The sequence below is a fragment of the Methyloceanibacter sp. genome (assembly GCF_041573655.1).
Taxonomy (GTDB): domain Bacteria; phylum Pseudomonadota; class Alphaproteobacteria; order Rhizobiales; family Methyloligellaceae; genus Methyloceanibacter.
The window spans coordinates 1-52801 of record NZ_JBFFQD010000014.1; the positions used below are offsets into that span (position 1 = coordinate 1).

59 protein-coding genes, 1 tRNA gene and 1 pseudogene are annotated in these 52801 nt (G+C 61.7%); 22 read left to right on the forward strand and 39 right to left on the reverse strand.

Features of this window, described 5'->3' with window-relative positions:
- The 7 genes from ABY454_RS05080 to ccoN all read right to left on the reverse strand — a co-directional run.
- A partial coding sequence (locus tag ABY454_RS05080) for a cation transporter (protein WP_372929096.1) occupies positions 1-816 on the reverse strand: 816 nt, incomplete at its 3' end.
- Positions 813-1316: a FixH family protein gene (locus ABY454_RS05085; protein ID WP_372929097.1), complete on the reverse strand. Its 504-nt coding sequence runs from the start codon at positions 1314-1316 to the stop codon at positions 813-815. The genes ABY454_RS05085 and ABY454_RS05080, both read right to left, overlap by 4 nt.
- The gene (gene ccoG, locus ABY454_RS05090) at positions 1313-2818 is read right to left on the reverse strand and encodes a cytochrome c oxidase accessory protein CcoG (protein WP_372929098.1); all 1506 of its coding nucleotides are present in this window, start codon (positions 2816-2818) and stop codon (positions 1313-1315) included. Before ccoG ends, ABY454_RS05085 begins: the two co-directional genes overlap by 4 nt.
- Positions 2819-2849: 31 nt before the next feature.
- A complete protein-coding gene (gene ccoP / locus ABY454_RS05095) occupies positions 2850-3710 on the reverse strand; it encodes a cytochrome-c oxidase, cbb3-type subunit III (protein WP_372929099.1) in 861 nt (286 codons plus the stop codon).
- Positions 3711-3713: 3 nt separating this feature from the next.
- Positions 3714-3890, reverse strand: a complete 177-nt coding sequence (locus tag ABY454_RS05100) for a cbb3-type cytochrome c oxidase subunit 3 (protein WP_372929100.1) — start codon at positions 3888-3890, stop codon at positions 3714-3716.
- 10 nt (positions 3891-3900) lie between these two features.
- Positions 3901-4635 carry a cytochrome-c oxidase, cbb3-type subunit II gene (gene ccoO / locus ABY454_RS05105; protein ID WP_372929101.1) on the reverse strand — a complete coding sequence of 245 codons (735 nt, stop codon included), beginning with the start codon at positions 4633-4635 and terminating at the stop codon, positions 3901-3903.
- A gap of 9 nt (positions 4636-4644) precedes the next feature.
- Positions 4645-6318 (reverse strand): cytochrome-c oxidase, cbb3-type subunit I, encoded by a 1674-nt coding sequence (ccoN, locus tag ABY454_RS05110; RefSeq protein ID WP_372929102.1) that lies wholly within the window; start codon positions 6316-6318, stop codon positions 4645-4647.
- A gap of 182 nt (positions 6319-6500) precedes the next feature.
- On the opposite strand from ccoN, the gene ABY454_RS05115 reads away from it, so the two are divergent.
- Complete coding sequence (locus ABY454_RS05115; protein WP_372929103.1) at positions 6501-6698, forward strand: hypothetical protein; 198 nt, start codon at positions 6501-6503, stop codon at positions 6696-6698.
- 12 nt (positions 6699-6710) lie between these two features.
- Here ABY454_RS05115 and ABY454_RS05120 read toward each other — a convergent pair whose 3' ends face one another.
- Both ABY454_RS05120 and ABY454_RS05125 read right to left on the reverse strand, forming a co-directional pair.
- Positions 6711-7217: a hypothetical protein gene (locus tag ABY454_RS05120; protein ID WP_372929104.1), complete on the reverse strand. Its 507-nt coding sequence runs from the start codon at positions 7215-7217 to the stop codon at positions 6711-6713.
- A 41-nt stretch (positions 7218-7258) separates the two neighbouring features.
- A tRNA-Ser gene (locus ABY454_RS05125) sits at positions 7259-7351 on the reverse strand.
- A gap of 234 nt (positions 7352-7585) precedes the next feature.
- Here ABY454_RS05125 and ABY454_RS05130 point away from each other — a divergent pair.
- Positions 7586-8245, forward strand: a complete 660-nt coding sequence (locus ABY454_RS05130; RefSeq protein ID WP_372929105.1) for a hypothetical protein — start codon at positions 7586-7588, stop codon at positions 8243-8245.
- Positions 8246-8294: 49 nt separating this feature from the next.
- On the opposite strand, the gene ABY454_RS05135 is transcribed toward ABY454_RS05130, so the two are convergent.
- The 7 genes from ABY454_RS05135 to ABY454_RS05165 form a co-directional block, all read right to left on the reverse strand.
- Positions 8295-8570: a hypothetical protein gene (locus ABY454_RS05135; RefSeq protein ID WP_372929152.1), complete on the reverse strand. Its 276-nt coding sequence runs from the start codon at positions 8568-8570 to the stop codon at positions 8295-8297.
- Between the two features lie 305 nt (positions 8571-8875).
- Positions 8876-9850 (reverse strand): quinone oxidoreductase, encoded by a 975-nt coding sequence (locus tag ABY454_RS05140; RefSeq protein ID WP_372929106.1) that lies wholly within the window; start codon positions 9848-9850, stop codon positions 8876-8878.
- 14 nt (positions 9851-9864) lie between these two features.
- Positions 9865-11337 carry an Asp-tRNA(Asn)/Glu-tRNA(Gln) amidotransferase subunit GatB gene (gene gatB, locus ABY454_RS05145; RefSeq protein ID WP_372929107.1) on the reverse strand — a complete coding sequence of 491 codons (1473 nt, stop codon included), beginning with the start codon at positions 11335-11337 and terminating at the stop codon, positions 9865-9867.
- A 9-nt stretch (positions 11338-11346) separates the two neighbouring features.
- A complete protein-coding gene (locus ABY454_RS05150) occupies positions 11347-11658 on the reverse strand; it encodes a chorismate mutase (RefSeq protein ID WP_372929108.1) in 312 nt (103 codons plus the stop codon).
- Positions 11658-13145 carry an Asp-tRNA(Asn)/Glu-tRNA(Gln) amidotransferase subunit GatA gene (gene gatA / locus ABY454_RS05155; protein ID WP_372929109.1) on the reverse strand — a complete coding sequence of 496 codons (1488 nt, stop codon included), beginning with the start codon at positions 13143-13145 and terminating at the stop codon, positions 11658-11660. Before gatA ends, ABY454_RS05150 begins: the two co-directional genes overlap by 1 nt.
- 6 nt (positions 13146-13151) lie before the next feature.
- Positions 13152-13439 (reverse strand): Asp-tRNA(Asn)/Glu-tRNA(Gln) amidotransferase subunit GatC, encoded by a 288-nt coding sequence (gatC, locus tag ABY454_RS05160; RefSeq protein ID WP_372929110.1) that lies wholly within the window; start codon positions 13437-13439, stop codon positions 13152-13154.
- Positions 13440-13548: 109 nt separating this feature from the next.
- Positions 13549-14250 carry a metal-dependent hydrolase gene (locus tag ABY454_RS05165; protein WP_372929111.1) on the reverse strand — a complete coding sequence of 234 codons (702 nt, stop codon included), beginning with the start codon at positions 14248-14250 and terminating at the stop codon, positions 13549-13551.
- Positions 14251-14273: 23 nt separating this feature from the next.
- On the opposite strand from ABY454_RS05165, the gene ruvX reads away from it, so the two are divergent.
- Positions 14274-14756, forward strand: coding sequence for a Holliday junction resolvase RuvX (gene ruvX, locus ABY454_RS05170; protein ID WP_372929112.1), 483 nt, complete (start codon positions 14274-14276; stop codon positions 14754-14756).
- A 6-nt stretch (positions 14757-14762) separates the two neighbouring features.
- On the opposite strand, the gene ABY454_RS05175 is transcribed toward ruvX, so the two are convergent.
- Together ABY454_RS05175 and ABY454_RS05180 are read right to left on the reverse strand one after the other, a co-directional pair.
- Positions 14763-15314 (reverse strand): disulfide bond formation protein B, encoded by a 552-nt coding sequence (locus tag ABY454_RS05175; protein WP_372929113.1) that lies wholly within the window; start codon positions 15312-15314, stop codon positions 14763-14765.
- A gap of 19 nt (positions 15315-15333) precedes the next feature.
- On the reverse strand, positions 15334-15489 hold the full coding sequence (locus ABY454_RS05180) for a DUF5993 family protein (protein ID WP_372929114.1): 156 nt from the start codon (positions 15487-15489) through the stop codon (positions 15334-15336).
- Positions 15490-15846: 357 nt separating this feature from the next.
- Between ABY454_RS05180 and ABY454_RS05185 the strand changes: the two genes are divergently transcribed.
- The 5 genes and pseudogenes from ABY454_RS05185 to ABY454_RS05205 form a co-directional block, all read left to right on the forward strand.
- Positions 15847-16803, forward strand: a complete 957-nt coding sequence (locus tag ABY454_RS05185) for an aspartate carbamoyltransferase catalytic subunit (RefSeq protein ID WP_372929115.1) — start codon at positions 15847-15849, stop codon at positions 16801-16803.
- Positions 16804-16808: 5 nt separating this feature from the next.
- On the forward strand, positions 16809-18107 hold the full coding sequence (locus tag ABY454_RS05190) for a dihydroorotase (RefSeq protein ID WP_372929153.1): 1299 nt from the start codon (positions 16809-16811) through the stop codon (positions 18105-18107).
- Positions 18108-18137: 30 nt separating this feature from the next.
- Positions 18138-18767: a glycerol-3-phosphate 1-O-acyltransferase PlsY gene (gene plsY, locus ABY454_RS05195; protein WP_372929116.1), complete on the forward strand. Its 630-nt coding sequence runs from the start codon at positions 18138-18140 to the stop codon at positions 18765-18767.
- Between the two features lie 22 nt (positions 18768-18789).
- A complete protein-coding gene (locus ABY454_RS05200) occupies positions 18790-18987 on the forward strand; it encodes a hypothetical protein (protein ID WP_372929154.1) in 198 nt (65 codons plus the stop codon).
- A pseudogene (locus ABY454_RS05205) lies at positions 18963-19397 on the forward strand (DNA-processing protein DprA); the annotation flags it as partial. The gene ABY454_RS05200 and the pseudogene ABY454_RS05205, both read left to right, overlap by 25 nt.
- A 6-nt stretch (positions 19398-19403) precedes the next feature.
- Here ABY454_RS05205 and ABY454_RS05210 read toward each other — a convergent pair.
- Positions 19404-19583: a hypothetical protein gene (locus ABY454_RS05210; protein WP_372929117.1), complete on the reverse strand. Its 180-nt coding sequence runs from the start codon at positions 19581-19583 to the stop codon at positions 19404-19406.
- A gap of 293 nt (positions 19584-19876) precedes the next feature.
- On the opposite strand from ABY454_RS05210, the gene topA reads away from it, so the two are divergent.
- The 4 genes from topA (at position 19877) to rpmG (ending at position 25539) form a co-directional block, all read left to right on the forward strand.
- Positions 19877-22498, forward strand: a complete 2622-nt coding sequence (gene topA, locus ABY454_RS05215) for a type I DNA topoisomerase (RefSeq protein WP_372929118.1) — start codon at positions 19877-19879, stop codon at positions 22496-22498.
- A 9-nt stretch (positions 22499-22507) separates the two neighbouring features.
- Positions 22508-24838 carry a ribonuclease R gene (gene rnr / locus ABY454_RS05220; protein WP_372929119.1) on the forward strand — a complete coding sequence of 777 codons (2331 nt, stop codon included), beginning with the start codon at positions 22508-22510 and terminating at the stop codon, positions 24836-24838.
- Between the two features lie 20 nt (positions 24839-24858).
- Positions 24859-25308: a DUF983 domain-containing protein gene (locus ABY454_RS05225; RefSeq protein ID WP_372929120.1), complete on the forward strand. Its 450-nt coding sequence runs from the start codon at positions 24859-24861 to the stop codon at positions 25306-25308.
- 63 nt (positions 25309-25371) lie between these two features.
- Positions 25372-25539 (forward strand): 50S ribosomal protein L33, encoded by a 168-nt coding sequence (gene rpmG, locus ABY454_RS05230; protein WP_372929121.1) that lies wholly within the window; start codon positions 25372-25374, stop codon positions 25537-25539.
- A gap of 543 nt (positions 25540-26082) precedes the next feature.
- On the opposite strand, the gene ABY454_RS05235 is transcribed toward rpmG, so the two are convergent.
- The 3 genes from ABY454_RS05235 to ABY454_RS05245 all read right to left on the reverse strand — a co-directional run bounded on the left by ABY454_RS05235 (position 26083) and on the right by ABY454_RS05245 (position 28913).
- The gene (locus ABY454_RS05235; RefSeq protein WP_372929122.1) at positions 26083-27456 is read right to left on the reverse strand and encodes a PleD family two-component system response regulator; all 1374 of its coding nucleotides are present in this window, start codon (positions 27454-27456) and stop codon (positions 26083-26085) included.
- Positions 27457-27463: 7 nt separating this feature from the next.
- Complete coding sequence (locus ABY454_RS05240) at positions 27464-27838, reverse strand: response regulator (RefSeq protein WP_372929123.1); 375 nt, start codon at positions 27836-27838, stop codon at positions 27464-27466.
- A 253-nt stretch (positions 27839-28091) separates the two neighbouring features.
- Positions 28092-28913, reverse strand: coding sequence for a cell envelope integrity EipB family protein (locus ABY454_RS05245; protein ID WP_372929124.1), 822 nt, complete (start codon positions 28911-28913; stop codon positions 28092-28094).
- Positions 28914-29097: 184 nt separating this feature from the next.
- On the opposite strand from ABY454_RS05245, the gene ABY454_RS05250 reads away from it, so the two are divergent.
- The 3 genes from ABY454_RS05250 to ABY454_RS05260 are packed head-to-tail and all read left to right on the forward strand — an operon-like array spanning position 29098 to position 31587.
- A complete protein-coding gene (locus ABY454_RS05250) occupies positions 29098-29562 on the forward strand; it encodes a RidA family protein (protein ID WP_372929126.1) in 465 nt (154 codons plus the stop codon).
- Between the two features lie 23 nt (positions 29563-29585).
- Positions 29586-30335 (forward strand): glycerophosphodiester phosphodiesterase family protein, encoded by a 750-nt coding sequence (locus tag ABY454_RS05255; protein WP_372929127.1) that lies wholly within the window; start codon positions 29586-29588, stop codon positions 30333-30335.
- Positions 30336-30366: 31 nt separating this feature from the next.
- Positions 30367-31587, forward strand: coding sequence for a GNAT family N-acetyltransferase (locus ABY454_RS05260; RefSeq protein WP_372929128.1), 1221 nt, complete (start codon positions 30367-30369; stop codon positions 31585-31587).
- Between the two features lie 6 nt (positions 31588-31593).
- Here ABY454_RS05260 and ABY454_RS05265 read toward each other — a convergent pair whose 3' ends face one another.
- Positions 31594-31794: a dodecin family protein gene (locus ABY454_RS05265; protein ID WP_372929129.1), complete on the reverse strand. Its 201-nt coding sequence runs from the start codon at positions 31792-31794 to the stop codon at positions 31594-31596.
- A 182-nt stretch (positions 31795-31976) separates the two neighbouring features.
- Here ABY454_RS05265 and ABY454_RS05270 point away from each other — a divergent pair, with 182 nt between their 5' ends.
- Positions 31977-32402, forward strand: coding sequence for an HIT family protein (locus ABY454_RS05270; RefSeq protein WP_372929130.1), 426 nt, complete (start codon positions 31977-31979; stop codon positions 32400-32402).
- Positions 32403-32405: 3 nt separating this feature from the next.
- Here the strand turns inward: ABY454_RS05270 and clpA are convergent, their stop codons facing one another.
- The 3 genes from clpA to ABY454_RS05285 all read right to left on the reverse strand — a co-directional run bounded on the left by clpA (position 32406) and on the right by ABY454_RS05285 (position 35731).
- The gene (clpA, locus tag ABY454_RS05275; RefSeq protein WP_372929131.1) at positions 32406-34835 is read right to left on the reverse strand and encodes an ATP-dependent Clp protease ATP-binding subunit ClpA; all 2430 of its coding nucleotides are present in this window, start codon (positions 34833-34835) and stop codon (positions 32406-32408) included.
- Positions 34836-34842: 7 nt separating this feature from the next.
- Positions 34843-35172 carry an ATP-dependent Clp protease adapter ClpS gene (gene clpS / locus ABY454_RS05280; RefSeq protein WP_372929132.1) on the reverse strand — a complete coding sequence of 110 codons (330 nt, stop codon included), beginning with the start codon at positions 35170-35172 and terminating at the stop codon, positions 34843-34845.
- Positions 35173-35398: 226 nt separating this feature from the next.
- Positions 35399-35731, reverse strand: a complete 333-nt coding sequence (locus ABY454_RS05285) for a phasin family protein (protein WP_372929133.1) — start codon at positions 35729-35731, stop codon at positions 35399-35401.
- Positions 35732-36018: 287 nt separating this feature from the next.
- Here ABY454_RS05285 and ABY454_RS05290 point away from each other — a divergent pair, with 287 nt between their 5' ends.
- On the forward strand, positions 36019-37320 hold the full coding sequence (locus ABY454_RS05290) for a serine hydrolase (protein ID WP_372929155.1): 1302 nt from the start codon (positions 36019-36021) through the stop codon (positions 37318-37320).
- A gap of 15 nt (positions 37321-37335) precedes the next feature.
- Here the strand turns inward: ABY454_RS05290 and ABY454_RS05295 are convergent, their stop codons facing one another.
- Positions 37336-38055 carry a DnaJ domain-containing protein gene (locus tag ABY454_RS05295; protein WP_372929134.1) on the reverse strand — a complete coding sequence of 240 codons (720 nt, stop codon included), beginning with the start codon at positions 38053-38055 and terminating at the stop codon, positions 37336-37338.
- Positions 38056-38067: 12 nt separating this feature from the next.
- Positions 38068-38796, reverse strand: coding sequence for a VWA domain-containing protein (locus ABY454_RS05300; RefSeq protein WP_372929135.1), 729 nt, complete (start codon positions 38794-38796; stop codon positions 38068-38070).
- Between the two features lie 204 nt (positions 38797-39000).
- Between ABY454_RS05300 and panC the strand changes: the two genes are divergently transcribed.
- Positions 39001-39852 carry a pantoate--beta-alanine ligase gene (gene panC / locus ABY454_RS05305; protein WP_372929136.1) on the forward strand — a complete coding sequence of 284 codons (852 nt, stop codon included), beginning with the start codon at positions 39001-39003 and terminating at the stop codon, positions 39850-39852.
- A 3-nt stretch (positions 39853-39855) separates the two neighbouring features.
- Here the strand turns inward: panC and ABY454_RS05310 are convergent, their stop codons facing one another.
- Positions 39856-40299 (reverse strand): DUF1489 family protein, encoded by a 444-nt coding sequence (locus tag ABY454_RS05310; protein ID WP_372929137.1) that lies wholly within the window; start codon positions 40297-40299, stop codon positions 39856-39858.
- 7 nt (positions 40300-40306) lie between these two features.
- On the reverse strand, positions 40307-41143 hold the full coding sequence (locus tag ABY454_RS05315; protein WP_372929138.1) for a universal stress protein: 837 nt from the start codon (positions 41141-41143) through the stop codon (positions 40307-40309).
- A 213-nt stretch (positions 41144-41356) separates the two neighbouring features.
- Here ABY454_RS05315 and ABY454_RS05320 point away from each other — a divergent pair, with 213 nt between their 5' ends.
- From ABY454_RS05320 to ABY454_RS05330, 3 genes are all read left to right on the forward strand, one after another.
- Positions 41357-41614: a hypothetical protein gene (locus tag ABY454_RS05320; protein WP_372929139.1), complete on the forward strand. Its 258-nt coding sequence runs from the start codon at positions 41357-41359 to the stop codon at positions 41612-41614.
- A gap of 79 nt (positions 41615-41693) precedes the next feature.
- Positions 41694-42548 carry a DUF692 domain-containing protein gene (locus tag ABY454_RS05325; protein WP_372929140.1) on the forward strand — a complete coding sequence of 285 codons (855 nt, stop codon included), beginning with the start codon at positions 41694-41696 and terminating at the stop codon, positions 42546-42548.
- Positions 42545-43384 (forward strand): DNA-binding domain-containing protein, encoded by an 840-nt coding sequence (locus ABY454_RS05330; RefSeq protein ID WP_372929141.1) that lies wholly within the window; start codon positions 42545-42547, stop codon positions 43382-43384. Before ABY454_RS05325 ends, ABY454_RS05330 begins: the two co-directional genes overlap by 4 nt.
- On the opposite strand, the gene ABY454_RS05335 is transcribed toward ABY454_RS05330, so the two are convergent.
- Together ABY454_RS05335 and mgtE are read right to left on the reverse strand one after the other, a co-directional pair.
- Complete coding sequence (locus tag ABY454_RS05335; protein WP_372929142.1) at positions 43321-44142, reverse strand: YdcF family protein; 822 nt, start codon at positions 44140-44142, stop codon at positions 43321-43323. The genes ABY454_RS05330 and ABY454_RS05335 overlap by 64 nt on opposite strands.
- Positions 44143-44158: 16 nt before the next feature.
- On the reverse strand, positions 44159-45538 hold the full coding sequence (gene mgtE / locus ABY454_RS05340; RefSeq protein WP_372929143.1) for a magnesium transporter: 1380 nt from the start codon (positions 45536-45538) through the stop codon (positions 44159-44161).
- A 291-nt stretch (positions 45539-45829) separates the two neighbouring features.
- Here mgtE and ABY454_RS05345 point away from each other — a divergent pair, with 291 nt between their 5' ends.
- Positions 45830-47092, forward strand: a complete 1263-nt coding sequence (locus ABY454_RS05345; protein ID WP_372929144.1) for a nitrate/nitrite transporter — start codon at positions 45830-45832, stop codon at positions 47090-47092.
- Between the two features lie 243 nt (positions 47093-47335).
- Here the strand turns inward: ABY454_RS05345 and ABY454_RS05350 are convergent, their stop codons facing one another.
- From ABY454_RS05350 to ABY454_RS05380, 7 genes are all read right to left on the reverse strand, one after another.
- A complete protein-coding gene (locus ABY454_RS05350; protein WP_372929145.1) occupies positions 47336-48100 on the reverse strand; it encodes a glycerophosphodiester phosphodiesterase family protein in 765 nt (254 codons plus the stop codon).
- Between the two features lie 447 nt (positions 48101-48547).
- Positions 48548-49315 (reverse strand): recombinase family protein, encoded by a 768-nt coding sequence (locus tag ABY454_RS05355; RefSeq protein ID WP_372929146.1) that lies wholly within the window; start codon positions 49313-49315, stop codon positions 48548-48550.
- 806 nt (positions 49316-50121) lie between these two features.
- Positions 50122-50580 carry a PAS domain-containing protein gene (locus ABY454_RS05360; RefSeq protein WP_372929147.1) on the reverse strand — a complete coding sequence of 153 codons (459 nt, stop codon included), beginning with the start codon at positions 50578-50580 and terminating at the stop codon, positions 50122-50124.
- A 132-nt stretch (positions 50581-50712) separates the two neighbouring features.
- Positions 50713-50967, reverse strand: a complete 255-nt coding sequence (locus tag ABY454_RS05365; RefSeq protein WP_372929148.1) for a hypothetical protein — start codon at positions 50965-50967, stop codon at positions 50713-50715.
- A 147-nt stretch (positions 50968-51114) separates the two neighbouring features.
- Entirely contained in the window at positions 51115-51366 is a 252-nt protein-coding gene (locus tag ABY454_RS05370; RefSeq protein ID WP_372929149.1) for a hypothetical protein, read from the reverse strand.
- A 190-nt stretch (positions 51367-51556) separates the two neighbouring features.
- Positions 51557-52051, reverse strand: coding sequence for a hypothetical protein (locus ABY454_RS05375; protein ID WP_372929150.1), 495 nt, complete (start codon positions 52049-52051; stop codon positions 51557-51559).
- A gap of 44 nt (positions 52052-52095) precedes the next feature.
- The coding region (locus ABY454_RS05380) for an autotransporter domain-containing protein (RefSeq protein WP_372929151.1) at positions 52096-52801 on the reverse strand (706 nt) is incomplete at its 5' end.

Genomic DNA, 52801 nt, shown 5'->3' on the forward strand with positions numbered 1-52801 from the left:
ATCGGCGGCAATGCGCTCGCCCGCAGCCACCAACAGGCGATCCCCAACCTGAAGCGAGTGCGCGGAGACCTTCCGCTGACCGCCCTCCTCGATCACGGTAGCGATGCCGCCTTGCAGGCTGAGAAGATTCTGCGCCTCGCCGCGCGCCCGCACGCGCAAGGACTCATCGAGATAGCGGCCCACCAGCAGGAAGAAGAGCAGCGTCACGGCCGCGTCGAAATAGACCTGCTCGTTGTTCAGCATGGTCTGATAGAGGCTCATGCCCGTCGCCAGGATGATGGCGAGCGAGATGGGCACATCCATGTTGAGACGGCGACCTTTGAGCGCGGCGAGCGCGGAGACAAAGAAAGGCTGGCCCGCATAGACGACGGTCGGCAGTGCAATCAGCGCCGACAGCCAACGGAACACCCCGGCGAGCATCGGATCCATCTCGCCGCCCTCCCCCGACCACACCGCGATCGAGATGAGCATAATATTCATGGCCGCGAAGCCAGCGACCGCAACGCGCCGCAACAGATATTTCTGACGCGCGTCGCCCCGGTCCTGGCTGGCCGCGTCGATGGGCGCTGCGGAGAAACCGATCCGCTCGAGCGCCGCGATCACGTCAACGTCGCTGGCCGTCGAAGGATCGTAGCTGACCGTGAGCCGCTTGGCGGCAAGCGACGCCCTTGCGCTGTCCACGCCGGGAACGCGGAGTGCCGCGCGCTCGACCGAACGCAAACACGCCCCGCAATGCATCTCGTCCACGGCGAGCATGAGCGTTGCGGGTGTGGCCGCCGAAGCCTGCTGAACAAGTGCGGCCGGCTGCGCGGTCACGACTTGTCCGCGACGTAAAGACGCCGCTTCAGCCGATAGACCGGCTCTCCCCCTTGGCCGTCATGCGCGATAGCAGCCAGCACCCAGCTTCCGGACGAAAGCTGCACATCTGCTGCGTAGACGCCATTCGCAATGTGCTCGAACACGACCTCCTGGTCCTCCCGGTCGGTCGCCGGCCGTCCGAGAACACCGCGCAGATCCAGATCGACAATGGGCGTCTTTGACTTGTCCGCAAAGCGCAGCGTCATCCGGCCTCGCGTGTCGTCGTAAGACACCTCCGTCTGCCAGCCGAGCGCCGCTTGGCGGGCCGATTCACCAATCGTGTCGTTGTAGCGCAAACCGCTACGATAGGGGTCAGGCCGGTCGCCACCACTGAACGTATCGACCGCGTAGTAGACCAGCAAACCGTTGACCGCGAACATCACGCCAAAGAAAACGGCGAGCATCGCCAGGACGTGTCGCCCCTGAATACCGTTCGCAAACCAGCCTTCGGCTTTCATCGCGGTGGTCCTTGGAACTTTGCGTTGTGCTCGGTCTTCGTCCCGTTCGCAATGTCCGTGATCACGAAGGTGAACGGCGCGGCCTGATCAGCCAAGGCCTTCACGGCCGGCTTGTCCAACGACACATAGAGCCGTACCGACTGCATGTTATCCGGTGGCACTGGCACCACGCCACCCTCATGACCGACCATGTCGACCTTGGCACCCGGCAGCCCCTCGACGCCAATCTTGAAGGCGCGAGGCGCGTAGAGCTTGTTTAGAAGCTTGATCGTATAGCCATTGCGCACCCCGCCGTTGGACAGCTTGACGTAAAGCGGGTTGCGGTCATGCAGCACGTTCATCTCAAACTCGGCTCGGGTCGCGAGCGCACCGACCATGATAATGCTCACCACGACCATCGCGGCGGCATAAAGAATGACGCGCGGCCGGAACAGGCGCAAAGGCTCCGCGTCCTCCGCCCCCGCTTCCAGATTGCGCTCCGTATCGTAAGCAATGAGGCCCGTCGGGCGCCCCACCTTGCTCATGATAGCGTCGCAGGCGTCGATGCATAGAGCGCATTGGATACACTCAAGTTGCGGCCCGTCGCGAATGTCGATTCCGGCAGGACAGACCGCCACGCACTGGCGGCAGTCTACGCAATCGCCACGGCCTTCCCAGGATTGCCCCGCCTTGTGGGGGCCATGCGGTTCACCCCGCCAGGTCCGGTAGGAGATCAGAAGCGAATCCCGGTCGAACATCGCCCCCTGAATGCGCGGCCAAGGGCACATATAGATGCAGACCTGCTCGCGGGCGATGCCACCCAGCACATAGGTTGTCACGGTGAAGAGGCCGATGAAGAAATACGCCGTCATCGGCGCCTCGAACATCACCAGCTGCTTGGCCAGCGTCGGCGCGTCGGCGAAGTAGAAGACCCACGCACCGCCCGTGGCGATGGCAATCAGCAGCCAGGTCAGATGCGTCGCGCTTTTGCGCCACAGCGTCTGGGCCGCCCAAGGGTGCTTGTCGAGCCGCAGCCGTGCATTGCGATCGCCCTGCCAAAAACGCTCCACCGCGATCATGAGATCTGTCCAAACCGTTTGCGGACAGGTGTAGCCGCACCATACGCGGCCGGCCACCGAGGTGACGAGGAACAACGCCAGCGACCCCAGCACCAACAGGCCGGTGACGTAGTAAAACTCCTGCGGCCAAATCTCGAGGAAGAAGAAGTAGAAGCGTCGCCCCGGTAGATCGAGCAGCACCGCCTGATCGGGCAGATACGGTCCGCGGTCCCAGCGCACGAAGGGCAGCAGGTAGTAGATGCCAAGCGTCACCGCCATGACGATCCACTTTAGCGTCCGAAAACGCCCGTGGGCCTCCTTGGGATAGACCTTGACCCGGTCCGCGTAGAGGGAGCCTCCGCTGACGGTCGGCGCATCGCTACGCGCCACGCCGGGAGCTGCCTCCGCAGGACGCCCATTACCGTTTGAGCCCCCAACGGGAGCACCGGTTTGTGTTTCAGTCATCGTCACGACGGAACCCAGCGGTCGTGTAGTTCTATTGGCCGCCGCCCAGCGAGTGGACGTAGATGGCGAGTTCTTTGATCGCCGCAGGATCAAGGCGCTCGTTCCACGCGGGCATCATACCGCTTCGGCTATTGGTAATCGTCTCCACGATCGCAACCTTGTCGCCACCATAGAGCCAAAGCTCGTCGGACAAATCGGGCGCCCCGAGCGCCTGATTGCCTTCGCCGTCCGGCCCGTGGCATACCGCGCAATTTGCGGCGTAGAGCTCTTTCCCGCGCGCCGTGGCCTCCGCGTCCTCGGCGTTGTCCGACAAGGACAGGACATACTCCGCCGTATCGTCGACCTGCTCCGGCGTCAACATGCCGAGCTGGCCGAACGCCGGCATCTCGCTATTGCGGGTTTTCGGATCGTCCGCGCGAATGCCGTGCTGGATCGTCTGGTGGATTGCGTCAAGCGAACCGCCCCACAACCACGCGTCGTCGCGCAGATTGGGATAGCCGATGCTACCTTGCGCACCACGGCCATGGCAGGGCGCGCAGTTGTCGCCGAAGGCCGCAGCACCGCCCGCCAGCGCGAAGTTGTGAAGCTCGGTATCCGCCTGGATCGCCGCCAAATCGCTCTCCACGATTCTTTCGCGGAATTCGGCCTTCGCCATTTGCGCCTTGGCCAACTGCTCCACGACCACTTTACGCTGGCTATAGCCGAAATAACCCTTGGTGTAGCCCGACACGGTCGGCCACGCCGGATAGACGAGCCAATAGCCGATGGCCCAGACAATGGTGGCATAGAGGATGTAAAGCCACCATTTCGGCAGCGGCTTGTTCAGCTCCTCAATACCGTCCCATTCATGGCCGGTCGTGCCCGCATCGTTATCGGTTTCGCGCTTGGCCATGGCTCAGTCGTCTTTCTCGTTCTTCGGCTCAGGATCGTCTTCCAAAGGCAGTCGAGCGGCCTCGTCGAAACGCTTCTTGTTGCCTGGCCAAAACGCGTAGGCCAGCACCGCCACGAACAGCGCGATGAAGAAGAGAAGCGCGACCACCTGGCTGATCGATGCAACGTTCTCGTAGCTCATGACGCCCTCCTCATCTCAGGTTCGGTCCCGCCGCATCGAATGAGGCGAAGTCGACCAGCGTGCCAAGCATCTGCATGTAGGCAATCAATGCATCGAGCTCCGACAGACGATCCGGGTTGCCGTCGAACGAACGCACTTGCGCTTTTGGATAGGCCGCGAGGAACGCCTCGAGCCCTTCGGTGCCGACGCCCGCCTGCAATTCCAGGTCGGTCCTTGCGGCCGCGATCATCTCTTCGCTGTAGGGCACGCCGACGATCGCATTCACGCGCAAGCGGTCTTCGATGTCGTCATAGCCGAGCTCCCTCTCCGCGAGGAACGGATAGCCCGGCATCACCGATTCCGGCACCACCGCGCGCGGGTCGATCATGTGTGCACGATGCCACTCGTCGGAATATTTCCCGCCGAGCCGCGCGAGATCGGGGCCGGTCCGCTTCGATCCCCACTGGAAGGGATGATCGTACATGCTCTCGGCGGCAAGGCTGTAATGGCCGTAGCGCTCGACCTCGTCCTTGAGCGAGCGGATCATCTGGCTGTGGCACACATAGCAGCCCTCGCGCACATAGATGTCGCGGCCCGCCAACTCGAGCGGCGTATAGGGCCGCATGCCTTTTACCTTTTCGATAGTCGAGCTCAACCAGAACAGCGGCGCGATCTCCACGAGGCCACCAATGGCCACCACGATCAGGATCATGACCAGCATAAGGATCGAACTTTTTTCCAGAATTTGATGCTTTGCCCAGCTCATGCGATCCCCCTATTCCGCCGGCGCCGTGTATTGGCCGGGCCTGAACTCAGGCGCCGCGGCAACTTCTGGCTGGTCCGTAGCGTCGACCGGCTGATCCCCTCTCGCCGTACGCCACAGATTGTATGTCATCAAGAAAGCGCCGATGACGAACAGCAGACCGCCAATCGCGCGGATCACGTAGAAGGGATGCATCGCTTCGACAGTCTCGACGAACGAGTACTCGAGGAAGCCGAGGTGATCGTAGGCCCGCCACATCAGCCCCTGCAGAATGCCCGACACCCACATTGAGGTGATGTAGAGCACGATGCCGAGCGTCGAGATCCAGAAGTGCCACTCCACGAGACGCTGTGAATAGAGCGACTTGCGGTGCCACAGCCACGGCACGAGGCAGTAGAGCGCGCCGAATGAGATGTAGGCGACCCAGCCGAGCGCGCCGGAATGCACGTGCCCGATGGTCCAATCGGTGTAATGCGACAGCGAGTTGACCGACTTAATACTCATCAGCGGGCCTTCGAAGGTGGACATGCCGTAGAAGGCGACGGCCACGACGAGCATGCGGATGACCGGATCGGTCCTCAGCTTGTCCCAGGCGCCCGACAGCGTCATCAGGCCGTTGATCATGCCGCCCCAGGACGGCATCCATAGGATGATGGAGAACGTCATGCCGAGCGTCTGCGCCCAGTCCGGCAGCGCCGTGTAATGCAGGTGATGCGGTCCCGCCCAGATATAGATGAAGATCAGCGACCAGAAGTGGACCACAGACAGCCGGTAAGAATAGATCGGCCGCTCTGCGCGCTTCGGCACGAAATAGTACATCATGCCGAGGAAGCCGGCGGTGAGGAAGAAACCCACCGCATTGTGGCCGTACCACCACTGGGTCATGGCGTCTTGGACGCCTGAATAGATGACGTAGCTCTTCGAGCCGACCAGCGACAGTGGCACTGCCAGATTGTTGACGATGTGCAGCATCGCCACGGTAACGATGAAGGCGAGATAGAACCAGTTGGCGACGTAGATGTGCGGTTCTTTGCGCTTGGCGAGCGTCGCTACGAACACCAGGAAGTAGACGACCCAAACGACGGTGAGCCACAGGTCGACATACCACTCCGGCTCCGCATACTCCTTGGACTGCGTGACGCCCAGGACGTAGCCGGTTGCCGCGAGCACGATGAACAGCTGATAGCCCCAGAACACGAACCAGGGCGACCATTTGCCGGCAAGCCGCGTACGACAAGTCCGCTGCACGACATAGAACGACGTGGCTAGTAGTGCGTTGCCGCCGAAGGCGAAGATGACGGCGGAGGTGTGGACCGGCCTCAGGCGGCCGAAACTCGTCCAGGGTAGATCAAGATTGAGGACCGGAAAGGCGAGCTGCCAGGCGATGACGTCGCCGACGATGAAGCCCGCAAGCCCCCAGAAGACCGTGGCAATGACGCCGGCGCGAACCACCCCGTCCGCATAGTTCGTCGCGTCATGGGTCTCTTTCTTCTCCATGATCTGCGTCAGGATAAAGAAAAAGGCCAATGCCGCGGCGCCCAGCAGAACGCAACCGTGGAAGGCGATGACCGGGTCTTCGCCGGCCAGTGCTAGGACGAGGCCAAGGATGACGCAAAGGGCCGCGCCCCCCAGCGCCAGAAAATCCGAAAATGCCCTCCACTCGTCTCGATCGAGCAGTGCCGCCATGCGGTTTCCCCTTCATTTTGGGCAGAATTGCGCCAGGCAGACGAGTCGGACCTTGACCAAGATCAAACTCTCGCGCTGCCAGGCGTTGATGTCCCTCAGACTTTAGGCCAACGGGCTAGCGAACCCGCTTCCTCTCAGGCCCCTAGCGACCTATGATCTAGGGGCACAGTGGTGGGGTTTCTATGCGTTTTCTTGTTGGATTCATCCTCGGCGTTGCGCTCACGATCATCGCGGTCTACGTCTTGGACCGGGACGGCGGCGGCACGGAGGAGAAGCGTATCGTCAACTGGGACGTCGTCAGCGAAAAGGTGGACGCGCTGACCGCCGAGGGGCAAAAGGCGTGGGCGGACTTCACCCGCGAGATGACCGGCCCCGAGTAGAGGCTGACCGCCCTACCCGAAACGCGTGGCCTGATCCTGGGCCCCGCCTCGATCATCCACCTTCTCGATTGGCGCAGACTTGGCCGGCTTGTCCTCGCGTTGGCCCTTGGGGTGTGAACTCGATTTCTCGACTGCACTCATCGCCACCATATTCATGCCGACGAGGAACGCCGCCCCGCTGCCGATCACCGCGGCGATAGCGAGCCCGCGCAACGCAGCCCTAAGTTCTTCCCGTCGCGCCGATTGCCGCATCCTGACTGTTCGATTGATGTAGGCCAAAAACGCGGCGAGCAAGGCTGCCATCGCTCCGCTGCTGAAGAACAGCAGGGCCGTGGCGACCTTTCCATCGACGGTCGATTCCGGGGCTTGCGCCATGATGGCGAGCAGAATGAGCGCGGCGGCGCCGTTCAGCAGGACCAGGAATGAGAGCGCCCGGCCAGCAAAGCGGTTGCGCTCCCGCTCGATGAACGCGCGATCGAGGTCCTGTTCAGGATCGGACTTCAGGGGATCAGGGGTCATGTTTTCGCCCTCTGGGCCCAGGCCTGGCCGGGAGCCCAAGTTGGCGGAGACGGGGGGATTCGAACCCCCGATACGGCTTTTGACCGTATAACGGTTTAGCAAACCGCCGCCTTCAGCCTCTCGGCCACGTCTCCGTTGACGCAAAGCCTTACTGATCCGGCGTTGGCCGGTCAACACGGCACCTTCCCCTACGAACGGAATGTCGCGTCGTGCGTTTTTCCAGTAGAAAGCCGCCCCCGGGAAATGGGGAGCCAAGCCGCAAGAATCGAGGAAGGTCGCGAGATCCGGCCGGAATCGGCCCTGGCAGGGCCTGGGACGGGCTTCGGAGCGTGTATTGCGACCCCCGCCAATATGCTAGAATCGCGGCCATGACGCACCAGAAGGGCGTGAGCGCCATGCGTGGACCTTTCCATCGAGGGCCGTTTGTCTTGGCGGGGCTGACCGCGGCGGCAACGATGTGGCTTGCGCTGCCGGCGCCAGCCGCCGGCGCCGATTACTGCGTGACCTGCAAGAGCCCCAGCGAGACGTATCGCTGCCGCGTGACCGGCAGCGGCGTCAAGACGAGCGACGCGCTGAAGCTCTACTGCGTGATCCGCACCGCCAAGGAAGGCAACCACGCCTCCTGCTCCGCGGAGAAGGCAACGGCGGCCTGCGTGGGGCTGGTCAAGGCCTACACTTATGACGGCCCGGCCATTCCCGAGAACGTGACCTCCGATCCGCGCGTGCGCGAACTCCAACAGCGGATCGAACGGGACCAGCGCACTTTCAAGGAACCGGAAGGCGACGAACCGACATCGCTGTTCGAGCTGGGTGGCCGGGCGGTCGATGCCTCGAAAAAGGGCCTACGCAATGCGGGCTCGGCGATCGGTATCGGCTCGTCGGAGCCGGCGGCACGAGCCCCTGCTCCGCCGCCGAAGACGACCCGAAGTGCGGGCGCGGAGAGCGAAAGTCTTGCGCGCCGGAGCTATCGCTGCATGCGCTCCTTCTTCCGCAATTGCGGCTCGACAGACAAAGGGGCACTGGAATAAATCCAGCGCCCCCTCCTCCCTAGAGCGTTTTTATTGTGTGTCGGCTTACTTAGTGAGTCTGCAGCCACTCGCGGGCTTGTTTTTGTGCCTCGGAGATCTGATCCGTGGTCATCTCCTGGGAGAGCTCCACACGATAGGTCTTTGCCGAAACGTTGCCCCGCGCCGCGGCGAGGTTGAACCATTTATGCGCGCTCACGAGATCCATATCGATATCGCGGCCGGTCGCATAGAGCATGCCGAGTTCGAACAAAGCATCCGGCGCACCTGCTTGCGCTGCGAACTCCATGTGACCGGTAATCGCCGTCGAAAGTTCCAGTCGTGCCATTTTAACGTCCCCCTTATTTTTCCGCGCCGCGAACTCGCTTTTCCCCGCGATGTTCAGCGCGCCGTTCCCGTCGAACACGGGAAGGATCATGGGCCAGGTCCTTCAACAACGTCTGAATCGATGTGGTGAACGAGAAATCAGGAAGTCTGAAGCGCGCGGTAACTTTGGTTTACGGCGCGGGCTCTTGCGCAGGGCAAAAGCGGGTCAAAGCTTAACATCGGCGTTTGGCAAGGTTTCTTTGACCATTCCCGGTCACGGACCGATAACCACGCATAAACTTCGCGCGCGAATTCCCCTTGAAAAAATCAAGGAATAAGAAGCGTCGACCCTGTGGTGAGGCGCCCTTCGAGATCGCCGTGGGCGCGCGTCGCCTCCCTCAACGGGTAGGTCTGATCGATGGCGATCTTGACCTTGTTCTTGGCAATAGCCCCGAACAGGTCGTTCGCGCATGAGACCAGCTCTTTTCGCGTGGCGATATAGTCGCCGAGGGCCGGCCGCGTGGCGAACAGCGAGCCCTTTTGCGCGAGAAGGTTGATGCGAAACTCCGGCACCGGCCCCGACGCCTGACCGAAGCTCACCCACATGCCCCGCCGCTTGAGGCAATCGAGCGATGCCGGAAACGTATCCTTGCCGACCGAGTCGTACACCACGTCGACGCCCTCACCCTTGGTGTACGCCTGCACCTTGGCGACCACGTCTTCCTCGCGGTAGTTAATGACATGCGTGCAGCCGTGGCTCCGCGCGATCAGCGCCTTGCCGGCGGACCCCACCGTGCCGATCACCTTAGCGCCGAGCGCGGCCGCCCACTGGCACGCAATCATGCCGACACCGCCCGCTGCCGCATGAAACAGCAGCGTCGTATCCGGCCCGACCTTGTAGGTGCGGCGCAGGAGATATTGCGCGGTCATGCCCTTCAGCATGATGGCCGCGGCCGTCTCATCGCTCAGGCCTTGCGGAACACGCACCACGCGGTCCGCCGCGATCAACCGCTCCTCCGCGTATCCCCCGATAGGGCCCGCATAGGCAACGCGGCGCCCGACCTTCAGGTCGCGTACGCCTTCGCCGAGCGCCGTCACCACACCGGCACCTTCCATGCCCGGTACGAACGGCAACGCATCCTGCGGGTAGAGGCCGGTGCGCACATAGACGTCGATATAGTTGAGGCCGATGGCAGTCTGCTTGACGCGGATTTCGCCAGGGCCCGGCTCACCGACCTCGACCTCTTCCCAGGTCAGGGTCTCGGGACCGCCATACTCATGGACGCGAATTGCGTGGGTCATGCCTCGTGCATCACCTAGTCGACGCCAAGCTTTGACTTGAGTAGTGCGTTCACCGCCTGCGGGCTCGCCTTGCCGCCCGTGGCCTTCATCACCTGTCCGACGAACCAGCCGATCAACGCAGGTTTCTCCTTGGCCTGCTCGACCTTGTCGGGGTTCGCCGCGATGACCTCGTCCACGGCCTTCTCAATGGCGCCGGTGTCGGTGACTTGCTTTAGCCCGCGCGCCTCGACGATCTCGCTCGGGTCGCCGCCGTCGGTCCAGACAATGTCGAAGACATCCTTCGCGATCTTGCCGGAGATCGTGTCTTCTTTGATGAGATCAAGGATGCCGCCAAGCTGCGCCGCCGAGACAGGACTGTCGAAGATGGTCAGGCCTTCTTTGTTGAGACGGCCGAACAACTCGTTGATGACCCAGTTCGCCGCCTGCTTGGCGTCGCGGCCCTTCGCCACCGCCTCGAAATAGTCGACACTTTCGCGCTCGGCGACAAGCACGTCGGCGTCGTAAGGCGTGAGCCCATAGTCGGCAATGAAGCGTGCGCGCTTTTGGTCGGGAAGCTCCGGGAGGTCCGCAGCGAGGCCATCCACGAAGTCTTGGCTGAGCTCGAGCGGCAGAAGATCCGGATCCGGGAAGTAGCGGTAATCGTGTGCCTCCTCCTTGGAGCGCATGGACCGCGTCTCGCCCGTCTTGGCATCGAACAGCCGTGTTTCCTGATCGATTGTTCCGTCGTCCTCGATGATCTCGATCTGCCGGCGTGCCTCGTACTCGATCGCCTGACCGATAAAACGGATCGAATTGACGTTCTTGATCTCGCAACGCGTACCGAGTTCGTCGCCCGGGCACCGCACGGAGACGTTCACATCGGCGCGCAAGGAGCCCTGCTCCATATTGCCGTCGCACGTGCCGAGATAGCGCAGGATGGTGCGCAGCTTACTGACATAGGCCTTGGCCTGTTCGGAGGAGCGCAAATCGGGCTTCGACACGATCTCCATCAGCGCCACACCCGAGCGGTTGAGATCCACATAGGAGTGCTGCGGATGCTGATCGTGCAGGCTCTTGCCTGCATCCTGCTCCAAATGCAGCCGCTCGATGCCGACGATCACCCGCTCGCCGCTCAAGAGATCGACGATGACCTCGCCCTCGCCCACGATCGGGTTCTTGAACTGACTGATCTGATAGCCCTGCGGCAGATCGGGATAGAAATAGTTCTTCCGGTCGAACACCGAATAAAGATTGATCGCGGCCTTCAAACCCAACCCCGTGCGCACTGCCTGCGACACGCACGCCTCGTTGATTACGGGCAGCATGCCGGGCATCGCCGCATCGACCAGGCTCACATGTGAGTTCGGATCACCGCCAAACTCGGTCGAGGCGCCGGAGAACAGCTTGGCGTTGGAGCTGACCTGGGCATGGACCTCCATGCCGATCACCACCTCCCAGTCGCCGGTGTCGCCTTCGATCAGGTTCGATTTTTCGCTCTTGGCGTTCATGGGCCGCCGCTACTCCTTGGGCCCCGGCTTGCGAAGCTTCTCTTCTTCGTACTGGATGAACCAGCCGATCATTTGACGCCACAGAGCCTCAACAAGTTCCGGCGGCAGATTGTTTTCCTCGGCGCGCGCACGCACCCTGTCGATGACCTGCTGGATGCGCCAGGGCACGCGGGCGTCCGCAGGCGAGTTCTTGAGCTGCCAGGCGCGATCCACAAAAGCGAACCGCTCGCAGATCAGGTCCACCATCGCCTGGTCGATGCGGTCGATCTCGAGCCGCACCTCATCCATGTTGTCGCATTTCTGCGCATCGCGTGTGGCCATTACGCCCCCTTGCTCCACCAGTCTTGCGGCTTGGCCATCGGGCCTGCCGCGTCCTCGATCACCTGTCCGGCGCGGAATAGCGTCTCCTCGTCGAACGCGCGGCCAATCAGTTGGAGGCCAAGCGGCGTGCCTTCGGACGACAGCCCGGCCGGGATCGACACGCCAGGCAGTCCGGCCATGTTCACCGTCACCGTGAAGATGTCGTTCAGATACATCTCAAGCGGATCGCCGGACTTTTCGCCCACGCCAAAAGCAGGACTAGGCGTGGTCGGCGTCAGGATTGCATCGACGCCCTCGAACGCTTGATCGAAATCGCGTTTGATCAAGGTGCGGACCTTCTGCGCCTTCAGGTAATAGGCATCGTAATAGCCGGCCGACAGCACGTAGGTGCCGATCAGGATGCGCCGCTTCACTTCGGCGCCAAAGCCTGCTTCGCGCGTGTTCTCGTACATAGAGGTCACGTCGCTGCCCGTCTCGCGCAAGCCATAACGCACACCGTCATAGCGGGCGAGATTGGACGACGCCTCCGCCGGCGCGACAATATAATAAGACGGCAACGCGTATTTGGTGTGCGGCAGGCTCACCTCTTTGATGTTTGCGCCCGCGTCCTTCAGCCAGGCAATGCCCTGCTGCCACAGCGCTTCGACCTCCGGCGCCATACCCTCCACGCGGTACTCCTTGGGAATACCGATCGTCAGACCTTTGACACCTTTGCCCACCGCGGCCTCGAAGTCGGGCACGGGCACGTCCGCACTCGTCGTGTCCTTGGGATCATGGCTCGCCATGACATTCAACATAATGGCTGCATCGCGCACCGAGCGCGTGATCGGTCCGGCCTGATCGAGCGAGGAGGCAAACGCCACGATGCCCCAACGCGAGCAGCGGCCGTAGGTGGGCTTGAGACCGACAGTTCCCGTAAAAGCCGCTGGTTGCCGGATTGACCCACCGGTATCCGTTGCTGTTGCACCTAAGCACAGCCGCGCGGCGACTGCCGCCGAGGACCCGCCGGACGATCCGCCCGGCACGAGCTTGGCGTCGGAGCCTTCGCGCCGCCAAGGATTGACGACGTCGCCGTAATAGCTCGTCTCATTGGACGACCCCATGGCGAACTCATCGTTGTTGAGCTTGCCGAGCATCACCGCGCCTTGCCCCCACAGATTGGCGGTGACCGTGGACTCGTAAGGGGGCGTGAAGCCGTCGAGGATATGCGAGCAGGCCGTGGTGCGGACGTCGCGCGTGCAGAACAGATCCTTGATGCCGAGCGGAATGCCTTCGAGTGCACCGCCCTCCCCCTTGGCCAACCGCGCATCGCTCGCCTTCGCCATCTCAAGCGCGCGCTGGGGCGTCGGCAAGACATAGGCGTTGATCCCCGCGTTGGCGGCATCGACCGCATCGAGATGCGCTTGTGCCAGCTCTTCGGCGGAGAAGGACTTGTCGCGCAAGGCGTCGCGCGCGTCCGCAATCGTCAGGTCTGTCAGGTCTGTCACGGTTGTCTACTCGACGATCTTCGGCACGACGAAAAAATGATCGTCCACCTCTGGCGCATTCTTGACGATGTCGTCGGCGCAGAAGCCGTCCGTCACCTCGTCCTTACGCTTCTTCATGGACATAGCCTCAACCCGCGTCATCGGCTCCACATTGCTGGTGTCGAGCTCGTCGAGCTGGGCCACCCAATCGAGGATGCCGGAGAGTTCGGTCTCCAGCCGCGCGGCCTCCTCATCGGTAATGGCGATGCGGGCAAGGCGGGCAATACGGCGAACGGTGGCACTGTCGACGGACATGGATTTGTGGGGGTCTCGCGGGGGTTGAAAATCTGGGACTTCCTGTAGCACCGCCCTGAGGGAGCGGCAACGTGGTGGCGGCGACTTGGTGCCAGGCCGCGCCCTAGCCTCAGACCTCGAAGGGTACGCCGACCTCCGGGACCAGGACCCGGTTCCCACCCATTTCCGCGACAAATTTGTCCGCCGTCTGATCGATGACCGGGAAGGTTCCGTAGTGACACGGCACCACGGTCTCGAAGTCGAAGAAGCGCTTGCAGGCAAGCGCGGCGCCCTTGGCGCCCATGGTATAGCGGTCGCCGATCGGTACGATACCGATTTGCGGCTGGTGCAACTCGTTGATCAGCGCCATGTCGGCGAAGATGTCCGTATCGCCCAGGTGATAGAGGGTCTTGTCCCCTTTTCCGGCGATCACCAGCCCGCACGGATTGCCGAGATAGACCGGCCGCCCATCGACCATGTTGGAGGACGAATGCAGGGCCTGCACGAAGGTCAGATCGAAGTCCCCTTGGGGGATCATGCCGCCAGTATTGCCGGGGTCGGTCTTCTCCACCCCTTGGCCCGCGAGGTAGGTCGCAAGCTCGTGCACGGCAAGAAGCGTGGTGCCGGTTTCCTTGCAAACCCGGACCGTATCGCCGACATGATCCTCATGGCCGTGGGTCAGCGCCACATGGGTCACCCCCTCGGTCACGTCGGTCCAGGGAATGTTGGCTTTCTCGAAGGTGGGATTGCCGCTCAGAAACGGATCGATCAGGATGCGGCTATCGCCGGTCTCCACGCGAAAGCAGGAATGGCCGAACCACGTCAATTTCATCGTCTTACCCTTCACTTGGCCCTGTGACAGACACTTCGCCCCTTCCTATCGAAGACTTGCCGTCGGCGCTACAGCCCGGTGCCAGGCTGCTCGGGCTGGATGTAGGCACGAAGACCGTGGGGCTGGCCCTGACGGACGTGACCCGCACCGTCGCCACCCCGTACAAAACTCTGAGACGCACCAAGTTCACGGCCGATGCCAAAGAGATCGCCGAGATCGCTGAAAAGGAAGGCGTCGGCGGGCTCGTGATCGGCCTTCCGCTCAATCTCGACGGCAGCGAAGGTCCGCGCGCCCAATCAACCCGCGCCTTCGCGCGCAATCTGGCGGCGCATGTTCCTATCCCCATGACATTCTGGGATGAGCGTCTGTCGACAGCAGCCGTGGAGCGGCACTTGATCGAGGCCGACGCATCGCGAAAGCGCCGGGCCGAAGTGATCGACCGCATGGCGGCCGCCTACATCCTCCAAGGCGCGCTGGACCGTTTGAGAGGTCTCGCGAACTCCTAAAGTGCGCTAGCCGCCCTGCAAGAGCATGTAGGTCTTCGGATCGTCCGGGCAGAGGCCGGCGCCACAGAGTGCGACGGTCGAGGCGATATTGGCGATCGCAAGCGTCAGGAACAGCAGCAGCGCTGAAAGCGGCAAGACCTTCAACCGCACCGACATGGGCTCGGCCCGGGAAAACTGCCGGTCGTCGAGCAACATGATCGCACAACCCAGAATGATCGCGGCGAAGGCAATGAAAGCCCACGTATAAAGATGTAAGCCGAATACGTCGTTGCCGTAATGACCGGTGCCCGGAATGATATGCAGCACAATCTGGCGCAGCGATATGGAACCGCCGGCAATCGCGCCGACGATGGCGACGCCATAGTGACTTGGCTTCGGCCCGAAAATCAGATTCAGCGCAATGCCGAACCCGGCAGCGAAGAAACCGGCACGCTGCAGAATGCATAAGGGACATGGCAAGTCGCCGAACCAAAGCTGGTCGACGAGCGCAAGCGCCAGCACCGTGCTGATGGCAAGCAGCCCGATGGCGTTCAGAAGCTTCGATAGGTCCGCAGACACGTTCTCCCCCTCCTTCGCCTCAGAGCTGGATCATCAAGACTTCCGTGACGTGGAAGCGGAACAGCACGAGCATGGCGATGAGCCCAAGAGCCCAAAACCCCATGGACACGCCGCGTTGGCGCATCCACGCCGCACCAACCGCGCAGGCGAAGAGAACAAACGGCAAGCTCATCATGGTCTAGCGCCTCCCAATTGTCCCCCAGTAGGGCCGGCCACACCTAAGAAGGTGCGTAGTTTCCCTCAACCGACCGTGCCATCTTGTTGATTCGCTTGCCTTACAAGGTATTGAAGTTTTCACCTCTCTGGCAAGCCCCCTCCCGCCGATGCGACGCTTAGGCAATGCGCAGAGCCTAGGCTTTGATCCAGGGCAGCCTCATGACGGCGTCGCCTGGTCAAGGCTTGTGCTAACGCCGATGCCTCGACCAATTTCCGCACCGTGCTCTCATCGCACATGGCCTGCTTTCACCAAGCTTCCCGAAATATGCGCTCACGCTTGATGCCTGGACCGAGCGGCCTTATACAGTGACCTTTAATGAGCATCGCGGAAGAAGCTCCCACAGCCCCGTTTCCACACCGCCATCTTCTTGGCATAGAAGGTCTTTCACGCAGCGAGATCGTAACGCTGCTGGACCTCTCCGAGGAGGCGGCGAAGCTTGGCCGTCAGGTCAATAAGAAGAGCGACGACCTCCGCGGCCGGACGCTTATCAATCTCTTTTTCGAGGCCTCCACCCGGACCCAAAGCTCGTTCGAGCTGGCGGGCAAGCGGCTGGGCGCCGACGTAATGAATATGTCGATCCCGACCTCGTCGATCCAAAAGGGCGAGACGCTGATCGACACGGCGGTGACGCTGAACGCCATGCGCCCCGACCTGCTCGTCGTCCGCCATCGTGCCGCCGGCGCCGTCGAGTTGCTCGCCCAAAAAGTGGACTGCTGCGTGATCAATGCCGGCGACGGCAGCCACGAGCACCCGACGCAGGCCCTGCTCGACGCCCTCACCATTCGCCGCCACAAGAACCGGATCGAGGGGCTCATCGTCGCCATCTGCGGTGACATTCAGCACTCGCGGGTGGCCCGCTCGAACATCCTCCTGCTGAACACGCTCGGCGCACGCGTGCGCGTCATCGCGCCTTCGACGCTTCTCGGCGCCGGCATCGAACGGCTCGGCGTGGAGGTCTACAACTCCATGACCGACGGGCTCGCCGATGCTGACATCGTCATGATGCTTCGGCTTCAGCGCGAACGCATGGTCTCAAGTCTGATCCCGAGCCAGCGGGAGTACTTCCACTTCTACGGTCTTGACTACGACAAGCTCGCCTGCGCCAAGCCCGACGCACTCATCATGCATCCCGGGCCGATGAATCGCGGGGTGGAGATCGATTCCAACGTGGCGGACGACTCGCGCAGCGTGATCCGCGAACAGGTGGAGATGGGCGTCGCCGTACGCATGGCGGTACTGCAAGCGCTCGCCCGTCACCTGCCCAACCGGTGACCGCAATGCCCAGCCACGGCAAACTCCTCACCCTAGTCAACGCACGCTTGATCGACCCGGCAACGGGGCTCGACGCCTTTGGCGGCTTGCTGATCGAAGACGGGGTGATCGCCGATCTCGGCGCGCACATCATGGAAGGCTCCGTTGCAGGCGCCGAGTCGCTCGATTGCGGCGGCCGGACCGTAGCGCCGGGCCTCATCGACATGATGGTGTTCGGCGGCGAGCCCGGCCACGAGCACCGCGAGACGCTGGCGACAGCTAGCCGCGCGGCGGCGGCGGGCGGCGTCACCACCATCTGCTGCATGCCGGACACCGATCCCGTCATCGACGACGTGGCCCTGGTGGACTTCATTCTGCGCCGCGCCCGCGACACCGCCCTCGTCCATGTCCACCCCATGGCCGCCATGACGCGCGAACTGAAGGGCGAGGAGATGGCCGAGATCGGCTTGCTCCAGGATGCGGGCGCTGTCGCGTTCACCAATGGCAAGTCGAGCGTCGCCAACGCCAGACTGATGCGGAACGTGCTGTCATACGCCAAGGACTATGGCGCGCTCATCGTGCATCACCTTGAGGATACCTCGCTCGCCCAGGAGGGCGTGATGAACGAAGGTGAGGTCGCAACCCGGCTGGGCCTGCGCGGCGTACCGGCAGCCGCCGAGACCATGATGCTGGAACGCGATATCCGTCTCGTCGAGCTGACGGGCGGACGCTACCACGCCGGCCAGATTTCCTGCCGCGCCTCGCTCGACGTCATTCGTGCCGCGAAATCCCGCGGCCTCCCCGTGACCTGTAGCGTCTCCGTCAACCATCTCACGTTGAACGAGAACGACATCGGGCCCTACCGGACCTTCTTCAAGATGAAGCCGCCGCTTCGCGCCGAAGATGACCGGCAAGCCATGGTCGAAGGCGTCGCGAGCGGCGATATCGACGTGATCGTCTCCGCCCACGATCCCCGCGGTGCGGAAGGCAAACGCCGGCCCTTCGCCGAGGCGGCGGATGGTGCGGCTGGCCTCGAGACCATGCTCGGCGCCGCCTTGCGGCTCTATCACAATGGTGAAGTCACGCTGCAACGTCTGCTGGAAGCAATGTCCACCACGCCCGCCAGGCTCCTTGGTCTCGACTCCGGACGGATGGCGAAGGGCGCGCCGGCGGATCTCACGCTCATCGATCTCGAAATGCCGTGGCGAGTGGAGCTCGAACAGCTCTGCTCCAAATCGAAGAATACGCCCTTTGAGGGGGCACGATTCGAAGGCCGGGCGCTCGTGACCTTCGTTGCCGGACGGCCCGTCTACCACTACGGTTGACCGATTCTGGCGTCACAATGAGGGTAAGCGATGCCGCCGTCCGATGATTGGGCCGCTGTCCTTCCATCCACGCTTGGCCTGTGCCTGTTCAGCTTTGCGCTCGGGTATCTGCTTGGTTCAATTCCCTTCGGGTTGATCCTCACGAAGCTGACCGGCCGTGGCGATGTGCGCGCCATCGGCTCAGGCAATATCGGCGCCACCAATGTCTTGCGGACGGGCAGTAAGGGCCTCGCCGCCCTGACACTGCTACTTGACGTGTTGAAGGGTGCAGCGGCCGTGTGGATCGGGTCGCATTTCGGTCCCTACGCCGCGATGGCTGGCGGTCTCGGCGCGTTTCTCGGTCATCTCTTTCCCGTGTGGCTTGGCTTTCGCGGCGGCAAAGGCGTCGCCACATATATCGGCGTGGCGCTCGGGCTGTTTTGGCCCGTCGGCCTCGGCTTCTGCGTGATGTGGCTGCTCGTGGCCACCGCGACGCGCTACTCGTCTCTTGCAGCTCTCATCTCCAGCGCAGCCACCGTGGGAACCTTTGCCGTCCTCCAGATGTGGCCGCTTGCGGTGCTGTTTGGCGTCCTCACCGTCCTTCTTTACATTCGCCACGCCGCGAACATTCAGCGGCTCCTGCAGGGCGAGGAGACGCGCATTGGCGAAGACAAGCACTGAGCGTCTCAACGATGCGCAGCGTTTGGCCTGGCTGCGGCTGATCCGCAGCGAAAATATCGGCCCCGCCGTTGCCGCCATCGAAGCCGTGCCATATTTGTCCCGCCGTGGCGGCCGTCAAAACATCCGCCTCTGCACGGAAGCGGAAGCAGAGGCCGAGCTGAAAGCGGCCCGCCGGGCCGGCATGCAACTCGTGGCGCGACGCAGCGTTCCGGATCGCTGATCACGGCGCGCCTGGCGGGCGAGCAAGGCCGCGAGGTGTTCGCCGTTCCGGGAAGTCCGCTCGATCCACGCGCCGCCGGGACCAATAATCTCTTGAAGCAAGGGGCAACGCTGGTCACCGAGCCGTCCGATATCATCGCGTTGCTTGCACCGATCCTCGGCCGCGTCCCGCCGCCTGCCGAACTCGCCTCCTCCGATTAGCCGGTCACACCCGCGCCACTTCCCGACATCAAACAGACCCAGCGGGAGCGCATCCTGGAGGCACTAGGCCCAAGTCCCGTAGATATCGACGAATTGATCCGCGCCACGGGGCTGGACGCGCGGAAGGTCCATATTGTCCTGCTTGAGCTCGACCTGGCGGGTCGTCTCCAGCGCCACGGCCAGCAACTCGTCTCGCTGGTCGAGCCGTGAGGCCGCTCACTCGGACTTCTGTTTTTCGTTGTTTGCTTCTTCCAGCGTCACGCTGATCAGATAGGCCAGAAATGGGAGCTTTGCCTGATGCGCCGACTTCCGCAGTCCTTCAAGCATCGACGCGAGGTACTCGGCGGTCTCGCGGCGCGTGACCCCCGTATCCTTGCTTGCTGCGCCTGCACTCATCGGAGGCCGGGGCCCTGAGCCTGCCATTCCATTCCGCCTTGCACTGCGCCCGCTGGTTCCCACTACCACCCCCAATAAATTGTTGGATCTGGCAGCGTTTGCCGCACCAAGAGCACACTCTGGTTTAACACTCTATAGTTGTTAAAATAATATAGACTACTATAAGTTGTAAATCGTCAGCGCGCTGAATTTGACAGGCGCGGGTGGAGACACCATTTTCTGCCCCTGCCAGGGTCGATTCAGGACCCATAACTACAGCCGAACGCCATTTTTGCGCGGCTAGGAACGTCTCAATGAACATCGTCATCGTCGAATCGCCAGCTAAGGCCAAGACCGTCAACAAATATCTCGGCCCCGACTATCGGGTGTTCGCCTCCTATGGGCATGTCCGGGATCTCCCCTCGAAGAACGGTTCGGTGCTGCCGGACAACGACTTTGAGATGCATTGGGACGTCGACCCAAGCTCGGCAAAGCGCCTGGCCGACATCGTGAAAGCCCTGAAGGGGGCCGACAAGCTGATCCTGGCCACGGACCCCGACCGTGAGGGCGAGGCCATCTCATGGCACGTGCTGCAGGTCCTCAACGGGAAGAAGCTGCTCGATAAGGTCGATGTGGAGCGCGTGGTCTTCAATGCCGTGACCAAGGATGCCGTCCTTGATGCGATGCGCCACCCGCGCAAGATCGACGAGCCGCTGGTCAATGCCTATCTCGCACGGCGTGCCCTCGACTATCTCGTGGGCTTCACCCTTTCGCCGGTCCTTTGGCGCAAGCTGCCAGGCGCCCGCTCTGCCGGCCGCGTGCAGTCCGTCGCCTTGCGCCTCGTCTGCGACCGCGAGCTGGAGATCGAGAAGTTCAAGTCGCAAGAGTACTGGTCGATTGTCGCCGACCTTGCGACCGGCAAGAACGAAACTTTCCAAGCGCGGCTTGTCACAGCCGACGGGAAGAAACTCGAGAAGTTCGACATTCCGGATCAGGCAAATGCCGACCGTCTGAAGGACGCGCTTGAGGGCGGACGTTTCTCGGTCGGCAAGATCGAGAGCAAGGCGCAGCGCCGCAACCCGGCCGCACCCTTCACCACCTCGACGCTGCAGCAAGAGGCCTCGCGCAAACTCGGTTTCGCGCCGCGCCAGACCATGCAACTGGCGCAACGGCTTTATGAAGGCATCGACCTAGGCGGCGAGGCGGAAGGACTCATTACATATATGCGGACGGACGGTGTGCAGATCGTGCCCGAAGCCGTTTCGTCGATCCGCGATCTGGTGACCGGCCTCTACGGCAACCGCTACGTGCCGCCTTCGCCGCGCCAATACCAGACAAAGGCGAAGAACGCACAGGAAGCCCACGAAGCAATCCGCCCAACCGATTTCAGCAAGGCGCCCGATAAGATTGGCCGCTATCTGGATGCGGACTCGCTGAAGCTCTACAAGCTCATCTGGCAGCGCACGCTTGCCAGCCAAGCCTCCAGCGCCGAAATCGAGCGCACCACCATCGACATCGATGTGGCGGGTAAGGATGGCAACCCTTATGGCGTCCGCGCCACAGGTTCGGTCATCCGCTTCGACGGCTTCCTCAAGATCTACGAAGAAGGCGTCGATGACGCTGTCGGCGAGGACGGCGCCCTGCCCGCGCTGAATGAAGGCGATGCGCTCAACGCCAACGCCATTCAGGCAAAGCAGCACTTCACCGAGCCGCCGCCGCGTTACAGCGAGGCAACCCTCATTAAGAAGATGGAGGAGCTCGGGATCGGCCGGCCCTCTACCTATGCCTCTACGCTCAACGTATTGCGCGAGCGGGAATATGTCCGCGTGGATAAGAAGCGCCTCTTCCCCGAGGACAAGGGACGGCTCGTGACGGCCTTCCTGGAGAGCTTCTTCAAGCGCTACGTGGAGTATGACTTCACGGCCGGTCTTGAGGAGAAGCTCGATCGCATCTCCGCCGGTGAGCTGGAATGGAAAGACGTACTGCGCGATTTCTGGCGCGACTTCATTGGTGCGGTGGACGATATCGGCGATCTCAGAATCGCCAAGGTACTCGACGCCCTCAACGAGCTGCTTGGACCTCATGTGTTCCCCGATACGGGCGAAGGCGACCCGCGCACCTGTCCAGCCTGTAAGGAAGGCCAGCTCAGCCTCAAGGTCGGCAAGTTCGGCGCCTTTGTCGGCTGCTCGAACTATCCCGACTGCCGCTTCACGCGTCAGCTCGCTGAGTCGGGCGACAAGGCCGCGCTTACAGACGGCAAAGTGCTGGGTACCGATTCGGAGACGGAACTCGAGGTCACCGTGCGTACGGGACGCTTCGGACCCTATATCCAACTCGGCGAAGCAACCGACGGCGAGAAGCCGAAGCGCGCCTCGATCCCCAAGGGAACCGATCCCGAGGCCATCGACTTGGCGCACGCGCTGAAACTGTTATCGCTTCCCCGCGAGGTCGGCATCGACCCTGAAAGCGGCAAACCCATTACCGCCGGCTATGGCCGCTATGGACCCTATGTCCAATGCGACGGCAAATATGCAAGCTTGAGCACGCCTGAAGAAGTGTTCGAGGTTGGCGCCAACCGCGCAATCACCCTACTTGCGGAGAAAGCGGCAAACCGCCGCCCGCGCGGACCGAGCGTTCTCAAGGAACTCGGCGACCATCCGGACGAAGGCGGGAAGATCCAGGTATTGGACGGCCGCTACGGTCCCTATGTGAAGCACGGCAAGATCAACGCAACGGTTCCGAAGGATCGAAATCCCGAAGAGGTCACGCTTGAGGAAGCGGTTGAGTTGATTAGGGCACGTGCCGCTAAGGGGCCTGGGAAGAAACGGCCAGCCAAGAAAGCCGCAGCGAAGAAGAAAGCGGCAAAGAAGCCGGCCAAGAAGTCCCCGCGCAAGAGCGCAAAGACCAAGGAGCCCGCCGGAGAGGCGGCAAGCTAAGCGGCACACGTGGCGAAAACCAAGAAGGCTACCCCAAAGACGAAGAAGAAGAAGGCCGCTGCCAAACAGGCGGGCAAGCTCCCCTCCAAGCAAGAGATCGTCGACTTTCTGAAAAGCGCGCCTGCGAAGTCAGGCAAGCGCGAGATCGCGCGCGCCTTCGGGGTGAAAGGCGCCGACCGCATCAACTTGAAGAACCTTCTGCGCACCATGGCCGACGAAGGGCTCATCACCGGGTCCCGGCGCAAGCTGACACGCCCGGGCACCCTCCCCCCTGTCACCGTCCTTGAGATTACCGGCCGCGACAATGATGGAGAGTTTGTCGCACGGCCCGCGACGTGGGACGACGAACACGGTCCCACCCCACGTATCCTCATGGTGGAGAGCAAACGCGACGGTGCCCCGGCGGGTGTGGGCGACCGCGTACTGGTGCGGATCACCGCGCTTGGCGCGGACGCCGAGTATCCCTACCAGGCGCGGACCATTAAACGCCTGCCGCGCACGACGTCGAGGAGCCTGCTGGGGATCTTTCGCGCGCTCAAAGACGGGCGGGGCATCATCGACCCGATCGACAAGAAGCAGCTGAAAGAGTGGACTGTGCCGCGCGGTGCGGCCGGCGAAGCGAAGGACGGCGAACTTGTGCGTTTCGAAATCGCGCGCTCGGCTCGCTACGGCGTGCCGACGGCTCGCATCATCGAGCGACTCGGAAACCCGGAAGCACAACAAGCCATCAGCCTGATCGCGGTTCACGCGCATGGCATTCCCGATGTCTTCCCCCCTGCGGTGATCGCCGAGGCCGACGCGGCCAAGCCGGTCGATCTTGGCCGGCGCGAAGACCTGCGGGACATTCCGCTCATCACCATCGATCCGTCCGACGCGCGCGATCACGACGACGCGGTTTGGGCGGAGCCCGACCCAAACCCGAAGAACGAAGGCGGTTGGGTCGTCATCGTCGCCATTGCCGACGTCGCCCATTACGTAACCCCGGAGAGCGCGCTCGACACCGAAGGGCGCAAGCGCGGCAACTCGGTCTACTTCCCGGACCGCGTCGTGCCGATGCTGCCCGAGCGCATTTCGAACGACCTCTGCTCACTGAAGGAAGGCGTGGCGCGGCCTTGTCTCGCGGTCCGCATGATCTTCGACAAGAGTGGACACAAGCTGAGCCATCGCTTCTTGCGCGGACTAATGCGATCGGCCGCGAGCCTGCGCTATGAGCAGGCGCAAGGAGCCATCGACGGGCGCCCGGACGAGACCACGGGGCCCCTGCTCGATTCCGTCTTACGCCCGCTCTGGGGAGCCTACGCCAGCGTGCTTCGCGCCCGCACCGACCGCGGGCCGCTCGATCTCGACCTGCCGGAACGCAAAATTCTGCTCGACGACAAGGGCCGGGTCCGTGGCGTCGCCACGCCGCAGCGCCTCGACGCGCATCGCTTGATCGAAGAGTTCATGATCCAGGCAAACGTCTCCGCAGCCGAGACGCTGGAGGCTAAGCGCAGCCCCCTCATCTATCGCGCCCACGACGCGCCCTCGAAAGAGAAGCTCTCGACATTGGGCGAGTTTCTCGCGACCATCGACATCAAGCTGCCGAAGGCCGGAACACTGAAGCCGGCCCAGTTCAACCGCATTCTGGCCGAGACCCGGGGCACGCCCACCGCCGAACTGGTTGCCGAGGTCGTGCTCAGGAGCCAATCGCAGGCGGAGTACAATCCGCACAATTTCGGACATTTCGGTCTCAACCTGCGCCGCTACGCGCACTTCACCTCGCCGATCCGGCGTTATGCCGACCTCACGGTCCACCGGGCGCTAATCCGCGCCCTCGACCTCGGCGCCGGCGGCTCGACGGACAAGGAGTTGGAGGCGCTTGAGGAGATCGCGAGCGCGATCTCCGACACCGAGCGCCGTGCCATGGCGGCGGAACGGGAAACCAACGACCGGCTCATTGCGGCCTATCTTGCCGACCGCATCGGCGCCACCTTCCAGGCCCGGGTCTCGGGCCTGGTCCGGTCCGGACTTTTCGTGCGGCTTCTGGACACCGGCGCGGACGGGTTTGTCCCCGCCTCAGGCATTGGGCACGAGTACTTCTACCATGACGAGGTCCGCCAAGCCCTCGTGGGCGAGGACTCCGGGCTCGCCTTCCAGCTTGGCGATCCGGTCGAAGTGCGCCTGGCCGAGGCCATCCCGACCGCAGGAGCGCTACGTTTTGACATGTTGAGCGAAGGGCGGCGGCTTGCTACCAAACCGGGACGTCCACGGATCAAGCGACCGGCCCGTGGCGGCCGGCCCGCTCGGGGCAAGCCACGCAGTGGCAAGAAGCGCGGCGGCAAGCCGCGCAAGCGGCGCTGATCCGCTTGGGAGGAAAACCAATGCCAAAGAGCGCTGGCGCTCACCAGCTTGAAGGCCGATCGACGGGGGCCCGTCCGCTATCGCAGTCCCTCCTCCGCGGCGCCTCGCTGAAATGCCCTGCCTGCGGTACCGGAGCCCTGTTTCGCCGCTACCTCAAGGTCGCGGACAATTGTGCCCATTGCGGCGAGTCCTTGCACCATCACCGCGCCGACGACGCGCCGGCCTACTTCACGATTGTCATCGTCGGCCATGTCGTGGTGAGCCTCGTTCTGGCCGTCGAGGTGGCCTACCGCCCGCCCATGTGGCTTCACGCCGCGCTGTGGCTCCCGCTCACGGTGGTCCTGGCCCTCGTGCTGCTAGCGCCGATCAAGGGGACCCTCGTGGCCCTGCAATGGGCCCTCCTTATGCATGGATTTGACCCCGATGCGAAGGAGGAGATCGGCGATCGGCTCGCCCCGCCGTCGGCTTGACTTCCGCTCGCGACCCGATAGGTTGCGCGCCAAATTTCCCTTTACCGTTTATCCGAGGACGACATGGCTAAGCCCGTCACCCAGAAGATCAAACTCGTCAGTAGCGCCGGCACGGGCTACTACTACGTGACCAAGAAGAACCCGCGCAATCAGACCGAAAAGCTCGTCATGAAGAAGTACGATCCGGTCGCGCGCAAGCACGTCGAGTTCAAAGAAGCCAAGATCAAGTAGCGCATCGCGCGCGCCTTACCGACAGCACCGCACCTTCGATCAGGGGCATGCCCCGCCCTCACGGGCCGGCCGGCAGTTCAAGATCTGAAGGGAAAGACCGTCACCGGAATAAGGTGGCCGGTCGAAACGCGGCGCTAACGAGGAGGCCACTCAACCGCGCTCCAACCGGCCAAACCCCACGGACCCAGGAGATGCGGCGGACCTGAGCACTCCGTAGGGTGTTGTGCGTTCAAAGCGATAAAGGAAGCCTGCGCTCTCATCCGCGCTCGCCCCCGTAAATTTTCGCCTTCCGCTCTAAAGCGTCGGAACTAACTCAAATCATAAATACATCTGTCCGGGGACGGAAATCAATCGTCCCCTTTATCTTAATATGACAAAAAATCAGGGATTGTAAAGCGTTAAGCACAGGTCCTCAGTTCCGGGATAAGCTCGAAGACTGAGTTGCAGGGCCCGAAAGGGACAGTGACGGGGACAAATTGCAGCCGAACTGATTCGCGGCCGCCATATCCCGCGGCTGGGCTTTCGGCCCTAGAAACCCCCGCCCTAGGCCGCGTCGGCGACGACCCGATTGCGGCCATCGCGCTTGGCGCAATAAAGCGCCTGATCCGCCCGCTTCAAGATAATCTCCGGCGTGTCGTCGGGAAACTCGAGCGCCGCCACACCGACACTCGCCGTGACGTCGATGTTGCCCGTTGCATCACCGCCGAAGAACGGCGTCTTCGCGATGCACTGCCGCAAGCGCTCGCCCACCAGACAGGCCTGCTCCCGGTCGGTATCAGGCATAACGACCACGAACTCCTCCCCGCCCAAACGGCAGGCCAGATCGATACCGCGGATATTCCGCTTCAGCCGCTTTCCAAATTCGCGCAGGACCGCGTCGCCCGCGTCATGTCCGAAACTGTCGTTGATCGCCTTGAAGTGGTCGATGTCCAACTCAAGCAAGGCCAATGGCCTGCCGCGCTGCGCCGCTTCTTCGAACAGCGTGTTCAAATGGCTGCCCATGTAGCGGCGGTTGTGGAGTGACGTCAGCGGATCGAGGATCGCCATCTCGACAGTTTCCTCGAGGCGCATGCGCAGGTGATCCGTGAATCGCTTCCGCTTGATCTGCGTCCGAACGCGCGCCAAGAGCTCATTGGGGTCGACCGGGCGCACGATGTAATCGTTCACACCCATATCGAGGCCTCGGAGCAACCGCGCCTCCTCGCCAGGCTCGATGATGATCATGATCGGCAGATGCCGCGTCCGGTCGAGCGACCGCACCTGAGAGCACAACCGCAAGCCATCGGCATTCTCAAGGTTGAGGCTTACGATCAACAGGTCGTAGTCGCCATCGGGCACTTCGAGCAGAGCACTCACAGGGTCCGTTTGCAGCCCCACGCGCTGCTCCGTCTCCAGGGCTGCGATAATACGCTCGGCGGCGTGGTCACGGTCCTCAACCAGAAGAACCCGGCCGTCTCGGCCAGCCTCTTCAAGCTTCTCGTTCATGGCGGCGGCAAAGCCCATTTGCTCCTCAGTGGAGGCGCGCATGAGCATCTCATCCGTCAACAGCTTTAGCCGGGCAAGATTCTTGACCCGCGTGATCAGCGCAAGGTCGTCCACCGGCTTCGTCAAGAAGTCATCGGCGCCCGCTTCCAGACCCTTCACCCGGTCTGCGGGCTGATCGAGCGCCGTGACCATGATGATTGGAATGTGCTGCGTCTGCAGATCGGACTTGAGCCTGCGGCAGACTTCGAATCCGTCCATGCCGGGCATCATCACATCCAACAGGATGACGTCTGTCCCCTCTCCGGCACAGATCTGAAGCGCTTCCGGCCCATTTGAAGCGGTGCGCACCTCGAAATACTCGGCCGCGAGGCGCGCTTCGAGAAGCTTTACGTTGGCGTCGACATCGTCGACTACAAGAACGCGCGCAGTCATGGTTGCCCTACCGTGCCTCGCCAATGAATTGCTTTACGGTGTCGAGAAACATCGTCACCGAAATCGGCTTTGAGATATACGCTTCGCAACCGCCTTCGCGGATGCGCTCCTCGTCGCCCTTCATGGCAAACGCCGTTACGGCGATGATAGGAATTTCCCGCAAGCGATCGTCTTCCTTCAGCCATTTCGTCACTTCGAGGCCGGACACCTCGGGCAATTGGATGTCCATCAGAATGAGGTCGGGGTGATGCTCGCGTGCGAGCTCAAGCGCCTCCATGCCGTTGCGCGTCTGAAGCGTCCGGTAGCCATGCGCGTCCAACAGGTCATGGAAGAGCTTCATATTCAGCTCGTTATCCTCGACGATCAGAACAGTCTTGGTCATTGGCACTAGCCCCGGCGATTCGGTCCATCCATGATCGGCGATATGAGCGAAATCCGCCATGGCAGTCGGAGCCGGCCTAACCCTCCAAAACATTGTGGTTTGTCCCCCGTTTGTGGGGCGAGTGTCGCCGCAAACCCGTAACCAAACTCTTTAGGCCGCATGGCACGAGGGCAGAAAACCTGGGTTTTTTCCAAGCTGGATAGTGCCCGCACGGCTTCTTTGCCTGCAGACGGGCACTCGCAACGGCCCGATCTCAGCGCTGCTTACACTCTTTGACTTTGAGATATTCCAGGGAGGTCAGCGTGCCGTGGATCGAAAAATCGCCGTAGTCGATCAAAAGCTCACGGCTTACGCCGTTCTCGTAGAGCCGGAAGTCGATCTGATAGCTTGGCGTGAGATCGCCGTCTTTCGATTCGAAGTAGCCGATGGAGACCGGCCAAGATGGCAGATCGCCTAAGTTGTGCTTCTTGGCGGGGGCCTCCAACGCCGCATCGTCGGCCCCCGGCTTGACCTTGGAGCCGATGAACGCGGTCGTTTCATAGACCTTTCGTCCCTTCTCCGAGCCGTCGTAGATTCTCGCTTGAAAAATCTTTTGTCCGGCCAGCGCCTTTTCGATGAGCGCAATGCTGTGCTGTGTCGGGAAGAAGACCGGCCCGCTCAAGTTTAGCTCCGCACGCGCCGGCTGGCTGAGCTTGACGTCGACGGGATCTTTCGGCGCCGCGCGCACCGCGCGCCCCATGGTCACGTCGCCCAGTTTGTCGTTCAGGTACTGTGCCGATTGAAACCGAAACTTCTTGCTGTCCCCCTGCTCCCAAGTGGACGACCTGAGATCGGTGAGATTGGTCTGCCCTTGAGCATCCGTCATCTGCGTGACCATGCGCATGTTCAAGGAGTAGCCATCGCATGGCGACCCCGTGAATTCGAAGACCATGCGTCCGTCAATGCCGGTGACGCCCGATGCCGAACGGGCTTCGTCCAACGTCATCTCGTAAATGGCGCGATGGGGCGAGAGCTTGCTTGCGGCGAAAGCAATCGCCTCCTGGGGAAACAGGAACGCACTCCCCAGAGCGACCACCGCAAGCGAAAGTCCACTCCGTCCGCAGATCATATTTTCTCCAATCCCGTATCAGATGGGGGCAGATTCTTGGCACCAGCATGCCGCCTCGACAAGTGGAAGTCGACGCGGAAATCGCATGGGCCGCTTGTAGGATGGCGCAATTTGCTCAAATCTCGGCGGAACTTCCACCGAAGGAGGCACCATGGCAGGCAATATCGAGGCGCGGCTCAAAGCGCTCGACCTCACCCTCCCCGAAGCCAAGGCCGCGATCGGCAGCTATGTGCCCTTCGTCCATATGAACGGCCAGCTCCTGATTTCCGGACAACTGCCCATGAATGACGGCGGCATCGCCATCGCAGGGACGCTCGGTGAAGGCGTTGGACTGACCCAGGGCCAAGAAGCCGCGAAGCTCTGCGCTCTGAATATCCTCGCCCAAGCGAAAGCCGCCCTTGGCGATCTCGACCGCATCGTGCAACTCCTGCGTCTCAACGGCTTCGTCAATGCCACTCCAGGCTTCGCCGATCACCCCAAAGTGATCAATGGCGCCTCGGACCTGATGGTGGAGATTCTGGGCGATAAGGGGCGCCACACCCGCATTGCCGTCGGCTGCTCCAGCCTGCCGCTCAACGCCGCCGTCGAGATCGATGCCATTTTTGCCATAGACTAGGTCCCCAAAGAGGGACCTTAGACATGGGCGCGCTCCACTGGCTGAAACGGCCGATCGCCCACCGCGGGCTCCACGACGCCAGCAACGGCATCGTCGAGAACAGCGCGTCTGCCGTCACGGGCGCCATGGGCAAGAGCTGCGCCATCGAGGTCGATCTGCGATGCGTGGCCGGCCACCAGCCGATCGTCTTCCATGACGCTACGCTCGACCGGCTCACCAACGAGACGGGTCCTGTCTCGACGCGGAACGTGGAAACTTTGCGGGCGATCCCGCTCAAGGGAAGCCGAAGCGAGGATCGCATCCTTTCGCTGCCCGATCTCCTCGCGCTCGTCGGCGGCTATGTGCCGCTTGTGCTCGAAGTCAAAAGCACGTGGACGCGCGACCGCAAGTTCGAAACGAACATTGCCCAGGCGCTCTCCGGCTATGCGGGCCCGGTTGCCGTCATGTCGTTCGATCCGCACGCCGTGGAGGCCTTTCTTCAGGTCGCCCCGGCCCTGCCCCGCGGCTTGGTCGCCGGGCGTTTCGACGACGCCAAGCACTGGCAGTCGCTGTCGGCAAGACAACGGTTCGCCATGCGGCATCTGCTCACGTCCGCCTTCGCACAGCCCCAGTTCATCGCATACGATATCAACGCGCTTCCGGCGCTGGCGCCGTTGATTGCCAAGACGCTGTTCGGCTTGCCCTTGCTCACATGGACGGTAAGGACCGACGCGGAGCGGGAACGCGCGCTTCGCTATGCCGACGCGATGATCTTTGAAGGGATCGAGCCCTGACACTTGGGCGACACGAGTTGGGCGGCAACACATGGGCGATATCGACAAAGCACCGGGGAACCAGGACGGCAACCACAGCCGTGTTGTCGTGCGCATCGCCTCCCGTATCCGCGATGTCGAGGCAAACGCTTGGGATGCCTGCGCGGCGGGCGAGTCCCAAAAGACTTCAATCCGCCCACATAACCCATTCGTCTCGTATGGTTTTTTGAGCGCCCTAGAGGAGAGCGGGTCGGCCACGGGCGAGACCGGATGGCTCCCCCAACATCTGCTCTATGAGGACGCGGACGGGCGCTTGCTCGCCTGCACGCCCTGCTATCTCAAGTTCCACTCCCAAGGCGAGTACGTCTTCGACCACGGCTGGGCCGAAGCCTATATGCAGGCCGGCGGGGCGTACTATCCGAAGCTTCAAGCCTCGGTGCCGTTTACCCCCGTCACCGGACCGCGCCTGCTTACCCGCGCCGACGCCGATCCCATCGAGCGTCAAGCGGTGTTGCTCCAAGCGGGCCGCAAATTCACCGAAGAGCTCGAGGTGTCGTCTCTGCACGTCACGTTCATGACACGCGACGAATGGGACCTGGCCGGCCGTCTCGGCTATCAACGGCGAACCGATCAGCAGTTCCACTGGCCGAACCGAGGCTATGAGAACTTCAAGGACTTTCTCGGCGCCCTGACGTCACGCAAGCGCAAGATGATCAACAAGGAACGGCGCGCCGCGCTGGAAGACGGCGTCGAGATCGAGTGGGTCACCGGAAGCGACATCACCGAAGCGCATTGGGACGCCTTCTTCGCCTTCTACATGAACACGGGTTCGCGCAAATGGGGCACGCCCTATCTCAACCGGGACTGCTTCAGTCTATTGGGGCAGAGCATGGCCGACGCGCTGCTGCTGGTCCTTGCGAAACGCGGCGGCGATTACATTGCCGGCGCGCTCAACGTCATCGGTGCGGACACCCTCTACGGCCGCTATTGGGGCGCCGCCGAAATGCACGATTTCCTGCATTTCGAGGTCTGCTACTACCAGGCGATTGACTACGCGATCGGACACGGCCTCGCCCGTGTCGAGGCCGGCGCGCAAGGCGCACACAAACTCGCGCGCGGCTACCTGCCGGAAGAAACTTATAGCGCCCACTACATCGCCGATCCGAGACTGGCACGCGCCGTCGCGGACTACCTGCAGCGCGAGCGGCGCACTGTGGCGGACGAAACCACGCTCCTCACCGAGGAGTCGCCCTACAAGCGCGACGGACGCTAGTCTCGCTTAGTCGAGCAGGAACGAGATCTTACCGTTGATGCGGTACTTCTTGATTTTGCCGTTCTCGACCTGGGCCTCGTGATTCTTGATGTAGATCGACTTGATGTTGCGCACGCTCTTGCCGGCGGTATCGATGGCGTTTTGCGCGGCGTCCTCCCAGCTTTTGTTGGACTCGGCCAGCACTTCGATCACTTTCAGCATGGACATGGGGCGTCTCCTTGAGTCAGGGTTCTGGGGGATCCCATGTTACGCTATCGGGGCCTTTTCCAAAATCATTGATCGGAATCAAAGAGCTAGCCGAGACGTCCCGAACCGCTCATTGGCTGGTTGACCCCATCCCGCTAAGGAGTCGAAACGACTCCGAAAATGCCCACCGCAGAAAGAGACAGATGCACATGGCAGCCTACGACCAGGACAACATCTTCGCCAAGGTCCTGAAAGGCGAAATCCCCTGCCATAAGCTCTATGAGGACGAGGACACCCTCGTCTTCCTCGACATCATGCCGCGCACGGAAGGGCACACGCTGGTCATCACCAAGGAGCCAGCCCCAGACCTCTTTGGCATCACGCCGGAGGGCCTCGGCAAGCTCATGGCCGTGGTGCAGAAGCTCGCGCCAAAGATCAAAGACGCCGTCGGCGCCGACGGCGTGCTGATCCAGCAGTTCAATGGCGCGGCGGCGGGCCAGACCGTGTTCCACCTCCACGTCCACATCGTGCCGCGCAAAGACGGCGAGCCGATGCGGCCCGAAGGCGCAAAAGTGGCCGACCCGGACGCGCTCGCGGCCACGGCAGAAAAAATCAGAGCGGTGCTTTAGAGCTTAGTCTTCGCCGAGGGGAACCTTCGGCACGGAGCTTGAGCCGGACTTAGCGCCGCCCCCACGGGGCTTCTTCGACTTCTTGGCGCGGGACTTGGTGGCCTTCGCGTTTCCGGCGCGAGCCTCGGGCTTGCGCGGTTTCACCGGAGCATCCGCCTTGATGTAGTCGAAAGCCAGCTCCTTCTCGCCGTCTTTCTCTTTGACGACCACGCGCACAGTGCCGCCGCCCTTCAGCGCGCCGAACAAGATTTCTTCGGCCAGCGGCTTCTTGACGTGCTCCTGGATCACGCGGGCGAGCGGCCGCGCGCCGAACTTGTCGTCATACCCCTTCTCCGCGAGCCATTCATTGGCCTCCGGCGAAAGCTCGATGGTGACGTTGCGGTCGCCGAGCTGGGCTTCCAGCTGGAACACAAACTTCTCCACCACCTGCGCGATGACCTCCGGCGGCAGCGGCCCGAACGGAATGACCGCGTCAAGCCGGTTGCGAAACTCCGGCGAGAACATGCGATTGATCGCTTCCTCGTCGTCGCCCTCACGCTTCGACCGGTTGAAGCCGATCGCCGCCTTGGCGAGATCCTGCGCGCCGGCGTTCGTGGTCATGATCAGGATCACGTTCTGGAAATCGATGTGCTTCCCGTTGTGGTCCGTCAGCTTCCCGTGATCCATCACCTGCAGCAGGATATTGAATAGATCCGGGTGCGCCTTCTCGATCTCATCGAGCAAGAGCACGCAGTGCGGGTGCTGGTCGACGCCGTCGGTCAGAAGACCGCCCTGGTCGAAGCCCACATAGCCGGGAGGCGCACCGATCAGACGCGACACGGTGTGCCGCTCCATGTACTCGCTCATGTCGAAGCGAAGCAGCTCGACACCAAGCAGCGAGCCCAGCTGGCGCGCGACCTCGGTTTTGCCGACGCCGGTAGGCCCGGAGAACATGTAGCAGCCGATCGGCTTGCCCGGCTCTCGCAGGCCCGCACGGCTCAGCTTGATCGCCGCGGAAAGCGCATCGATGGCCTTGTCCTGTCCGAAGACAACGCGCTTCAAGTCCTCGTCGATCGCGCGCAATACTTCCGCATCGGTCTTGGAGATCGTCTTCGGTGGAATCCGCGCCATGCTGGCGATGGCCGTCTCCACTTCCTTCACGCCGATCGTCTTGCGCCGCTGCCGCTCGGGCAGCAGCATCTGCGAGGCGCCGGTTTCGTCGATGACGTCAATCGCCTTGTCCGGCAGCTTGCGATCGTGAATGTACTTAGCCGACAGTTCCACCGCGGACTTGATCGCTTGGTTGGTGTAGCGGACCCGGTGGAAATCTTCGAAGTAGGGTTTCAGCCCTTTGAGGATCTCGATGGCATCCGGCACTGACGGCTCGTTCACGTCGATCTTCTGGAACCGGCGCACCAGGGCCCGGTCCTTCTCGAAGTGCTGGCGGTATTCCTTGTAGGTGGTCGAGCCGACGCAGCGCAGCGACCCGGACTGAAGCGCCGGCTTCAGCAGGTTCGATGCATCCATGGCGCCGCCAGAGGTCGCGCCCGCACCGATCACCGTGTGAATCTCGTCGATGAACATGATGGCGCCGGGAAAGCCCTCGATCTCGCGCATCACCGCCTTCAGCCGCTCCTCGAAGTCGCCGCGGTAGCGGGTGCCCGCGAGAAGCGCGCCCATGTCCAACTGGAAGATGGTGGCGTCCAGCAGCACGTCCGGCACGTCGCCCATGACGATGCGCCGGGCCAAGCCCTCGGCAATGGCCGTCTTGCCCACGCCCGGGTCGCCCACGAAGAGCGGGTTGTTCTTCTGCCGCCGGCAGAGCACCTGGATGGTGCGTTGAATCTCAGGCCCCCGTCCGATCAGCGGATCGATACCGCCAGAGCGCGCCTTCTGGTTCAGGTTGATGCAATACACTTCAAGGGCATCGGCGCCGCGCTTCTTCTCGTCGGTGCCTTCAACCGTCGCCGCGTCGTCCTCCACGCCCTGCACCGTGCGCGGCTCGGACATGCCGCCGCGCTTGGCGATGCCATGACTGATGTAGTTGACCGCGTCGAACCGCGTCATGTGCTGCTCTTGCAGGAAGAACGCCGCGTGGCTTTCGCGCTCCGCGAAGATGGCGACAAGCACGTTGGCGCCCGTCACTTCCTCGCGGCCCGACGACTGCACATGGGCCACGGCGCGGTGAATCACCCGCTGGAAGCCTGCGGTTGGCTGCGCGTCGCCATGGGTATCGAGCACGAGGCCCGAGAGCTCGTTGTCGAGATAGCCGGTCAGTTTGTCACGGAGCAGGTCGAGATCGACGTCGCAGGCACGCATGACCGCCGCCGCGTCGCGGTCGTCGATCAGCGAGAGCAGCAAGTGCTCCAGCGTTGCGTACTCATGGCTGCGCTCGTTCGCATATTGCAGCGCGCGCCGGAGAGCCTGCTCAAGATTTGTCGAAAACGAAGCCACTTAAGTCCTACTCCTTTTCCATTGTGCACTGAAGCGGGTGCTCGTGCTGACGGGCGAAACTGGTCACCTGCGCTACCTTAGTCTCCGCGACCTCGTAAGTGTAGACCCCGCAAATCCCAACGCCCTTTTGATGCACGTGCAGCATGATCCGGGTAGCCTCCTCCGGGGCCTTGTTGAAGAACCGCTCAAGAATGTACACGACGAAATCCATCGGCGTGTAGTCGTCGTTGAGCAGCAGCACCTTGTAGAGGCTCGGCCGTTTGGTTTTCGGCCGCGTCTTGGTGATGATGTGGGTGCCGGTGTCGTCATCCCGGCGAGTGTCGCCGTCTCGCGCCATCGTCAGTCTCTATGTGGCGTCGCGCCTCTCCCCTGCCAAGGGAGAGCAGTCGCTCATTTGGAAAAGTTTATCGCGGCACATTCTAGCTGCTTCGCCCTGACCCGGGCAAATCGGCCAAGTGCCTCAGACCTATCATAGGAGGAGTTGCCGACAGGAAAACGGCAAAAAAAAAGACCCGGGGGCATCCCCGGGCCTTTTTCATCCGAAAGGCGGAGCTGCTTAAGCGCTACACGGCCTTCTTGGTCATGGCAGCCTCGACCGGCTTGTAGGCGTCCTTCGCGAGACCGGCATACATCTCGCCGATCTTGGACATCTCAGCCATATAGCTGTCATAGGCCTTCTTGGCGTACTGAGACTGGATCTCAACAGCCTGCTCGACGGACTTGGCGCCGGCGAGCTGCTCGAAAACGCGAGTGGAATCCTCGAACGCCTTCTTGGAGTAGTCGGTCATCTCAGCGGCAATCGCCTGGAAGCCTTTGTTCATTTCGCCGAACGAACGAACAGCCGCGTCGAAGTTGAATTTGCCGGTTTTCTGGAACTCTTCGAAATCTTTGAGCATCTTGCCCTCTTCTAGAATCGGGATTGGGTGGAAATTTGTTGCATACGCGAAGTGATATATATGCGTTGCACAAAAAAAATCAACGAAAATTTTTGCAGCGCACAAAAATAGCTGCTTGCGCCAGACTTAACGCTTTGGCAACGCGCAAAATTTAGCCTTTCCCTCTGAACCAGCCGAGAACGCGCCATTTGCGCGGCCGAGCAGGCCGAGAATGAGGCGTGCGCGAACGGGCAAGTCCGGCGCGCGGGGAAGGCTAACGGGGGAAGGCATATCGCCTTTTGGCAGTCGTGAAAGTCCTGACGCGTAGTTTCTGGGCGCCCTGGCGGCGCTTTTCTAGCCTGAGCCTTGCAGCCGTGATCGGCCTTGGCGCCGTCCTGGCCCCCCTCAGTGAGGCCGTGGCCGACCGGAGGATCCGGGCAGCCATCATCATCGATGCCAACACGAACAAGGTGCTCTACACCAAATCGGCCGACGCCCTGCGCTCGCCCGCCTCGCTCACCAAGATCATGACGCTCTACGTCCTGTTCGCCTATTTACGGGCGGGCCGGCTCGATCTTGATACCCCCCTCAAGGTCTCCAAGCACGCCGCCGGCCAATCGCCGACCAAGCTCGGCCTGAAGCCGGGCTCGACCATCAAGGTCAAGGACGCGATCAAGGCCCTGGTGACCAAGTCCGCCAACGACGCCGCCGCTGTGATCGCCGAGAACCTTGGCGGGACCGAGGAGAACTTCGGGAAGATCATGACGGAGACGGCCCACAATCTCGGGATGAAGAGCACGACGTTCCGCAATGCCTCCGGCCTGCCCAACAAGGAGCAGCTCACCACGGCGCGGGACATGGGCATCCTCGCCTTGCGCATCATGCGCGACTATCCGAAATACTACGAGGTCTTCGAGACGAAGTACTTCACGTACAAGGGCCGCAGATACCGCAATCACAACCGGCTGCTGTTTGGCTACAAAGGCACTGACGGCATCAAGACCGGCTACACGCGCGCCAGCGGGTTCAACTTGACGGCCTCGGTTCAGCGTAGCGACAAGCATCTCGTCGGCGTGGTCCTCGGCGGCCGTACGGGCGCGCAGCGTGACGCAGCTATGCGCACGTTGTTCGACAAACATTGGCGGAAGGCGTCGACCAAGAAGTCCAAGGGCGGCGCGCTGATTGCCTCGCTGTTCGGCACGTCCACGCCACCGCCACCGTCCAGAAAGCCGGCCTATGCATTGGCCGGCAACACGCCCTCACCCGCACCTGCCACGATCGAACAAGGTGACGTCAGTGGACCTGGAGACACGGTCCGGACGAGCCTTTCGCCGAACCGCCCCGCGCCCAGAAGGGCCACCCGCGACACCTACCATGTCCAGGTCGGGGCGTTCACGACGTCGGGCGATGCACAAAACCGGCTCGGCATGGTCCAGCAACGGGCCTCGAAGCTGCTCAACGGGCACCTTCCCTTCACCGCCACCTTCATGAAGGGGGACACTGAATGGTACCGCGCCCGCTTCGCCGGCTTTTCAAAGAACGATGCCCAGTCGACCTGCGCGGCCCTGAAGCGCATGAAGCTGGAGTGCATCGCGCTCTCCGCCGAGTAACGCGGGCTCCGACCACTAGCCTCCCAGCAGGACTTCCTTCGCCTCGTTGATACGCGCCGCAAGATAGGTGGACCCGCCCTGGTCGGGATGCATCTTCTTCATCAGCCGCCGGTGCGCGGTGCGTATATCGTCTTCGCTGGCGTTGGGCCCTACCTCCAGCACGGCGCGCGCCTCCTCGGCGCTCATGCGGTTTCCTTTCGTTCCCGCGCGCCGCGAACCCGATGTTGACGTGTCCGCATCCTGCGCCCGGTCACGCCAGTCGGCCACCCGCCAATCGAGATAGGCCTCCATCAGCGCCGCCTCCTTCTGCCCGTCCGCGGCAAAGTCCTGGTAGAGCTCGATCGCCTCACGGTCGCTCAACGACGATAAGGCGCGGCCCGCAAACCGGCCGACAAGGCATTTGCCGTCCATGTGCCCTGTGTCGTGATCCAGCGCCATCTCCAACCGGTCCGTTCCGACGCTGGAGGTCTGCCCGGGCGACTTCTGTGAGGACCCGAAGGCGCCGCCCAGCCCGCCGGCACCGCCTCGCCCAAGAAGCGCGAGCGCGAAGGCCGCTATTGGAATGGCGATGGGAAGCGCGCCGCGCAGAGCCAAGAACCCAGCGACGGCGAACAAGGCAACGCCGCCGACCTTGCGCAAGTTTTGGGCAAGCGAGCGTGGATTGGCGCGGACAAGAAACCGCGCGGCAAGCAGCAGAACAATGAGAAGCGCGCACCCAGCGAGAAGATAGACCATGCCGAAGAACCGTTATCCGAGCTGCTCGAGCAGCCGCACCGCCGCGCCGCTCTTCGACTTCGCAAGCGCCTTGCGGCCGCCTGTCGCGTACACGGCGACTGCGGTCAGCAGCTCGCGGAGCTGGCCCGCCGACCCGGCATCGAACCGGCAATAGGCGCCCCGCGACAGCCGCGCGATCTCCTTGAAGGCTCGCGCGGCACGCCCATCGTCGCCTTCTTGGAACAGGAACACGGGCACACCGATGAGGCCGAGCTCGCCGGCTTGCTGGCTCAGCTGATCGATATCTTCTTCCATGCAATCGCCCACATAGACGACCGCATGCACCTTTTGCTTTTCGTTCTCTTGGCGCGCGTGGGACAGGACCTTGCGGATTTGCGTGTGACCGCCTTCGCAATGGACTTGGCGCATCAACCGCGCCAGGGCGTCCGGGTCGCCCACCCAGCGGCTGGCCTGGCACTCGTTGAAGCCTCGGAAATAGAGTAGTTGGACGTCCAGCCCACCCACCTCCTTCACGGCGCGGAACATGTCGCCCTGCAACGAGAGCGCAAGATCCCATGTGGGCTGCCGGCTCATCGTCGCATCCATGGCGAAGAGCAAGCGCCCTCGGCCCGAGGCCGCAGGGGCCAGGGTCCGCACTTGATCGAGAAAGGCGTCGACCTCGGTGCTTGAGGAGCGCGGCCGCTCCACGTCACTCCTTGCGGTCTTCGCGGGGGCCTTCGTGGACCCCTTGGGCTCTGCCATGTTCACGCTCCGCCTGCGTTGGACCGGGCTATGACATTCAAAAGCCGCGGCAAATCGGAACTCACCCTATAGATGGCCCCTCGCTGCGCCAACGGCAATGCCGCCCACGCCGGCGCGCACTCAAAACGGTTGGGCTCGCGCTCAATTTAGCCCTTCCGGCCGCATCCTTCGAGACGGTATGGTCGCGGCCCTCCGGAGACCGCCATGACGCTCGACATCGCCAGAACCGTCCGCGATTTGCGCACCCGCACCGCCGCCTGGCGCGCGGCCGGGGAAAGCATTGCCCTTGTCCCCACCATGGGCGCGATCCACGACGGCCACTTGTCTTTGGTCCGGCTGGCGGATGGACTTGCTGATCGCGTGGTGACCTCGCTCTTCGTCAACCCGCTGCAATTCGGGCCCCGCGAAGACTTTCATGCTTACCCGCGCGATGAAGCCCGCGATGCCGACATCCTCGCCAAAGCCGGAAGCGATCTCCTCTATGCGCCGGAAGCTTCGGAGATGTACCCAGACGGATTCACCACCACGGTACACATCGGCGACATCACCGAGGATTTGTGTGGCGCGAGCCGCCCGAACCATTTCGACGGCGTCGCCACGGTCGTCAGCAAGCTTCTGCTGCAATGCGCGCCGGACAAAGCCATCTTTGGCGAGAAGGACTACCAGCAGCTCCTGGTCATCCGGCGGTTCGTCCAGGACCTCGACATTCCCGTCGACATCATCGGTGGCGCTATCGTGCGCGAGGCCGACGGTCTCGCGCTGTCCTCGCGCAACGCCTATTTGTCGGCCGGCGAGCGCAAGACCGCGCCGATTCTGCACGAGACAATCCAACAGACCGCAGCGGACCTGGCTGAAGGCCGGGGGGGGGACGATGCGGCCGAAGCGGCCCGGTTCAAACTCGAAGCGGCCGGCTTTCGGGTCGACTACGTGGCCATACGCGATCCCGAAACGCTGAAGCCATTGCACGGACCGGTGAAAAGTGCCCGCGTGCTGGCCGCGGTCCATCTGGGCAAGACGCGGCTCATCGATAACGTCCCGGTACCGCCGGCCGGCTAGCGCTCACCACTCGATCAGACGAAGCTCGCGCAGCTCCTCGCGCATGCCAGGCGGCATGTCGTCGCCGGCGGCCTCCAGCGCGAGCGTGTCCGCCGGCGCATCGGCAGCTTCCAGATAGCGCCAACCCTGAAAGGCGCGGCGCGGATGCGGCCGCGTGGTGACAAGTTCCGGGTCGAGCACGATCCCGCAACAGCGCCGTCCGTCGTCTTTCGTGGCCTCCTTAAGATCGACAATGCGCTGCCGCGCGATAATGGCTCCCTTGATGACCCAATAGAGCGAACCGCCGTCCAGAACGTCGTCGCAGCGGCGCGGCGTCTGCATGGTGCGGTGGCACAGCTCCGGCGTCTCGCCTGCTTGCGCAAGCGCAGCCAGCCGTTTGATCTGCCAGTCGCGCAGATCCTGAATGCTATCGATCCCGACACACAGCTTGACCAGATGGACCGTCATGACGGCCTCAATGGGCCATGAGAAGCGGAATGGTCGCTTCTTCGAGCATGGTGAGCGTGACGCCACCCAAGATGAACTCCCGCCAGCGCGAGTGATGGAACGCGCCCATCACGATCATTTCGGCGCCGCGGTCCTTCGCTTCTGCAAGCAGGAGCCGGCCGATATCGCCCTCGCGCGCGCGGACTCGCGCCACCTCGACACTCACGCCATGCCGCTTGAGATGGGCCATCATGTCGTCGGTCGGCGGGTCATGCTCCTCACCCGTATCGTCCAAGACACCGATCAACAGCACGACGCGCTTCGCGGCCTTTAGAAAAATCAGGGCATCGTTGAAGGCGCGCGCGGCCTCCGCGCTTCCGTCCCAAGCCGCCAGGACGGTGCCACCGGGCACGATCTCGGCCGGTGCCGCCGGAACGATCATCACTGGGCGCCCTGAGGCAAACAGGCAGCGCTCCACCAGCGCGTACTGCCCGATCAGCGGATCGCCGTCGCGCGGCTGGCCCAAAATCGTGAGGTCGACCTGACGGGCGAACGCGGCAAAGTCGTGCGGGAACTCCTCGCTCATGCCCTGCATGAGACGGCCCTCGGCCGCAACGCCGGCCTCCTTGGCGGACGCCTTGAAGCCCTTGAGCGCGGCCTCGCCTTGCGCCTTCACGCTTGCGAGCACCTCGCTCATGTCGGCGAACCCGACATCGGCGCCGGAAAGCGGCAGGAGCGCCTTGGGCGCGAACGCCACGCCGATGAGATCGGCGTCTTGCGCTTTGGCGAGCGCGATGGCGAACGCGACCCGCGCCTTCGAGGCCTCCGTGCCATCCACGTAGACGATGATGTCCTTAAAGCTCATCCACTCCCTCCGAACGCCCAAGATCATAGCGCGGCCTCCGGCCCGCCGGTATCGCCGATGGCACTTTATGCAAGCTCAAGCGTTGTTCACCGTGGCGTGAAGAGAGTCACAGAGCTTTGAACAGGCGTGACAAAGGCCCGACTGGAAAAGGGTCTAGGCTCCGGCTCTGGCATTTAACGCCACAATTGGGAACTCACTCACAGGAGAGTACTTATGAAGCTGAACCCGAAGTCTGGCGCCACGATCGCCATGACCGCCGCTGCCATGCTCGTCTCCGGCACGATTGCCACCTCGGCGCTGGCCGCTGGCGGCACCACGGGCAAGTGCTTTGGCGTGAACGCCTGTAAGGGCAAGAGCGCCTGCAAGACTGCTCAGAGCGACTGCAAAGGCCATAATGCCTGCAAGGGCAAAGGCTGGGTCTCCATGACGGACACCGAGTGCGCCGAGAAGGGTGGCGAGTTCAAGAGCTAACCCCCAAGACTGAAGGAGCCGGTCGCAACTCGCGGCCGGCTTCCTCTCTCTTGAATGTGGGCTATGTTGGTATCCGGTCATGAGCGAGCACAAACCTCCATATCTCGGCTTCGGGCTGGGCCTGCGCCCCCAGCACTATGAGGAGATCCTGAACGGCGACCCCGATGTCGACTGGTTCGAGGTCATCTCCGAGAACTACATGATCCGGGGCGGCCAGCCGCTTCGTGTTCTCGATCAAATCCGGGAACGCTATCCCATCGTAATGCACGGCGTGTCGCTTTCCATCGCCTCGACCGCGCCGCTCGACAAAGACTATCTCACCGGCCTCAAAGCGCTCGCCGACCGCGTCGACCCGAAATGGATTTCGGACCATCTCTGCTGGACGGGCGTGCACGGCGTGAACCTGCACGACTTGCTCCCCATTCCCTACACCCAAGAAGCGCTGACCCACGTCGTGGACCGCGTGAAACAAGTTCAGGACTTTCTAGGGCGCCGCCTCACGCTTGAGAATGTGTCGAGCTACGTCACATTCGGCGAGTCGGAGATGAGCGAATGGGAATTCGTCAGTGAAGTGGCAAAGCGCGCCGATTGCTGGCTGCTCTTCGACGTCAACAACGTCTATGTCAGCGCCTACAATCACGGCTTCTCCACGGACGATTTTCTACATGGCGTGCCGCGCGACCGCATCGTGCAGTTTCATGTCGCCGGACACAGCCATGAGGACGGTCATATCGTCGACACCCACGACCATCCGGTCTGTGACGAGGTCTGGGACTTCTACCGTGAAGCCGTGACCCATTTCGGCCCGGTGTCGACCATGATCGAGCGTGACGACAACATCCCGCCCCTGGCCGAGGTCGTGGCCGAACTCGACACAGCCCGCAAGATCGGGCGCGAGGTTCAGGAGCGCGCTCAACGCACCGCGGCCGAATGAGCAGCCTCAAAGAACTGCAAGCACGCTTCCAGGCCGGCATTCTGTCCGGCGACGATTCAGTCCTCGCCGACGTCAAGAACAGCCCAAGCGAGGATCGCACCGCGCTGTTCGGTGTCTACCGCAATGCCTATGTGTTGCGCCTGCTCGAAATCCTCGGCAACGACTACGAACTCACCCACGCCTATGTCGGCGATGCGACGTTCGCCAAACTCGCGCGGGGCTATGTGGCCGCGCATCCGTCCGATCAAAGGAATGCACGCTGGTTCGGGCGTCACCTACCCGCGTTCGCCAAGGACACGCCTCCGTTCTCCGGACATCCGGAGATCGCCGAGATCGCCGCGTTGGAGAACGCCTTGGCGGATGCGTTCGACGGACCCGACGCCGACCCGCTGATCACCGAAGACTTGGGCGCCGTCTCACCCGACGATTGGCCGAGCCTCATCTTCACGCCGCACCCAACGGCGACACAGCTTCGCTTCACCACCAATGCCGCCGACATTTGGCTGGCGCTGAAGGACGAGACCGCGCCGCCGGACGTTGTGCACCTGCCCGAGCCGCAGACCGTGCTTGTCTGGCGGCAGGAATTCACGTCCCGCTTCAGGCCACTCCACGCCGAGGAGGCCATGATGTGGAGCGAAGCCATCAAAGGCACGCGATTTGGCGTCTTGTGCGAGATGGTGGCGACCTTCGCCGGCGAGGACGAGGCGGGCTTACGCGCCGCAACCTATCTCAAGGCCTGGATCGATGCCGGGCTGCTCAAAGGCGCCGGCTCTCAGCCCGCGTCCTCGGACGAAGGCGCCGGGAACAAGGCGTTGCAGCGGCCGGTCAGCCAGTAGGCCAGCAGCCCGACCCATTCGCGTGTCGCCGTATCCACGCGGCGCAAGCCTTCGGAGACTTTGTCGAACGGCCGCGTCAAGTCCACCTTGCCCCGCGTGCGGTAATCCACCGGCCAGGGCTCGACATCGAAGCCGGCCTGCCGGAACGCTCCCATGGAACGTGGCATGTGATAGGCCGAGGTAATCAGCAGCCAACGGCCATCTGAATTGCCGTCCTCGGTCAGCTCCTTCTTGAGATAAACGGCGTTCTCGTAGGTGTCTCGCGCATTCGCCTCCAAGATCAACCGCTCCGGCGTCACGCCGAGCTTGGTCAGAATGGCCGCCGCGCCATCCGCCTCGCTGTCGGACTTGTAGAGAATGCCCGCGTCCCCGCCGGAGAAGGCGACCTTCGCATCAGGAAATCTGTGCGCCAGGATCGCGCCTTCCAGCAGGCGCTCACCAGCCTCGTTCAATGTCGGCGCCTTCCGCGCACTGCCCACCAGCCGGTTCTCAGCACCGCCTAAGATGATGATGCCCTTGGGCGCCGGCGGCGACACGAGATCGGCGCGCGGGAACCGGTCTTCCAACGGCAGAATGAGCACGTTGCCGAGCGGCGACAGGCCGACAATGAGCAGCAAAGCCGCACCGATGGTGACGAAGCGGCGCCCCCACCGCGCCCAGCCGGTCCAGATGAGAATGGCGCCATAGCCGATCAGCAGCGCGATCAGCGTCGATGGCTGCAGCACAAACCAGACCGCCTTGGCGACATAAAAGAACATCGGTCCCCCTCGCCGCTCAAGCTAACCACAAAGCCGCTAGGCCGAGGAAGGCGAAGAAGCCCACAACATCTGTGACCGTCGTCACGAAGACGGATGAGGCAACGGCCGGGTCGAGATCCAGCGCCTCCAGACCGAGCGGAATAAGGATACCCGCCAAAGCCGCTGCGAACAGGTTGACGATCATCGCCAGCCCGATCACGAGCCCCAGCTCACCACTGCCGAACCAGAAATAGGCAATCGCTGCCATGAGGACCGCGAAAAGGATCCCGTTCAGCAAACCAACGGCGGCCTCGCGTGAGATCACTCTGAAGGCGTTGGCCGGGCCGAGATCATGTGTGGCCAGCGCCCGCACCGCCACCGTCATGGTTTGCGTCCCAGCATTGCCCCCCATGGACGCCACGATGGGCATGAGCACTGCCAGAGCCACCATCTGCTCGATGGTCGCCTCGAAAAAGCTAATGACGATCGACGCCAGGATGGCGGTGGCAAGGTTGGCCAGAAGCCAACTGAAACGGAGCCGCGTCGTCTCCCAAACCGTGTCGCTCACGGACTCCCCGCCGACGCCACCCATCGCCAGGATATCTTCGGAGGCCTCTTCTTGCACAACCTCGACGACGTCGTCGGCGGTAATCACACCCACCAAGCGCTTGTCCTCATCGATGACCGGCGCCGAGGTCAGGTTGTAGCGCTCGAACTGACGGGCCACCTCCTCCTGATCGGACTCCACCGGGACCGGGTGAACGTCAACGTCCGTGATAGATTCGATCGTGGTCGGCCGCTTGGAGCGCAAGATCCGATTGAGCGCAACGCAGCCAATGAGGTGATACGCCGGATCGACCACGAAGATCTCGTAGAACCGGTCGGGAAGATCGTCGGCCACGCGCATATAGTCGATCGTCTGCCCCACCGACCAGAACGGCGGAACGGCGATGAGATCGGTCTGCATGATGCGGCCGGCGGAGTCTTCCGGATATTCCAGGCTCCGCTGCAACGCGATCCTCTCGAAATACGGGAGCTTCGAAAGGATGTCCTCTTGCTCTTGCCGGTCGAGGTCCTCGAGCAGATAGACCGCCTCGTCCGATTCAAGCTGCTGCAGCGCCTCGGCGACCTGCTCGGGTGGCATGTCCTCGAGCACCTGGTCGCGGACCGGCTCGTCGAGCTCCGGCAGGGACTCCACGTTGAAGTCGTCGCCCAACGTCGCGATCAACGCGGCACGCTCATCAGGACGAAGCACCTGGATCAAGTCGGCCAGATCGCCCTCATGCAGGTCGAGCGTCAGCGCGCGCACCCGCGCGGCATCCTCCGTCTCCAACGCGTGCGACACCGCGTGGAGGAAGTCGGAACGGATATCCCCTTCCTCGTCGCGCAGTTGAATTTCGGTTGCGGCGTCCTGCATCGCCCGTCCAATCGCTGGATTTCAAACGTCGAGATGGTGGGAGCAGGCTCCCTACACCGTGACCTAGAAGACGGCGACTCGACCGTCACCGGCCCGCCTGTGATATCAGGCCAGCCATGCCGTGCCTATCGCGGAGGACGGCTAAACCCACCACGGCAGCGATCTGTCCGGTAAGTCTGGAAGAAACACAGCGCCTCTTCTACATTGCCAGCCACCTGAATTTGGACGGAACATCTCTCGAAGATTGGAAGCTGCGGTTGGCGACAGCGACGGCGGAACTCTCACCCTGATATGAGCGATGCCCGACAAGGACTGACCATCGCGGCGCTGATCATCGCTGGCGAGTCGGTATTTCTGCTGCCTTTTGTTATGGCACGCGTGTTCCGGCCGACGCTTCTTGAAGTGTTTGACCTGACCAATCTTGAGCTGGGCACCGCCTATTCCGTCTACGGCATCGTTGCGATGGCTGCCTACTTCTTTGGCGGCCCCCTCGCCGACAGATTTCCCGCACGCGCCTTGCTGACGGTCGCGTTGGTGTCTACCGCCGCCGGCGGACTTATTTTGATGACGGTGCCGCCACTATCGACGCTGGTGGTGCTGTACGCCTACTGGGGCGTGACCACGATTGCCCTGTTCTGGGCGCCACTGATCCGCGCCACGCGCCAATGGGGCGCCGATGACGCGCAAGGCCGCGCTTTCGGCTTGCTCGATGGCGGCAGGGGGATGGTGGCGGCCCTGATGGGCTTGATTATGGTGATGCTCTTCGCCTGGCTGCTCCCGGCAAACAGTGAAACTGCAAGTCTCGCCCAGCGCACCGAGGCATTGAGGCAGGTTATCCTGCTGTTGTCCGCCACAACCTGCGGCGCCGCTTTGCTGGTCTGGCTGACGCTGCCGCGTCGCGATTTGTCGCAAAGGGGCGAGAAGCGGAAATGGTCTTTGCGCGGTGTCGCGCACGTGTTCGCCATGCCAACCGTCTGGCTACAGGCAGCAATCATTCTGTGCGCGTATGTCGGCTTCAAAGCGATCGACGACTTTTCACTCTACGCAAACCAAGTCGTCGGACTGAACGAGGTCGATGCCGCCAGAGCCGGCGTGGTTTCGCTTTGGGTACGCCCCATTGCCGCCATTGGCGCCGGCTTCTTGGCTGACCGGATCGGCGCGCCGACCATGACGATCAGTTCTTTCGCAGTGCTGGTAGCTGGTAGCATCGTGCTGGCGTGCGGCATCATTGGCGCGGGCATGGTTTGGCTATTTCTGCTGACGATCGTCTGCAGCAGCATGGGCATCTTTGCGCTGAGGGGGCTCTACTTCGCGATCATGCGGGAAGGCAAAGTGTCCGCCGCCTACACAGGCTCCGCCGTCGGCCTTGTCTCCGTCATCGGCTACGCGCCGGACGTCTTCATGGGGCCCCTCATGGGTTACCTGCTCGACCAGTCGCCGGGCGCCCCCGGTCACCAGCACGTGTTCTGGGTTGTCACGGGATTTGCGCTGCTCGGACTTCTTGCCAGTTTGCTGTTTGCCCACGTCGCCAGAGCAGCAAAAAGCGACGCGTAATGTCCGGAAACGAAGAATGGTGCGGTCGAGAATTGTGCCACTTACTCGATAGAACAACGACTTGCCCCAAGGTGCGGGCACAAAGGCGCCTTTGGTGCACAAAAGGAATTTCCGGCGACGCCCGCACCCGAACCACTATTCCCTCGGGGCGCCCTATTGAGAGTCGAGATCAAGGGGCCCCCTAACCTCTGAGCCTCCATGGCTGTCCCGCAGATGGTGGTCAGTAACTATCTGCTCAGGCACTCACCACACGCCTTCCTCCTGAGCGATTTGTTTGAGCAGGCTTGGGCGAGCGCTCATAATGCCATTGACGCCGAGGCGGATCAGGCGGCGCATTTCATCGGCCTCGTCAATCGTCCACACATGTACCGCAATATCCCTAGCATTGCAGAAGGTAATGAATCGACGGGTCGGAAGAGTAATGCCGTATTCGGATACCGGCACCTGCGCGCAGTGGCAACGGCTGTGCAAAAAGCGCAGGCCCCAGGATGCAAACTTAAGCGCCGCGACATCGCGCGGTCCGGCACCAGTACATGCTACGCGGCCAAGCTGGTCGCGTATTCGACTGAGCCGGCGATCGCTGAAGCAGGCAAGGCAAACACGGTTCAACACGTTCATCTTTTGAACGAGCTCAAGCGTTGGCTCAAGCGCATGATCGCTCTTAATGTCAATATTGAAATGCGTCTCCGGAAAGGTGACCAGCGCCTCTTCAAGCGTCATGATGGGCTCAGTTCCGTCGATCTTGGCCTGGCGCACCACGCTGTGGGGAAGCGAGGCAACCTCGCCTTCCACATCGGTCAAACGTGAAAGCTCTTCGTCGTGGAAGACCAGCAATACGTTGTCGGCCGTCGCTTGTACGTCGGTTTCAATAAAGCGGTATCCCATATCGACGGCGGCAGAAAAAGCGCGTTTGCTGTTTTCGGGCTCCTCCAACTCGCCGCCGCGGTGGGCGAAGGCGGCAAAGCGTTTACCAGCGAGATAGGGATGCGAAAACTGAAGCGCGGCCATGGGACATCTTAACCGACCTGGTGAATGTCTGATCATGGCACTTAGCGGACCCCACTGGCGAGGCCGAGGATGGCGGCTTCCGGGTGCAAAGCGGACGCGCTCAATCGACAACATGCGGTCTCCCAATGTCCTCGAAACAGCGAAAACTGCAGGGGGAGATAGCCGCAGATCCCATTGAAAAGTATAGCGGAAGGCGCGTGCGTCTCGACCCCATGGAATTAGTAGAGCCATGCGGGGCCGTGATCTGGTGAATAGCGTCAAGCCGTGGTGCTAGGCTTCTCCGCGGAGGAAGAGGACATGGCAGAGAAGGGTATCGCTTATCGACTAGGTTGGGCGCTTTACTGGTTTTGCCTGATGCTTGGTGCCCTCTGGGTTGGTTTTACCTATTGGTACTTCAGCGACAGCGACGCTCCCGACCGCGTCTGGGGCACGCTTACCACCGGCGGTTCAGGGGCAATTTTCGCCTACGGCCTGGGTCGCTTCTTCCGCTACGTCTTGTCTGAGGGCGGGGGAAAGAGGGTTTTCAGAGTTTGGTCTGGGGAGTAGGCGCTGAGCCCGCAGCATGGAAGCTACAGACTTGGCCGCGTATGGCTTGCCACGCTCGTTGAGATAGCCCTGCGCAGCCAGTTCCTGTGAAACGGCACGCAACGACAGTTGCCCACCTTTGGGGCGCTTGCGGCGCAGCTTGCGGGCAAGGGCCACCATTTCAGGATGTTTCTCCCGGTGGCTTTTGCGGCCTTCGCACTTGCCTTCCTTTTCACGTTTGCGCTTACGGGCAGCGGCAAGTTTCGCCACGACGCTGGCCTTCTCGAATTGAGCGATGGCACCTAGCACCTGGCGCACCAGGACAGCGGTCGGTGTGTCCTCGGTGAAGAAGTCAGGAGCCGAGGCAGGGATAATCTCGATGCCAAGCCCTTTGAGCATGTCGTGGCCAGCGAGCTGCACGGCTAGGTCACGGGCGAAGCGGTCAGGGCTCTCCACGATGATGGTCTTTGCCCCGTTCGTCGCGAGCCGTTCCAGCATCGCCATGAAGCCGGGGCGCTGGTCGATGGCATCGGCACCGCTCACGGCAGCATCGTAATACTCGCCCTCGACGGTGAAGCCCGCACGCTTGGCATACGCCTCGATGGCCGCACGCTGACGCTTGTCGCTGTCCTTGTCGGCTCCAACATTGGCGGCGCTCGACGTTCTCAAATAGGCCACCGCGGGGGTCATTCTCTTAGCCATTTTCCCTTTTGCCTCATAGTGGTTATGTTGTTACTATATCACCTATTCCTGAGAAAAAGTAACATAATGAGGCAAAAGAAGCCCCGTAGAAGGGGGGGACAACACGGGGCTTCTCCGGTTCCTTTTGGGGGGAACCTCGTGATGGGGGAGGGAGATCTCCATCACTGTCTCTTAAATGGGACACTGTTGCCTAGAATCAACAGTGGACGCCACCAACCGGAGCCATTCCGCAGGATTGGGGACCTTTGGTTTTCCCGTGCGCGCAAAAATAAAGCCCCGTACGGGGGAGAACGGGGCTTTGAACCGTCGGATGGGGGCGCACTGATGAAGAATGGCAAGAATGAGAGTGGACGGCTAGGCCTTTGGCTTGATGTGCGGGGCGATAAGGGACCCCTAACTTGTGACCCCCCGGGGTGCTCCCAACGGCCGTTACCCTGTATGTAAGTCTACTTCGACCATCATGCCGACAGCCGATCCCGTAAGACATTCGGGCTAGTAGATTCTCGTAGGGTTGCATCAACGGGGCCTACTAACACTCACCGCTATGCGTCGCGCCTTATCGGACCGGCTCGCTGTAGTTCTCGCAGATTAGTAGGCTAGACTGCGCGAGCGAACACAAGGGCTCCCTGATCCGGCTAGAGTTGTCCCTGCTCTCCCAGAATAGTCCCCTGTTCCACACGCTTCGAATTCAAAGAAGCAGACGCTCGCAAAAAGCAATATCCACCCAAATCGCAGCCAAGAGGCCGGGCGGGTTCAATGTCCCTGGCCCCCTCAAACTTGGCGCCTTACCCACCTCAGTTATCCAGGTCATGCATCGTCTGATTGAGCTTTTGCAGCATATCCGGTGTTATCTTTACCACATTTACTGCAACCCCAGTGATTTTATCGTTGGAATCTTTGGTAGGATTAATGACGGAAAGATAAATTACCGGCTTACCATCTACGGGAGCAACTTCAACGAACTCTTGTTGGCGGCCAGAATCAATAGTCTTTTTAAGATAGCCTATGTATTTTTCGCCTGTTTCATGCCAGCTGATGCTGGCGTCAGTATCCATTTTACCGATTACGTTAGTGCCCGCAGCTTTAGTAAGACCTATGTTAGCCCAAATGTATTCTCCACGCTCATTCTTGAAGCCGATGTGGCCTGGCAATTGCTTAAAATCCACGTGGCTATCATCCTGATTGTCGCATCCTGTCAAGGCAAGGATGACGGCGACAATCGAAATCATGGTAACTTTTTTGAACGCTTTCATGTGGTTGCTCCTGGCAGTAAGTGGCCGGCAGCACATGCTAATGTGCGCTTGAGCCATCTTAAACATGCCGACATTAGCCAGAGTAGGCAAAATATTTAGCCGTGGGGGTCTCTAATCATTATTGCCGCACATCTACGCACAAGAGACCAAAGCCGGAGCCGACATCGCGAAGTTGCCCTCGCTCGACGAGGCACGGCGCATTGTTCTTGATTTTTCTAAGCTATCAGGACGTTTGCCTTCGGAGAGACTCTTTTCTAAGAAGTAGCTCAGGTGATCCGCCAGCGCGTTAGCGGCATCCCTCACATGGGCGGTGATCAACGATCCATCCTTGGCCAATCGATTGGTTTGGTTCTTATTGAACATGTCGGCTGCGGGATGCGCTGACACGGCGACAGTACAGCGATTTATCCTGGGGCCAGCAACACCAGGATTTTTCGACGGACGCACATCCGTCCATGATCTCTAAATTGGTGCGTCCGATTTCTTTGCCGCACCGGAGAGCATAACTTGAATACTGTCCTTAGCCTCATCGGTTTAATCGATGGTGATGTCGCTGGCTGGAACTCCGGTCTCCCTCGATAGGAACTCCTTCATGCATGCCCGCTTCTTCGCTTTATCGTCGTTTTGGCATTCTTTCGCCATCGCCTGCTGAGCATCTTCGGTCAACCGTCCGACATAATCCAAGTCCTTGGGTATGCTAGCCGGTTTTTCTTCAGCGATAGTCGGCAGCGAATACGCAACTATCAGTAAGATCAGTGCGGCCAAAATTGGCAAACGCTTCCTCATGATGGTTCTCCGTCGTCAATCCGTATTGAATAGCGGTGAAGGTAGCTCGCGACACGCATAAAGATAATTGCAGCCTGTCTGCAGTAGAAGATTTCTGTTGCAACACCCGGTGCTATGTTCCGGCCTCTAATGAGACTGCCCACGCTGTCATTGCATAGCTAGCAGCCGGAAGCGGTGATCGCTAGTTGCGCTAATCATTTTTGACTAGTCGATGCATACTAAGGATAAAAATGAGAAAGATTACAGCAACTAAGTTGATTCCGATGATTGGCGTATCTGTCAATCCTGTCCCCGTAAAAAACCTACCATCAGCTCCAAATGCCCAAGTGAAGTTTATCGTTTCGGCGGCTGGCATGAAATTAGCGACGAGTGAAAGTAAACTGGCATGAAATATGTATATAAGGGTGCTGACGTAAATATACGGAATTTGGAGAAACTGCAGCGCTGCGCTTAAGTAAAAACCCAAGCTTCGGCGCTTCCAGAGTAAATATCCTGCCCAAATAGACAAGCCGGCTAAGCTGATAAACAACCCAGTAATACCCCAGTTGATGAGAGCAGGGCCCTCAGGAGGAGTTTTTAATTGCTTTGGGATTTCTACAAATAGAAAAAGGCCTAACAGAAAGACGCCTCCGCCGATTTGTAAAAACGCTATTATATTCAATAACGTTGATTTAATCGCTGGCATTTTGTTTTCCTTCTCGCGCCCTGTTAGTCGACAAAACAGATGAGTTAGAAACGGCCCGTAATCGTACCCATGATCGCTTGCTCGTCCCCGGCATCACGGCTGAACGTAGTTTCGCCACTCACCGTGCCCGTGAGGCCATACACTGCGTCAAAGCTGATGCCTCCATCAAGCCGACCATACACATCGTCATCGCTCTCTATAAGGTGCGTGCGGCCGACATCAGGTACCGTCACGAGGGCGGTTCGGATGTTGCGGTCGTCGTCCATCAAGTCCCCTTCAAGCGCCACATGGACATAAGGAACGACGGTTGTCGAGAACGCGGTAAATTCGACCGCTGCTGCAACCCCGGCGCTGCCAATCAGTTGCTCAGCGCGTTGCGACTGCACGATCATGTCGAGGCCGGGGGCTCCTGTTTCTTTGTATTGGTCAAATTCGACGTGGGTGTAGCGCAAAGCGAACAACGGGCCGGCGGTGACAGCCCCCAAGTTGAACCGATAGCCGGCAGAGCCGAATGCGCCGAAGGGATTTCCGTCAGTGTCGGCTCTAGACTGTAGTTGCGAAACAAAAGTTTGTCGGAAGAGGTCGTAATCGTCCTTAGAGAATGAAACTCCGCCACCGGCGAAAAGCGCTCCATCGTCGTATCCCGCCATCAAACCCAAATGATAAGACGTCAAATCAATTGAGCTGCGGTATTGGTCGAGGTCTGCAGTGCCGTTGTCAATGCCGCCAATCACCCCCAGCGTCACGTTA

Coding starts and splice junctions, on each gene's coding strand:
- ABY454_RS05085 (WP_372929097.1), bottom strand. CDS start 1,316: ATGAAAGCCGAAGGCTGGTTTGCGAACGGTATTCAGGGGCGACACGTC.
- ccoG (WP_372929098.1), bottom strand. CDS start 2,818: ATGACTGAAACACAAACCGGTGCTCCCGTTGGGGGCTCAAACGGTAAT.
- ccoP (WP_372929099.1), bottom strand. CDS start 3,710: ATGGCCAAGCGCGAAACCGATAACGATGCGGGCACGACCGGCCATGAA.
- ABY454_RS05100 (WP_372929100.1), bottom strand. CDS start 3,890: ATGAGCTACGAGAACGTTGCATCGATCAGCCAGGTGGTCGCGCTTCTC.
- ccoO (WP_372929101.1), bottom strand. CDS start 4,635: ATGAGCTGGGCAAAGCATCAAATTCTGGAAAAAAGTTCGATCCTTATG.
- ccoN (WP_372929102.1), bottom strand. CDS start 6,318: ATGGCGGCACTGCTCGATCGAGACGAGTGGAGGGCATTTTCGGATTTT.
- ABY454_RS05115 (WP_372929103.1), top strand. CDS start 6,501: ATGCGTTTTCTTGTTGGATTCATCCTCGGCGTTGCGCTCACGATCATC.
- ABY454_RS05120 (WP_372929104.1), bottom strand. CDS start 7,217: ATGACCCCTGATCCCCTGAAGTCCGATCCTGAACAGGACCTCGATCGC.
- ABY454_RS05130 (WP_372929105.1), top strand. CDS start 7,586: ATGACGCACCAGAAGGGCGTGAGCGCCATGCGTGGACCTTTCCATCGA.
- ABY454_RS05135 (WP_372929152.1), bottom strand. CDS start 8,570: ATGGCACGACTGGAACTTTCGACGGCGATTACCGGTCACATGGAGTTC.
- ABY454_RS05140 (WP_372929106.1), bottom strand. CDS start 9,850: ATGACCCACGCAATTCGCGTCCATGAGTATGGCGGTCCCGAGACCCTG.
- gatB (WP_372929107.1), bottom strand. CDS start 11,337: ATGAACGCCAAGAGCGAAAAATCGAACCTGATCGAAGGCGACACCGGC.
- ABY454_RS05150 (WP_372929108.1), bottom strand. CDS start 11,658: ATGGCCACACGCGATGCGCAGAAATGCGACAACATGGATGAGGTGCGG.
- gatC (WP_372929110.1), bottom strand. CDS start 13,439: ATGTCCGTCGACAGTGCCACCGTTCGCCGTATTGCCCGCCTTGCCCGC.
- ABY454_RS05165 (WP_372929111.1), bottom strand. CDS start 14,250: ATGAAATTGACGTGGTTCGGCCATTCCTGCTTTCGCGTGGAGACCGGC.
- ABY454_RS05180 (WP_372929114.1), bottom strand. CDS start 15,489: ATGATGAGCTTGCCGTTTGTTCTCTTCGCCTGCGCGGTTGGTGCGGCG.
- ABY454_RS05185 (WP_372929115.1), top strand. CDS start 15,847: ATGAGCATCGCGGAAGAAGCTCCCACAGCCCCGTTTCCACACCGCCAT.
- ABY454_RS05190 (WP_372929153.1), top strand. CDS start 16,809: ATGCCCAGCCACGGCAAACTCCTCACCCTAGTCAACGCACGCTTGATC.
- plsY (WP_372929116.1), top strand. CDS start 18,138: ATGCCGCCGTCCGATGATTGGGCCGCTGTCCTTCCATCCACGCTTGGC.
- ABY454_RS05210 (WP_372929117.1), bottom strand. CDS start 19,583: ATGAGTGCAGGCGCAGCAAGCAAGGATACGGGGGTCACGCGCCGCGAG.
- topA (WP_372929118.1), top strand. CDS start 19,877: ATGAACATCGTCATCGTCGAATCGCCAGCTAAGGCCAAGACCGTCAAC.
- ABY454_RS05225 (WP_372929120.1), top strand. CDS start 24,859: ATGCCAAAGAGCGCTGGCGCTCACCAGCTTGAAGGCCGATCGACGGGG.
- rpmG (WP_372929121.1), top strand. CDS start 25,372: ATGGCTAAGCCCGTCACCCAGAAGATCAAACTCGTCAGTAGCGCCGGC.
- ABY454_RS05235 (WP_372929122.1), bottom strand. CDS start 27,456: ATGACTGCGCGCGTTCTTGTAGTCGACGATGTCGACGCCAACGTAAAG.
- ABY454_RS05240 (WP_372929123.1), bottom strand. CDS start 27,838: ATGACCAAGACTGTTCTGATCGTCGAGGATAACGAGCTGAATATGAAG.
- ABY454_RS05250 (WP_372929126.1), top strand. CDS start 29,098: ATGGCAGGCAATATCGAGGCGCGGCTCAAAGCGCTCGACCTCACCCTC.
- ABY454_RS05255 (WP_372929127.1), top strand. CDS start 29,586: ATGGGCGCGCTCCACTGGCTGAAACGGCCGATCGCCCACCGCGGGCTC.
- ABY454_RS05260 (WP_372929128.1), top strand. CDS start 30,367: ATGGGCGATATCGACAAAGCACCGGGGAACCAGGACGGCAACCACAGC.
- ABY454_RS05265 (WP_372929129.1), bottom strand. CDS start 31,794: ATGTCCATGCTGAAAGTGATCGAAGTGCTGGCCGAGTCCAACAAAAGC.
- ABY454_RS05270 (WP_372929130.1), top strand. CDS start 31,977: ATGCACATGGCAGCCTACGACCAGGACAACATCTTCGCCAAGGTCCTG.
- clpS (WP_372929132.1), bottom strand. CDS start 35,172: ATGGCGCGAGACGGCGACACTCGCCGGGATGACGACACCGGCACCCAC.
- ABY454_RS05285 (WP_372929133.1), bottom strand. CDS start 35,731: ATGCTCAAAGATTTCGAAGAGTTCCAGAAAACCGGCAAATTCAACTTC.
- ABY454_RS05295 (WP_372929134.1), bottom strand. CDS start 38,055: ATGGTCTATCTTCTCGCTGGGTGCGCGCTTCTCATTGTTCTGCTGCTT.
- ABY454_RS05300 (WP_372929135.1), bottom strand. CDS start 38,796: ATGGCAGAGCCCAAGGGGTCCACGAAGGCCCCCGCGAAGACCGCAAGG.
- panC (WP_372929136.1), top strand. CDS start 39,001: ATGACGCTCGACATCGCCAGAACCGTCCGCGATTTGCGCACCCGCACC.
- ABY454_RS05310 (WP_372929137.1), bottom strand. CDS start 40,299: ATGACGGTCCATCTGGTCAAGCTGTGTGTCGGGATCGATAGCATTCAG.
- ABY454_RS05315 (WP_372929138.1), bottom strand. CDS start 41,143: ATGAGCTTTAAGGACATCATCGTCTACGTGGATGGCACGGAGGCCTCG.
- ABY454_RS05320 (WP_372929139.1), top strand. CDS start 41,357: ATGAAGCTGAACCCGAAGTCTGGCGCCACGATCGCCATGACCGCCGCT.
- ABY454_RS05325 (WP_372929140.1), top strand. CDS start 41,694: ATGAGCGAGCACAAACCTCCATATCTCGGCTTCGGGCTGGGCCTGCGC.
- ABY454_RS05330 (WP_372929141.1), top strand. CDS start 42,545: ATGAGCAGCCTCAAAGAACTGCAAGCACGCTTCCAGGCCGGCATTCTG.
- ABY454_RS05335 (WP_372929142.1), bottom strand. CDS start 44,142: ATGTTCTTTTATGTCGCCAAGGCGGTCTGGTTTGTGCTGCAGCCATCG.
- mgtE (WP_372929143.1), bottom strand. CDS start 45,538: ATGCAGGACGCCGCAACCGAAATTCAACTGCGCGACGAGGAAGGGGAT.
- ABY454_RS05345 (WP_372929144.1), top strand. CDS start 45,830: ATGAGCGATGCCCGACAAGGACTGACCATCGCGGCGCTGATCATCGCT.
- ABY454_RS05350 (WP_372929145.1), bottom strand. CDS start 48,100: ATGGCCGCGCTTCAGTTTTCGCATCCCTATCTCGCTGGTAAACGCTTT.
- ABY454_RS05355 (WP_372929146.1), bottom strand. CDS start 49,315: ATGACCCCCGCGGTGGCCTATTTGAGAACGTCGAGCGCCGCCAATGTT.
- ABY454_RS05360 (WP_372929147.1), bottom strand. CDS start 50,580: ATGAAAGCGTTCAAAAAAGTTACCATGATTTCGATTGTCGCCGTCATC.
- ABY454_RS05370 (WP_372929149.1), bottom strand. CDS start 51,366: ATGAGGAAGCGTTTGCCAATTTTGGCCGCACTGATCTTACTGATAGTT.
- ABY454_RS05375 (WP_372929150.1), bottom strand. CDS start 52,051: ATGCCAGCGATTAAATCAACGTTATTGAATATAATAGCGTTTTTACAA.